The sequence below is a fragment of the Streptomyces sp. NPDC001828 genome (assembly GCF_042892175.1).
Classification (GTDB): Bacteria; Actinomycetota; Actinomycetes; order Streptomycetales; family Streptomycetaceae; genus Streptomyces.
The window spans coordinates 302,271-356,786 of sequence record NZ_JBIATV010000009.1 but is presented as its reverse complement, the minus strand read 5'-3'; the positions used below and the strand labels follow the sequence as shown (position 1 = coordinate 356,786).

Genomic DNA, 54,516 nt, shown 5'->3' with positions numbered 1-54,516 from the left:
TTCACGATCTCGTCATGCGCCCGCGAACCCGGCACCCGCGCCAGACCGAAACCGTCACCGACCTCGACACCCTTGATCGCCTGAATCCCCATCAGAGCCGCGGCGAGCCGCGCGTCCAGACGCCGGTCCCAGTGCACATGCGAACCCAGACCCACCGGCACACCGTAGGCGAGCACCTCGACCACACCACCGAGCGTGTCACCGTCCTTGTGGGCCTGGTCGATCTCGGCGACCATCGCCTTCGACGCGTCCGCGTCCAGACAGCGCACCGGGTCCGCGTCCAGCCTCTCCACATCCGCCGGCGTCGGCACCACACCATAGGGAGCCCTGGCCGCGGCCAGCTCCACCACATGCGAGACGATCTCGATCCCGGCCGTCTCCCTCAAGTACGAGCGGGCCACCGCGCCCAGCGCCACCCGGGCAGCGGTCTCCCGGGCACTGGCACGCTCCAGGATCGGCCGGGCCTCGTCGAAACCGTACTTCTGCATACCCGCGAGGTCCGCGTGACCGGGCCTCGGCCGGGTCAGCGGGGCGTTACGGGCCAGCTCCGCCAGGACCTCCGGAGCCACCGGGTCGGCCGACATGACCTGCTCCCACTTGGGCCACTCCGTGTTCCCCACCATGATCGCGACCGGCGAACCCATCGACAGGCCGTGCCGCACGCCACCGAGGAAGGTCACCTCGTCGCGCTCGAACTTCATACGGGCGCCGCGTCCATAGCCCAGCCGCCGCCGGGCCAGGTGATCGGCCACCATCTCCGTGGTGATCGGCACGCCGGCGGGAAGACCCTCCAGCGTCGCGACAAGTGCGGGTCCGTGGGACTCCCCAGCGGTCAGCCAACGCAACCTGCTCAACGGTGCTCCTCGTTGCTCGCGCGTCTCGGTACTTCGACGGCGCGGCCGGGGTGCGCGGCCCTGGCCCGCCTCCCCTGATCCTCCCACGTCCCGGGTGGTGGACCGGGCCCTGGTCCATTGGGCGGACTGTGAGGTGGGCCGGGCGGCGTGCTCCGTGGGCGGGTGCGGGTCCGATCCGGCCGGCCGCGCGGTCCCCCGTACCCCGGTAGGCGGGCCGCCCTGGAGGCGGCTCCGCCCCGGCAGGGGGCCACTCCCGGCAGGTGGGCTCTCCCCCGTGAAGTCCGGATGCTCAGCGGTGGGTAAGAGCCGCCTCGCCCGCCTTGCGCATGGCTTCGATCGGGGCCTTCGCGCAGCCCGTCATCTGCTCGACCTGGAGGACGGCCTGGTGCACCAGGAGGTCGAGGCCGCCGACGACCGCTCCCCCGCGCTCCGACCAGGCGGCCGCGAGCGCGGTCGGCCAGGGCTCGTAGAGCACGTCGAAAAGGGTGCCGGGCCGCTCGGGAACGGCCGCGGCCAGCGCGTCGGTGGTGCCGGCCGGGGTGGTGGCGATGACGAGCGGCGCCTCGAAGGCGTCGGCCGCGTGCGACCAGTCGACCGTGCGGACATCGACCTCGAGACGCGCACCCCAGCCGCGCATCTCCTCGGCCCGTGCCTCGCTGCGTACGTACGCGGTGACCGGCCCGGTGCAGATCCTGGCGAGGGCGGCGAGCGCCGACGAGGCGGTCGCGCCCGCGCCGAGGACGGCCGCGGAGTCGACCCGGGTCACCCCGCGCTCCTCCAAGGCCGCGATCATGCCAGGGATGTCGGTGTTGTCGCCGAGGCGACGGCCGTCGTCCGCGAAGACGACGGTGTTGACCGCCTCGACCGAGGCCGCGGTGGCGCTCACCGCGTCGAGCAGCGGGATGACCGCCCGCTTCAGCGGCATCGTGAGCGAGAGCCCCGCCCACGATCCGTCGAGCCCCGCGAAGAAGCCGGAGAGCCCCGCCTCGTCGACCTCGAACCGGTCGTAGGACCAGTGGTCGAGGCCGAGTTCGGCGTACGCGGCGCGGTGCAGGACGGGGGACAGGGAGTGGGCGATGGGCGAGCCGAGAACGGCCGCCCGCCGCGCACCCTCACTGGCCTGACTGGGCATCGAACTCCGCTTTCAGCTTGTTGAACTCGGCCAGGGTCTTGGCGAATTCGGTCTTGTGCATGCCGTCGGTGGCCACGAAGTACAGCCAGCCGTCGCTCGTCGGGTCCAGCGCGGCGGCCAGCGCCTCGCTGCCCGGGTTGCCGATCGGCCCCGGGGTCAGACCGCGCTGCACATAGGTGTTGTAGGGGTCGGTGTTGGTCTTGATCTCGGCGAGACCGATCTTGATGTCGCTCTTGCCGGTGAGGTAGTTGTACGCCGAGTCGAACTGGAGCCGCTGGTTGGTCTCGGTGTTGGTCGGCTTGAGGCGGTTGTAGACGACCTCGGACATCTTGCGGAAGTCGTCGTGCGTCTTGCCCTCGGCCTGGACGAGGCTCGCGACGGTGATGAGCTGCCAGGGGCCGTCCAGGTTGAGCTTCTTGGCCTCGGCCGCCAGGTCCTGCTTGCCGTACTCGGAGCTGGCCCGGTTGACCATCTTCTTCAGTACGTCGTCGGGCTTCATGCCCTTGGCGACCGGATAGCTGGCCGGGTAGAGGAATCCTTCCAGCGGGTCCTTGACGTTCTTGTGGTTCTTGGCCCAGTCCGGCAGGCCCATGCTGTCGGCGTCCTTGAGCGCGATGCCCTTGGTCGTGCCGGGGGACAGTCCGAGGCGCTTGTCGATCTGGTCGTAGACCCAGGCGTTGCGTTTGCCTTCGGGAATGATGAGCGAGTTCCGACTGCTCGGGTTGAGCATGAGGACGACCGCGTTCGCCGCCGACATGCCCTTCTTCAGGGTGTAGGCGCCGGCCTGGATCGTCTTGCCCTTGGGGTTGTCGTTCTGGGCCTGGATGAAGGCGTCGATGCTCTTGACCACGCCGGCCTGCTTGAGCAGCTGGCCGATCTCGGAGCCGCCCGCACCGGTCGGCACCTCGATGGTGACCGTCTCGCTGCTGCCCTCGCCCGCGTAGTCGGGGGCCGCGCCGAACTTCTTCTGGTAGAAGTCGTAGCCCACATAGCCGATTCCGCCGGCGCCGACGGCGAAGATCACCGCGAGAACGAGGCAGGCGCGCCCGCTCTTGCCCTTCTTCTTGGTCTTGCTCCGCCGGTCACGGCCACCGCCGGCGGCGCGGCGCGACTCGCGCGGCTCGCCCTCTTCACCTTCGCTGTCGCCAACACCGGTGAAGAACGGGTGGTTTTCCTCCTGCGGCTCGGCGTTCCACTCGTGGCCCTGCTCGGGCACCTCGGGCACGACGGGGGCCTGCCGCTGGCCCGGCGGCTGCGGAGGGGGATACGCCTCGGGCGTGCCGTAGAGGTCATGGCCCTCACCGGCATAGCCGTTGTTGTACGGATCGGGCTGCTGGCCCGCGTAGGGCATGGCGGCCTGCTGGCCGGTGGTGTTCCAACCGCCGTCGTACTGCTGCGGTTGCTGCGGCTGGGCCGCGTACTGCTCCGCGTACTGCTGCTGGGGGTAGCCCTGCTGGGGCTGTTCGACGTAGCCCTGCCGCGCATGCGGGTCCGCGTAGTGCTGCTGCACCTGCTGATCGGCATAGTGCTGCTGCCCGTACGGGTCCTGCGGCTGCTGCGCGTAGTACTGCTGCTGGCCCTGTTGTTGGGCCTGCTGCTGGTACTGCTCGTGCTGCTGGTAAGGGCCCTGCTGCTGGCCGTCGTACGGAGCCTGACCGGAGGCAGCCTGCTGCGCTCCCCACCCCTGGTCCCCGTAGAGGGGATCCTCTGGGTGCCACGGTTCGGAGCCTTGGCCCCGGCCATACTCAGTCATCGGTCCCCTAGAGCCGCGAGGCATCCGGACGGTCCGCCTCTTTTGCTGTGCGGCGGCTGTTCGAATGCCTCCGCATCGGCCGGAACGTTACCGTATCGCGATCAGATAACCACTTCGACGCCTTCGCCCGGAGCGTTACCTGACACCCGTTCGGCCTCAAGTGCGGTCTGGAGGATGATCACGGCGGCGGCCTGGTCGATGACGGAACGTCCCTTCTTGGACTTCACGCCGGAGGCGCGCAGCCCCTGGCTCGCGGTCACCGTCGTCATCCGCTCGTCGACGAGCCGCACCCCGATCGGGGCGATGCCGCGCGCCAGTTCCTTGGCGAAGAGGCGGACCTTGGCCGCCGCCGGGCCCTCGCCCCCGTTGAGGGAGCGGGGCAGTCCGACGACCACCTCGATCGGTTCGTACTCCTCGACGATCCCCCGCAACCGCCGGTGGGCGGCCGGGACATCGCGTCCCGGCACGGTCTCCACCGGCGTGGCGAGCACCCCGTCGGGGTCGCACGAGGCGACCCCGATCCGGGCGTCCCCGACGTCGATCGCGAGTCGGCGTCCTCGTCGCATCAGGCGGTCTCGGCGACCTGGCGCTCGACGGCGCCGATGGCGTCGCCGATCGCGTCCGGGTTCTGGCCGCCGCCCTGGGCGACGTCCGGCTTGCCGCCACCGCCGCCGCCGAGGGTCTTGGCGGCGGTACGCACCAGCTCGCCGGCCTTGAGGCCGCGCTCGCGGGCGGCCTCGTTGGTGGCGATGACCGTCACCGGGCGGCCGTTGGCCGTGGTGAACAGGGCGACGACGGCCGGGCGGTCGCCCGGGATGCGGCCGCGCACGTCGAGGACCAGCTTGCGCAGGTCGTCGGCGGAGGTGCCGTCCGGCACCTGACCGGTGACGAGGGCGGTGCCGCGGACGTCCTTGGCGGAGTCGACGAGGCCGGCGGCGGCCTGGAGCACCTTCTCCGCGCGGAACTTCTCGATCTCCTTCTCGGCGTCCTTCAGCTTGCCGAGCATGGTGGAGATCTTCTCCGGCAGCTCCTCGGAACGGCCCTTGACCAGCTCCTGGAGCTGGGCGACGACCGTGTGCTCGCGCGCCAGGAAGTTGTACGCGTCGACGCCGACCAGGGCCTCGATGCGGCGCACGCCGGAGCCGATGGACGACTCGCCGAGCAGCTTCACCAGGCCCAGCTGGGCGGTGTTGTGGACGTGGGTGCCGCCGCACAGCTCCTTGGAGAAGTCGCCGATGGTGACCACGCGGACCCGCTCGCCGTACTTCTCGCCGAACTCGGCGATGGCGCCCTGCTTCTTGGCCTCGTCGATCGACATGACCTCGGCCTGCACGTCGAGCTCGCGGGCGAGGACCTCGTTGATCTTCTGCTCGACGTCGGTGAGGACCGTGCCGGGGACGGCGGCGGGCGAACCGAAGTCGAAGCGGAAGCGGCCCGGCGAGTTCTCGGAGCCGGCCTGGGCGGCCGTCGGGCCGAGCGCGTCGCGCAGCGCCTGGTGGGTGAGGTGGGTGGCGGAGTGGGCGCGGGCGATGGCGCGGCGGCGCCTGGTGTCGATGGCGGCGTACGCGGACGCGCCGACCGTCACCTCGCCGACCTGTACGACGCCCTTGTGCACGTGCACGCCGGGGACCGGCTTCTGTACGTCGCGGACCTCGATGACCGCGCCGCTGTCGAGCTTGATGCGGCCCTGGTCGGCGAGCTGGCCGCCGCCCTCGGCGTAGAACGGCGAGCGGTCGAGGACGACCTCGACCTCGTCGCCCTCGGTGGCGGCGGGCGAGGGCACTCCGTCGACGAGCAGGCCGACGATGGTCGACTCGTTCTCGGTGGAGGTGTAGCCGGTGAAGTCCGTCGCGCCGGAGGCGTCGGCCACCTCGCGGTAGGCGGAGAGGTCGGCGTGCCCGGTCTTCTTGGCGCGGGCGTCCGCCTTGGCCTGGTCGCGCTGCTGCTTCATCAGGCGGCGGAAGCCGTCCTCGTCCACGGAGAGGCCCTGTTCGGCGGCCATCTCCAGGGTGAGGTCGATCGGGAAGCCCCAGGTGTCGTGGAGCAGGAACGCCTTGTCGCCGGCCAGGACCGTGCCACCGGTGGCCTTGGTCTCGGTGATGGCGGTGTCGAGGATGTTGGTGCCGCCGCGCAGCGCCTTGAGGAACGCGGCCTCCTCGGCGAGGGCGACCGTCTCGATGCGCTTGCGGTCGGTGACGAGCTCCGGGTACTGCAGGCCCATGGTCTCGATGACGACGTCGACGAGGTCCTGGACGACCGGGCCGGCGGCCCCCATGAGGCGCATGTTGCGGATGGCGCGGCGCATGATGCGGCGCAGCACATAGCCGCGGCCCTCGTTGCCGGGGGTCACACCGTCGCCGATGAGCATCACGGACGTACGGATGTGGTCGGCGACCACGCGCATCGAGACGTCGGACTCGTGCTTGTCGCCGTAGCGGACACCGGTCAGCTCGGTGGCCTTGTCCATGACGACGCGCAGGGTGTCGGTCTCGTACATGTTCTGCACGCCCTGCAGGATCATCGCGAGGCGTTCGAGGCCGAGGCCGGTGTCGATGTTCTGCGACGGCAGGTCGCCGAGGATCGGGAAGTCCTCCTTGCCGTCGCCGGCGCCGCGCTCGTACTGCATGAAGACCAGGTTCCAGATCTCCACGTACCGCTCGTCGTTGACGGCCGGGCCGCCCTCGGCGCCGAACTCGGGACCGCGGTCGTAGTTGATCTCGGAGCAGGGTCCGCAGGGTCCGGGCACGCCCATGGACCAGAAGTTGTCCTTCTTGCCGAGGCGCTGGATGCGCTCCTTCGGCACGCCGACGACCTCGTGCCAGATGCGCTCGGCCTCGTCGTCGTCCAGGTAGACGGTGATCCAGAGCTTCTCGGGCTCCAGGCCGTAGCCACCGTCCGCCACGGAGCTGGTGAGCAGCTCCCAGGCGTACTTGATGGCGCCTTCCTTGAAGTAGTCCCCGAAGGAGAAGTTGCCGCACATCTGGAAGAACGTGCCGTGCCGGGTGGTCTTGCCGACCTCTTCGATGTCCGGCGTGCGCACGCACTTCTGCACGCTGGTGGCGCGCGGGGCGGGCGGCTTGGTCTCACCGAGGAAGTACGGCTTGAAGGGGACCATGCCCGCGTTGACGAGCAGCAGAGTCGGGTCGTCCGCGATGAGCGACGCCGAAGGGACGACGGTGTGCCCGCGCTCCTCGAAGAAGCTCAGCCAGCGGCGGCGAATCTCGGCCGACTCCATCAGTGGTCCTCATTCCGGTTGTACGAATGCTTGGTGTGCTGTTGTTGTGTGGTCTCGATGGCGACGAGGCGGCGCTGCGCGGGTAGTTCGCGCGGCGGCTCGCTCTCGCCGATGCCCAGGACGTCGTTGAGCTCGGCCTCGCGCTGTGCCATGCCGGACTTGATGTCGAGGGCGAAGTCCTTGAGCCGGTGGCCGGCCTCGACCGCCTTGTCGGCGGTGCGCGCGGCCAGGCTCTCCGGGGTCAGCTGTTTCAGCTTCCGGTTGACCTTGGTGGTGGCCCAGACTCCGGCGGCAGCGCCCGCGGTGAACCAGAACGTACGGCGGAACATCGCAGCGTCAGCCCTTTCGCTTGGAGCGCCGCGCGGACGGCACGGTCCGCCCGACGATCACAGTACGGCGGCTCTCCCGGGCGGGTGCCTCGGCGGGGGCGGCGCCCTTGCGCCCGATGGCCCGGCGCACCCCGTATCCGAAGGCGGCCACCTTCACCAGCGGGCCGCCGAAGGTGGAGGCGACGGTGGTGGAGAGCGCGGAGGCGTTGGAGGTGACCTCCTGGACGTCGGACGCGATCGCGTCGACGCGGTCCAGCTGGGTCTGCGCCGAGCGCACCGCCGAGGAGGCGTCCGCGAGCAGGGGCACGGCCTGGTCGGTCACGTCCGCGACCAGTTTGGTCGTCGCCTTCAGCGTCTGGGCCAGCCTCACGAGTACGACCGCGAGGAAGGACACCAGGATCGCCCAGAAGACGGCCACCAGGATCCCGGCCACCTCTCCACCGGACACTTGCACCGCTCCCCGCAACCCGTCGGAACCCGAAAACCTCGAAAAAGGTAGTCCTCCGACCCTATCGCGCCGCGGATGGCTTCCCGCACCGCGTTCCCGCCCGCCACAAGCGGAGTCGCGCAAGCCGATTGTACGCAGTGCATACCCTTGAGTACTCTGCGTGTTCCATGCGCTCCCATCTGCCCGCAGAGTTGAACCGCTTCGTCGGGCGAGACCGAGAACTGGCCCGTCTCGACCGGCTGCTCCGCGATGCGCGGATGGTCACCGTGACCGGCGTCGGCGGAGTCGGCAAGACCCGGCTCGCGCTGCGGGCGGCGGCCGTCACGGCGGAGCAGGAACGGTACTGCGACGGCGTCCGCCTGGTGGAGCTGTCCTCCCTCAACGATCCCGCCCTGCTCGACCACGCGGTCGTCGAGGCCCTGGGCCTGACCGACCACACGGCCCGGCCGCCGCGCCGGCTGCTCCTCGACCACCTCGCCGAGCGCGAACTCCTGCTGGTCCTCGACGGGTTCGAGCAGCTGGTGGAGGGCTGCGCCGAGCTGACGCGGGAGTTGCTCCGGGGCTGCCCGCGGCTGCGGGTGCTCGCCGCCGGGCGGCTGCCGCTGCGGATCGACGGCGAGCGGGTCTTCACGCTCGCGCCGATGGACGAGGAGGACGCGCTGCTGCTCTTCGCCGAGCGCGCGGCCGAGGCCGGCGGCGGGGAGCGTCCGGCCGCGGGCCACGAGCCTGCGGCCGCCGAGCTGTGCCAGCGCCTCGACGGAATTCCGCTGGCCCTGGAGCTCGCGGCCGGACGGCTGGGGACTCTGTCGGTGGAGCAGTTGCTGCACCGCCTCGACGACCGGTTCCGGCTGCTGACCGGCGGCGGCCGGGGCGCGCTCCCCCGCCACCAGACCCTGCGGACGACCATCGGCTGGAGCCATGAGCTGTGCACGGGGGCGCAGCGGCTGCTGTGGGCGCGGCTCTCGGTGTTCGCGGGCGCCTTCGACCTGGAGGCCGTGGAGTACATCTGCGTGGGCCCCGATCTGCCGCAGCACGAGGTCCTCGACGTCCTCGGCGAGCTGCTCGACCAGTCGGTGGTGGTGCGCGAGGACGGCGCGGGCGGCATCCGTTACCGGCTGCTCGACACGGTCCGCGAGTACGGCGCGGAGTGGCTGGCGGCGGCCGGGGACGCGGAGCGGCTGCACCGGCGCCACCGCGACTGGTACCTGGGGCTCGCCACCTGGTGCGAGGTGGACTGGTTCAGCCCCCGTCAGGCGGAGGTGGCTGCGCGCGTGGCGGCCGAACTGCCCAATCTGCGGGCCGCGTTGGAGTTCTCGCTCGCCTCGCCCGACGACGCGCACCTGGCCCAGCACCTGGCGGGCACGCTCTGGTTCTACTGGGCCGGGTGCGGGCGGCTCGCGGAGGGGCGGCACTGGCTGGCCCAGGTCCTGGAGGCCGAGGGCGAGCACGACGGTTCGCGGCTCAAGGCGCTGTGGGTGCTCGGCTATGTGGCGGTGCTCCAGGGCGACGCGGTGGCGGCGATCGCCGCGCTGCAGGAGTGCCGGGAGGCGGCCGAGCTGCGCGGCGACCCGGTGGCCGCCGCGTATGCCGTGCACCGCACGGGCTGTCTCGCGCTCGTCACCGACGACATGCCGCGCGCCGAAGAGCTCATCGGCGTGGCGCTCGCCGGGTACGAAGAAGTCGGCGAGCTCAACAGCAATGTGCTGATGGGCCGGGTCGAGATGGCCATGGCGCTGGGCTTCCGGGGCCGCCTGGACGAGGCCGTCTCGGTGTGCGAGCAGGTCATGGGGGTGTGCGAGGAGCACGGCGAGCGCTGGGCTCGCGCCTACGCGCTGTACGTCCTGGCGTACGCGGCCTGGCACGGCGGGGATCCCGACCGGGCGCGCGCCCTGCTGCGGGAGACCCTTGAGATCAGCCACGCCTTCCACGACCTGGTGGGCACGGTGCTGACCCTGGAGCTGCTCGCGCTCGTCGAGGTGGACACGGGAGACCCCGTGGAGGCGGCCGTGCTCCAGGGCGCGGCGGAGCGGATCTGGCCGTCGGTGGGTCTGCCGCTGTTCGGCTCGGCGTACTTCTACGCCGCGCACGTGCTGTGCGAGGAGCGCACCCGGGAGCGGCTCGGCGACACGGCGTACGGGGAGCACCGGCGGCGCGGCGCCCTCATCGACCCGGAGGCCGCGGTGGTGCGGGCTCTGGGAGCGGGTCAACAGGCCGATGGCGCAGGGGAGTTGGCGCCCGCGCGCGAGGGGCGGGGACCGGCGGACCCCGCACATGCGAAAGCCCGCCGCCGCCCGCTCCGTGCGGAGCGGGGGGACGGCGGGCTGAAGCGCTGAGGCTCCGGTGTTACGCCTGGATCAGCGGGCGTAGTACTCGACGACGAGCTGCTCGTCGCAGATGACCGGGATTTCCTTGCGGTTCGGGTCGCGGTCCAGGCGGAAGGCCAGGGCCTTCAGGTTCACCTGGAGGTAGCGCGGGGTCTCGCCCTCGCCGGCGTAGCCACCCTCGCGGGCAACCTGGAAGGGGACCTTCTCGCGGCTGCGCTCGCGGACCGTCACGACGTCGTCCGGACGGACGCGGAACGACGGCTTGTCGACCTTGCCACCGTTGACCTGGATGTGACCGTGCACGACCATCTGGCGGGCCTGGTAGATGGTGCGGGCGATGCCCGAACGCAGGACCAGGGCGTCGAGGCGACGCTCGAGCTCGACGACCAGCGCCTCGCCCGTCTTGCCTTCGGCCTTCTTGGCGCGGTCGTAGGCACGCGCCATCTGGCGCTCGCTGATGTCGTACTGGGCGCGCAGACGCTGCTTCTCGAGCAGACGGACCTTGTAGTCCGAGTTCTGCTTGCGGCCACGGCCGTGCTCGCCCGGCGGGTAGGGGCGGGCCTCGAAGTACTTGACGGCCTTCGGCGTCAGCGCGATGCCGAGCGCACGAGACTTCTTGACCTTGGGACGCGACTGGTTAGGCACGTTCTCCAAACCTCCATGGTTGGGTTAGGTTAGGCTCACCTTACTCAAGGAGATCGCATGTCTCGTCCGGGGAACACCAGTCACATCACGGACAGCACGAAGAAGGCCGGCCAAACGCCGCTTTCGCGGGAGGCCGACTCTCCCGACTCCTCTGGAGCCGGGCACGTGACGGAGGTCCGATCAGATCGTGGTCAGCCGCGTCCCAGCGGACTTGAAATCGCGCGGATGCCGTCAGCAGCCGAGCGCACACGAACTCTCGTACATAGTACCTGCTCGGCGGTGCTGCTCGTACCGGGCCTCGCGGGCACCCGTCCGGAGCAGCTCGTGGCCGACGACCGCAGCGTCGGTCCCGACGGCGACCTGTTCCTGGTCTTCCCCGCCGATTCCCCGGCCGTACGGGCCGCAACGCACGCGCAGGACGACGAGGTCCGGGCGGTCCTGGAGCTGACGGACGTGGCGCCGGTCTCCGTGCCCCACCGTATCCGGGGCCGCGCCTGGGTCTCCGGCTGGCTGACCCTGGTGCCCGGCCAGGCGGGGCCCGGACGCATGATGCTCCGCCTCGAAATCGGCGGGGCCCACGTGGACGACCTGTGGGGCGCCGAGGCGGTGGACCCGGAGGACTTCGCCCGGGCGACGCCCGATCCGCTGGTGCGGCACGAGCCCGAGCTCCTCCAGCACCTCGCCGCCGTCCACGGCGAGCAGGTGGGGCTGCTGTGCGGGCTCGTGGAGCGCGAGGGTGTGTCACGGGTCACGCCGCTGGCGCTCGACCGCTTCGGGCTGCGGGTGCGTTTCGGCCGCGGCGCGGGCCACACCTTCGACGCGCGCTTCGACTTCCCCGAACCGGTGGCCGACATCACCGGCCTGCGCCGCGCGATGCACCAGCTCTTCGAGGCCGCGGCCGGCTGAACTCCGGCCGGTCAGCCGCAGCCTGCCAGCATGTCCTGGAGGGCGGTCTTCTCGGGCGGGGTCACGGTCAGCCGGTACTTCGCCTTGATGCCGACCCAGCGGCGCGCGTACTCGCACCAGTACGCGCGCCGCGGCGGCTTCCACTTGTCCGGGGTCATGCTGCTCTTGTCGTAGTTGGTCTGCTTGTCGGTGGCGAGCAGCACGTCCAGGTCGTTGGCGTACTCAAGGCGCCGCTGCGGGCTCCAGGCCCAGGCCCCGGCCCGCCAGGCCGCGCCGAGCGCCACCACGTGGTCGGTCTGGATCTGGGACGCGCGGCGGTAGTAGTACGGCAGTGACTTCCCGGTGTACGGGTCGTGGAGCGTGCCGGAGACCACCACACAGGGGTTGCGGTCGCCCTGCTTCAGGTCGGAGAGGTCGCGGCGCAGTACGTCGTCGCGGGTGTCGCAGCCGTTGCGCCCGCCGGGGGCGTCGGTGTCGTCGGACCAGGTCTCGCCGAACTCGGCACGGCGGTAGGTCTCCCAGTGCTGCCCCCAGCCGACTTCGAGCCGGCCCAGCTGTTCCCTGGCGGTGGCGGGGTCCGGCGGGAACCCCGCGCTCGTCAGGGGGACGGCCGAGACCCGCGCGGCCGCGTCGGCGTACACCGTGTCGGCGGCGGGCCGTCCCGCACAGCCGGTCGCCGCGAGCAGCAGCGCGGCGACGAGCACGGCCGCGGAGCGGGGCGAGGTCATGGGCCGAGCGTAAACGCGGCCCCGGAGACCCGCCCGCCGACCGCACTGGGGGCGCGCCCGCATCGGTACGGCTGGGTGCGCGGGGAACTGCGCGACGAGCCACCCCCGGCCCGCAGCCGAACGAATACCCCCGAGGGGGTGGGTCACTGCCGGAGGGGAGCAGCGCAAGGCTGCACCGGAAGGGGCCCGGAGCCCCCTACTCCTCGCCGCGCGCCAAGCGCCCCCGTACCTTCTCCACCACGTCCGCGTACCGCGCCTCCGCCCCGTAGCGCGTCGGCTCGTAGTAGCGCTTGTCGGCCACCGCGTCCGGTGCGTACTGCTGCGAGGCGATCGCGCCGGGGACGTCGTGCGGGTAGATGTATCCCTGGGCGTGGCCCAGCTTGGCCGCGCCCTTGTAGTGGCCGTCGCGCAGATGGGGCGGGACCGGGCCCGCGAGGCCGGCCCGGACGTCCGCCATCGCCGCGGCGATCGCCGTCGTCGCCGAGTTGGACTTCGGGGCCAGCGCCAGCGCGATGGTGGCGTGGCTCAGCGTCAGGGCCGCCTCGGGGAAGCCGATGAGGGCCACGGCCTGCGCGGCCGCCACCGCCGTCGGCAGCGCGGTGGGATCGGCCAGGCCGATGTCCTCGCTGGCGGAGATGATCAGGCGCCGGGCGATGAAGCGGGGATCCTCGCCGGCTTCGATCATCCGGGCCAGATAGTGCAGCGCCGCGTCCACGTCCGAACCGCGGATCGACTTGATCAGCGCGCTCGCCACGTCGTAGTGCTGGTCGCCGCCCTTGTCGTACGTCACCGCGGCCCGGTCGACGGTCTCTTCGAGGGTCTGGAGCGTGATCTCCGGCTCGGACTTGGCGAGCGCGGATCCGGCCGCCGCCTCCAGTGCGGTCAGCGCCCGGCGCGCGTCGCCGCCTGCGATGCGCAGCAGATGCGACTCGGCGTCCGAGGGCAGGGTGACGGCCGAGCCGAGGCCCCGGTCCTCGGTGAGCGCCCGCCGCACCAGGGCCCGCAGGTCGTCGTCCGTGAGCGGTTCGAGCGTGAGCAGCAGGGAGCGGGAGAGCAGCGGGGAGATCACCGAGAAGTACGGGTTCTCCGTCGTCGCCGCGATCAGCGTGACCCAGCGGTTCTCGACGGCGGGGAGCAGGGAGTCCTGCTGGGCCTTGGAGAAGCGGTGGATCTCGTCGAGGAAGAGGACGGTCTCCTTGCCGAAGCCGCCGATGGCGCGGCGCGCGCCGTCGATGACCGCGCGGACCTCCTTGACCCCGGCGGTGATGGCCGAGAGCTCGACGAACCGCTTGTTCGTGGCCTTGGAGACCACGTACGCGAGGGTCGTCTTGCCCGTGCCCGGCGGGCCCCAGAGGATCACCGAGGACGGGCCGGCCGGGCCGCCGGCCCCCTCCCCCACCAGGCGGCGCAGCGGCGAGCCCTGCTTCAGGAGGTGCTGCTGGCCCACCACCTCGTCGAGGACGCGCGGGCGCATCCGTACGGCCAGAGGGCTGCCCGCCGGGTCTTTCTCCTGGCGGTCCTCTGCGGCTGCGGTGAACAGATCGGGTTCCACGCCCACGACCTTATGGCACCGCACTGACAACGCCGCCTGAGCTGCGAAGACGCCCGGCGACCCGTCAGCTGGTCCAGAAGTCCCACCAGCGGGTCAGGATCAGCATGCCGATGATGCCGACGTGCAGCACCGGGAAGACCCAGGTGAACTCCGCGAGGAAGTTCTTCGCCCAGCGCGGCGCGGGCAGCAGGCCCTTGCGGAGGTTGAACGAGGTGACGTACCAGAACATGAAGATGGTGGCGACCCACGCCAGGCAGCACCACAGGCACAGCGAGTTGATCCGGTACAGGGACTCGAACTGGAGCCAGCTGACGAATCCGACGCCGAACAGGGTGCCCGCGTTGAAGGTCAGCCAGTACCAGCGGCGGAAGCGGCCGCCCGCCAGGATGCTCATGCCGACGCAGATGACCATGCCGTAGGCGACCAGGCCCAGCATCGGGTTCGGGAAGCCGAACGCGGCCGCCTGGTCGCTCTTCATGATGTTGCCGCAGGACACGACCGGGTTGAGGCTGCAGCCCGGCACGAAGTTCGGGTTCTCGAGGAGCTTGAACTTGTCGAGCGTGATGACCCAGGCCGCCACCAGGCCGGCCACACCGGTGATCACGAGCAGCCAGGCGAAGGCGCGGCTGCCGCCGATCGCCCCCTTGCTGCTCACCTCGCGGTGGCCGGAGTCGGAGGAGACGTCGTCAAGTGTTGTGGTCATAGCGCCGGTCCGTCATCCCGTCATCGAGGTTGCCTGTGCTGCCGCCGCCTCATTCTGCCGCACGGGGCGCGCTGTCCACCGTTCGATGCGCATAAGCGGGTCCGCACGAGGGGCTCAGGAGGGCCGGATCCACGGGAACGCGCGGGGGCCGGGAGCCGTGTGCCCCCGGCCCCCGGCGGGCCGTCAGGCCAAGCGCTCCCGGAGGACGTCCACGATCGAGTCCAGCGGGACCGGGCCCTGCTCCCCGGACTCCATGTCCTTCAACTGGGCCACGCCCTCCGCGAGATCGCGCTCGCCGACGACCAGGGTGAACCGGGCCCCGCTGCGGTTCGCGTTCTTCATCGCGCCCTTCAGGCCCTTCGAGCCGAAGCCGAAGTCCGCCGCGATGCCCGCCCGCCGCAGTTCCGTCACCTTGGCGAAGAGCACCCGCCGCGCGTCCTCGCCGAGCGGGACCGCGAACACGCTGGTCGTGGAGGGCAGTTCGAGGCTGATGCCCTCGGCCTCCAGGGCCAGGACCGTACGGTCGACGCCGAGGGCCCAGCCCACCGACGGCAGCGCGGGGCCGCCGATCATCTCGGAGAGACCGTCGTAGCGGCCGCCGCCGCCGACCGCGGACTGCGAGCCCAGGCCGTCGTGGACGAACTCGAACGTGGTGCGGGTGTAGTAGTCGAGGCCGCGCACCAGGCGCGGGTCGTCCTCGTACGCGACGCCCTGTGCCGTCAGGAGCGCGCGCACCTCCTCGTGGTACGCCTTGCACGCCTCGCACAGGTAGTCGCGCAGCAGCGGCGCTCCCACCAGCTGCTTCTGGACCGCGTCCCGCTTGTCGTCGAGCACCCGCAGCGGGTTGATCTCGGCCCGGCGCAGCGTGTCCTCGTCGAGGTCGAGGCCGCGCAGGAAGTCCTGGAGCGCCGCGCGGTAGACCGGGCGGCACTCCTTGTCGCCGAGCGAGTTCAGCAGGATGCGGAACTCGCGCAGGCCCAGCGAGCGGTACGCGTCGTTGGCCAGGATGATCAGCTCGGCGTCGAGCGCCGGGTCCTCCGCGCCGATCGCCTCGGCGCCGACCTGCGAGAAGTGCCGGTAGCGGCCCTTCTGCGGGCGCTCGTAGCGGTAGTACGAGCCCGAGTACCAGAGCTTGACGGGGAGGTTGCCGGCCTTGTGCAGGTTGGCCTCCAGGGCCGCGCGCAGCACGGAGGCGGTGCCCTCGGGGCGCAGCGCGAGCCTGTCGCCGCCCTTGGTCTCGAAGGCGTACATCTCCTTCGTGACGATGTCGGTGGACTCACCGACACCGCGCGCGAAGAGCTCGACGTTCTCGAAGCCCGGGGTCTCGATGTAGCCGTAGCCCGACCGCTTCAGGGGCGCCGAGATGGCCTCGCGCACGGCGAGGAAGCGCGCCGAGTCCGGCGGGATCAGGTCGTAGGTGCCCTTGGGGGCCTGGAAGGTGCTCATGGGAAGGCTTCTCGTCACATTCCTCGTCGGGGAGAGGCGATGTTCTCTCCCTGGCCGGCGGCCACCTGCCGCAGATACGGGTTGGTGGCGCGCTCCTGGCCGATGGTCGTCTGGGAGCCGTGGCCGGACAGCACCACGGTCGAGTCGCCGAGCGGCAGGCACACACGGCCCAGCGACTCGAGGAGCTCGGCGTGGCTGCCGCCGGGCAGGTCGGTGCGTCCGACGGAGCCGGCGAAGAGCAGGTCGCCCGAGAACAGGATCGGAGGGATGTCCTCCGCCTCGGGCAGCCCGAACGTCACCGACCCCTTGGTATGGCCGGGCGCGTGCGACACGGTGAGCTCCATGCCGGCGAGCGCGAGCTTGGCGCCGTCGGTGAGCTCCTTGACGTCGTCCGGCTCCCCCACCGTCAGCTCGCCCATGAGCTGGGCGCCGAAGGCACGGCCGAGGGCCTTCTCCGGGTCGCTCATCATGTAGCGGTCGTCGGGGTGGATCCAGGCGGGTACGTCGTGGGCTCCGCAGACCGGGACGACCGAGGCGCAGTGGTCGATGTGGCCGTGGGTGAGGACGACGGCGACGGGCTTGAGCCGATGCTTCTTCAGCGTTTCCTCGACGCCCTGGGTGGCCTGGTGGCCGGGGTCGATGATCACGCATTCCTCGCCTGCGGCGGGGGCGACCAGGTAGCAGTTGGTCCCCCAGGCCCCGGCGGGGAACCCGGCAATCAGCACGATCGTCCTCGATTTCTTGCGCGGCGGGTGATTACGGCTGTTCAGAGCCTACCGGCGCTGCTCGGGTCACAGCGAACCCATATACGGTACGGGGCACAGTCAGCTCGTACGCACGTACCCGCACCTCACGAGACCGCACAAGGAGACGACCGGTGGTCAGCAGCGAACAGCGTCGGCGCCAGCTCGCGCGCGAGAAGTTCGAGCGGCAGCAGCAGCGCCGGGAGACGGCCCGGCGCAAGGCCAGGCGCCGCAACACGGTCATCGCGGCCGCCCTCGCGGTGGTCGTGGCCGCGGGTGGCGCCGCCTTCGCGACGGGAGCGTTCTCCGGCGACGGCAAGAAGTCGGACGCCGCGGCTCCCTCCAACAGCCCGTCCCCGTCGGCCAGTTCGACCCCCGAGCCGAAGATGGCCGTGGACGCCAAGGCCAAGTACGACATGACCCTGAAGACGAACACCGGCGACGTCAGGATCGCGATGGACGCGGCGAAGACCCCGCACACCGTGAACTCGTTCAAGTACCTCGCCGACAAGGGGTACTTCAACAACACCAAGTGCCACCGGCTGACCACGCAGGGCATCTACGTGCTCCAGTGCGGCGACCCGCAGGGCACGGGCTCCGGCGGCCCCGGCTACACGATCCCCGACGAGAACCTGAGCGGTCTCGGCAAGGCGGGCGCGGACGGCACGGTGACCTACCCGGCGGGCACGGTCGCGATGGCCAATACCGGCCAGGCGCACACCGGTGGCAGCCAGTTCTTCCTGGTCTACAAGGACAGCAAGCTGCCGCCCACCTACACGCCGTTCGGCACGATGGACGCGGCCGGTCTGAAGGCCGTCCAGGACGTCGCCAAGGAGGGCGTCGAGGGCGGCGCGGGCGACGGGGCGCCGAAGAAGGCCGTCACCATCGAGAAGGCCGCCGTCACCAAGGAGTGACGCCGCCGGGCGCCCGGCACCGAGCGTGAACCGCTGAATTCGGCCGCGCTGAGTGCGGACAGCCGGGCGGCCGGTCGCCTAGATTGGCGTTGTGCAGCGCGGGCTCGTACCGCGCTGTGGAGGGCGGGCGAGGCCCGCCGGGAAACTGTGGACGATGCCCCGGGGGACGAACCCCCCGCGCAGGCATCATGTGGAGGAGGCGCTGTGAGCAGCGACCCGTGGGGCCGTGTCGACGAGACGGGCACCGTGTATGTGCGTACGGCCGAGGGCGAAGTGGTCGTCGGATCGTGGCAGGCGGGCTCTCCCGCGGAGGCCCTGGCCTACTTCGAGCGCAAGTACGAGGGCCTGGTTGTCGAGATCGGCCTCCTCGAACGACGGGTGAAGACCACCGACCTGTCGGCGAAGGACGCGCAGACCGCGATCGATCACCTGCGCTCGCAGGTGGACGAGCATCACGCGGTCGGTGACCTCGACGCGTTGCGGGGGCGCCTCGACAAGCTCGTCGCGACCGTCGAGTCGCGCCGCGAGGAGCGCAAGGTCCAGAAGGCCAAGCAGACCGACGAGGCCAAGCACGCCAAGGAGGCGCTGGTCGCCGAGGCGGAGGAGCTGGCGCAGAGCGAGCAGTGGCGCTCGGCGGGCGAGCGGCTGCGGGCCCTGGTGGACACCTGGAAGGGTCTGCCGCGTCTGGACCGCAAGTCCGACGACGAGCTGTGGCACCGCTTCTCGCACGCCCGCTCGGCGTTCTCCAAGCGCCGCAAGGCGCACTTCGCGTCCCTGGACGCGCAGCGCGAGGACGCCCGCAAGGTCAAGGAGAAGCTGGTCGTCGAGGCCGAGGCGCTCTCGGGCTCCACGGACTGGGGTACGACGGCCGCGCGCTACCGCGACCTGATGGCGGACTGGAAGGCGGCGGGCCGCGCCCAGCGCGAGGCCGAGGACGAGCTGTGGAACCGCTTCCGCGGCGCCCAGGACGTCTTCTTCGCGGCGCGCAGCGAGGTCTTCGCCGAGCGCGACGCCGAGCAGACCGAGAACCTGAAGCTCAAGGAGGAGCTGGCCGTCGAGGCCGAGAAGATCCTCCCGGTGACCGACCTGAAGGCGGCCCGCGCCGCGTTCCGCTCGGTCAACGAGCGCTGGGAGGCCATCGGCCACGTGCCACGGGACGCGCGTCCCAAGGTCGAGGGCCGGATGCACGCCGTGGAGCGGGCGATCCAGGAGGCCGAGGAGGGCGAGTGGCGTCGTACGAACCCGGAGGCGCGGGCGCGCGCCGCGGGTCTCACGGGCCAGCTCCAGGACGCCGTCGACAAGCTGCACAAGCAGATCGACGCGGCCCGCGCGGCCGGCAACGACGCCAGGGCGGACAAGCTGGGCCGTGAGCTCGAGGGCCGCCAGGCCCTGCTCGACCAGGCGCTGAAGGGCCTTGAGGAGTTCGGCGGCTGAGCCCCCGGCCCCACACCGCGAAAGCCCCCGCGACCGTACGGTCGCGGGGGCTTTCGCGGCTAGGCCGCCGGGTTGGCGGCGCGCTCCAGCATGTCGAGGGCGTGCAGCAGGACCTCGCAGGCCTGGCTGTGGTTGCCGGCGGACTGGAGGAGGGCGGCGAGGCGGCGGCAGACGGTGACGGCCTCGGGGCCGAACCGCTTGCGCGTGAGGTGGAACGCCTGCTCCAGGACCTCGATCGCCTGGGTGTCCTGGCCCGCCTCGGTGAGCAGGTCGGCCAGCTCCAGATGGACGGTGACGGCGTCGCCCGTCCCTCCCGGGACCTTGGTCCCCAGGATCATCCGCAGGATCGGCAGGGCGTCCCGGCTGCGGCCCACCGACCGCAGCAGGCGCGACAGCTGGAGCCCGGCGGAGATCATCGCCCCTTCGACCTCGGCGTCGATGACCGGCCCCGCCGGGGTGCCGCCCGAGGCCTTGGCGCGGTTGCGCACGAGCGGCAGCCGGCCCACGTCGTTCTCCTGGCTGCGCTGGGGGCGCGGGCGGTTCTTGGAGCCGAGCCGGGCGTCGACGGCCCGGTAGAGGGTCTCCAGGTCGAGGGTGTCCGGCGCGTCGGGCAGTCCCCGGCGCAGCACGTCCAGCAGTTCCCCGGTGAACGCGGTGTGGCGCTCGCCGTCCGGGGCGAGGGCCACGTGGTCCTTCGGGGAGGCGGTCAGGACGTACACGCCCTGCATCCCGGCCTGTGCCGCGAGGGCGCCCGGGCCGCTGAGGGTGCGGGCGGCCCGGCCGCTGAAGCAGCAGTCGAGCACGACGATCTTGCGCCGGGCCGGCGAGGCGAGGATGGCCCCGCGCAGGTGGCGGTACTCGACCGCCGTATAGCCGGCGCCCTCCCGCGATCCGGTCAGGGCGACGTAGAGGTCCGCGGACTCGGAGTCCCGCAGGCCGTGTCCGCAGTAGTAGACGAACAGGGTGTCCAGGGCCCGTTCGCCCGCGTCGTACACCGGGTCAAGGAACTCCGCCGGGGTCCCCGGGTCGGCCACCGTGAGGGTGTGCGCCTGCGGCAGCCCCCAGATCGTGGGGTCCTGGAGGATGGCGGCGAGATCCGTGAGGTTCGACCGCACGGCGGGCAACTGCGCCAGGTGCAGGTAGTCGGCCGTCCCGATCAGGACGGCGGCCGACGCCGAGGGGTCAGGCAGTTCCGCCGTCACCGGCCCGCTCCTCGCCCTCGAGGAGCGCGGCGACGCCCCGGAGCACGGCCGGGTCGGCTCCGACGACCTCGACCTCGGTGCCGCCTCTGCGCAGGACCACCGCGGCGGGCGCCCTGCGGGTGGCCCGCCACTGCTGGATGGACAGCGCGAACTGGGCCGCGGCGAGTCCGTTGCTCACCGTCAGGGAGATGATGTCGATCAGCGCGCCCATGTGCTCGGGATCCGCGGGCTCCGAACTGCCGAGCGCGCCATGGACCCTGAGGCCGACCTCCTCGTCCGCCTTGAGCCACCGCAGCAGCGAACGCAGTTCGGCCTCGGCGTCGGCGACGCCGTGCACCCGGATCTCGATCATCGGCACCGGACGTTCCTTTCGTTCCCCGTACGTCGCCGGGGTGTTGACGTGTGTCCTTGCTGCGGATCGCGGGCGCCGGGGCTCATTCGAGCCGGGCGGCCCGGCGCTCCGCGAGGCTGCCGTCCGCCACCGCCGACACCTCGGCGAACTTGGCCACGGCGGAATCCCCCGCGCCCAGCCGGGCCAGGCACACGCCCTGCCAGTAGACGCAGGCGAGGGTGGTGGGGTGGACCGGGCCGAGCGAGGCGCGGCAGGCGTCGGCCAGTCTGCTCAGCAGGCCCACGGCCTCCTCCAGGGAGCCGCGCAGCACCATGCCGACGGCTTCCCGCTGCCGGGCCTCGGCGACGGCCGGGGTCATGGCGTGCAGGATCTCGTTGCGGGTGGCCTCGCTCAGCGCGAGGCCCGAAGTCCCCTGCGGGGAGCGGGAGTCGAGACCGGCCGCCACCGAGACCTGGGCCGTGGTCATGGCGTCGGGGTCGGCCTCCGCGAGCCCGGGCACGGAGGCGCCCACCACCTCCGCCGGGGCGGGCCCGAAGTCGCGCACCGCCCGGGTGCGCAGGTCCTCGGTGACCGCCTCGGCGATCAGTTCGGCCGCGTTCGGCGGACAGCGCAGCCGCTCCAGGGCCTCGGCGGCGGTGGGCCGCCAGGTGGGGTCCTTCGCCAGCAGTTCCTGCACCAGATCGGCGAGGTCGTCCGGGACCCTCCGGCGGCCCCGCAGCCGGGGCACCTCCTCCTGGATCACCTTGAAGATGACCTCCACCATCGACGCGCCGCCGAAGGGCTGCTCCCCGGCGAGCATCTCGTAGACGCAGGCACCCAGGGCGTAGAGGTCGGTGTAGGTGCCGGGCGCCTCGCCCCGCACCACCTCGGGCGCCATGTAGGAGGGGGTGCCGACGACGACACCGGTCGCGGTCTGCCGGGTGGTGTCGAGGAGGTGGGCGATCCCGAAGTCCTGGAGGACGACCCGGCCCGCGCGGGTCAGATGGACGTTGCCGGGCTTCACGTCGCGGTGCAGGATTCCGGCGTCGTGCACGGCGGCGAGGCCCGAGCACATCCCGGCGGCGACGGCCCGTACGAGCGCGTGCGGCAGCTGGGGCCGGCGTTCCAGGAGGCTCCGCAGGTCGACGCCCTCCAGGAGCTCCATGACCAGATAGGGGACGTCCCCGTGCAGCCCGACGTCGTGGACGACGACCGTGTTGGGATGGGCGATGCGGGCGAGCGCCCGGGCCTCGCGGCCGAACCGCTCCCGCATGTCGGAGCCCGCGAGGTCTGAGCGGATCATCTTGAGCGCGACCCGGCGCTCCAAGGCGGCGTCGAGCGCCTCGTACACCTCTCCCATGCCGCCCGATCCCAGGCGTCCAAGGAGCTGGTAGCGCCCTGCGATCACGGTCTGTTCCGCCATGGCACCCCCCGGCCCGTGTGACCCGATCATCGCCCTCAACTCGCCTGGCGGGCAAGTCACTTGGGCAAGTCCGGGGCACCGGCCCGGGGGTGGCGCGGTTACGGCCGGCGGGCCGAGGTCACCCGGTACACGTCGTAGACGCCCTCGACTCCCCTGACCGCCTTGAGCACATGGCCCAGGTGCTTGGGGTCGCCCATCTCGAAGGTGAAGCGCGAGGTGGCGACGCGGTCGCGGGAGGTCTGTACGGCCGCCGACAGGATGTTGACGTGCTGGTCGGACAGGACGCGCGTGACGTCCGACAGGAGCCGGGAGCGGTCGAGGGCCTCGACCTGGATGGCGACCAGGAAGACCGAGGACTGGGTGGGCGCCCACTCGACTTCGAGTATCCGCTCGGGCTGCTGGGACAGCGAGTCGACGTTGACGCAGTCCGCCCGGTGCACCGAGACGCCGCTGCCGCGGGTGACGAAGCCGATGATGGGGTCGCCGGGCACGGGCGTACAACAGCGGGCGAGCTTGACCCACACGTCGTCGACGCCCTTGACCACCACACCCGGGTCGGCGTTCTTGCGGCGCTTGCTGCGGCCGCGCGAGGGCGGCGCCGACTCGGCGATGTCCTCGTTGGCGGCCTCCTCGCCGCCGAGCGCCTGCACCAGCTTCTGCACCACGCCCTGGGCCGCGACATGGCCCTCGCCGATCGCCGCGTACAGCGAGGAGATGTCGGGGTAGCGCATCTCGTGGGCCAGGGTGACCAGGGAGTCGCCGGTCAGGATGCGCTGGATCGGCAGGTTCTGCTTGCGCATGGCGCGCGCGATGGCGTCCTTGCCCTGCTCGATGGCCTCGTCGCGGCGCTCCTTGGAGAACCAGGCGCGGATCTTGTTGCGGGCGCGCGGCGACTTGACGAAGCCCAGCCAGTCCCGCGAGGGGCCGGCCCCGGCCGCCTTGGAGGTGAAGACCTCCACCAAGTCGCCGTTGTCCAGGGTCGATTCGAGCGGCACGAGCCGCCCGTTGACCCGTGCGCCTATGGTGCGGTGACCGACCTCGGTGTGGACGGCGTACGAAAAGTCGACGGGCGTCGAGCCCGCCGGGAGCGCGATGACGTCGCCCTTGGGCGTGAAGACGAAGACCTCGTTGCGCGACAGGTCGAAGCGGAGCGACTCCAGGAACTCGCTGGGGTCCTCGGTCTCCTTCTGCCAGTCGAGGAGCTGGCGCAGCCACGCCATGTCGTTGAGGTGGTCGTCCTTGCCGGTCTTGCGCGGCACGTCGGTACGCACCTTGGAGGCACCGGCGACGGCCTCCTGCTTGTACTTCCAGTGCGCCGCGATGCCGTACTCCGCGCGGCGGTGCATGTCGAAGGTGCGGATCTGCAGCTCGACCGGCTTGCCGTTGGGTCCGATCACCGTCGTGTGCAGCGACTGGTACATGTTGAACTTGGGCATCGCGATGTAGTCCTTGAACCGGCCGGGGACCGGATTCCATCGCGCGTGCACGGTGCCGAGCGCCGCGTAGCAGTCGCGGACCGTGTCGACCAGGACCCGGATGCCCACCAGGTCGTAGATCTCCGCGAAGTCACGGCCGCGGACGATCATCTTCTGGTACACGCTGTAGTAGTGCTTGGGGCGGCCGGTGACGGTCGCCTTGATGCGGGCCGCGCGCAGGTCGGACTGGACCTCGTCGGTCACTATGGCGAGGTACTCGTCGCGCTTGGGGGCGCGCTCGGCGACCAGGCGCACGATCTCGTCGTACATCTTGGGGTAGAGGATCGCGAAGGCGAGGTCCTCCAGCTCCCACTTGATGGTGTTCATGCCCAGGCGGTGGGCGAGCGGCGCGTAGATCTCCAGGGTCTCGCGCGCCTTCTTCTCCTGCTTCTCGCGCTTGAGGTACCGCATGGTGCGCATGTTGTGCAGGCGGTCGGCGAGCTTGATGACCAGGACGCGCGGGTCCTTCGCCATGGCCACGACCATCTTGCGGACGGTCTCGGCCTGCGCGGCGTCGCCGAACTGCACCCGGTCGAGCTTGGTGACGCCGTCGACGAGCAGCGCGACCTGGTCGCCGAAGTCACGCCGCAGGGTGTCCAGGCCGTACTCGGTGTCCTCGACGGTGTCGTGCAGCAGCCCCGCCATCAAGGTGGCCGGATCCATGCCCAGCTCGGCGAGGATCGTCGTCACCGCGAGCGGGTGCGTGATGTACGGGTCGCCGCTCTTGCGCTTCTGGCCGCGGTGCCAGCGCTCGGCGACCTGGTAGGCCTGCTCGACCTGGCGCAGCGTGGCCGTCTCGATCTTGGGGTCGTTGCCGCGCACTATCCGCAGCAGCGGTTCGAGCACCGGGTTGTACGCGGAGGAGCGCTGCACGCCGAGGCGGGCGAGGCGGGCCCGGACGCGGTTGGAGGAGCCGCCGGAGCGGGACACCGAGCCGGCCGGTACCACCGGCTTCGCGACCGGAGCCGGGGCCTTGGCCTCGGCGGGCTCGGGCGGCGCCGGCTTCGGCTTCGCCTCGGGCTCGGGGGGCGTGGCCGGGGCCGCCGCGGCCTCGGGCTGCTTGTCCGGCTGCGCGGCGGAGAGTGGCTGGGCCTCGTCTGGCAAAAGCGCTCCTCTGGGGGTCCCCCCGGACGGGGTCTGGGGGAGGGTCCGGGTCCCCCGGTCAGGCCCGGAAGTACCCATGGTATCGAGCCAACGGCATCCGCTCGCCCCGGGCCGGTGCCACCGCTCTGCCGGGAGAAACGCCGGAGGCGGGCACCGGATTCCTCCGGGCCCGCCTCGGCGGTCTGCTGCGGCCTGCTCAGACCGTGATCAGGGCGTCCAGCGGGGCGCCGTCCAGGGCACTCTCCAGACGCTCGCGGCCGCTGAGGAAGCTGAGCTCCATCAGCACCGCGACCCCGGCGATCTCGGCCCCGGCCCGGCGGATCAGCTCCAGGGAGGCCTCGGCGGTGCCGCCGGTGGCGAGCACGTCGTCGATGACCATGACGCGGTCGCCCGCGCTGAGGTCCTCGGCGTGCACCTCGATCTCCGCTGTGCCGTACTCCAGCTCGTACGCCTGCTTGAGGGTGGCTCCGGGGAGCTTGCCCGCCTTGCGTACGGGGATGAAGCCGATCCCGGCGCGTACCGATACGGGGGCCGCCAGGATGAAGCCGCGCGCCTCCAGGCCGACGATCTTCGTCGCGCCGCGCTGGACGCACAGCTCGGCGAGCGCGTCGGTGAGGGCCGTGAACGCCTCCGGGTCCGCGAGCAGCGGGGTGATGTCCTTGAACATCACGCCCGGCTTCGGATAGTCCGGCACGTCACGGATGCGGCTGAGCAGCAGCCCCACGGTCTCGGTGGAGACGCTGGTCATCGGCGCTTCCCCCGGTTGTTGCGGCTCGGCTGGCGGCGCTGGCCGACGACCGCGCCCGCGGTCTCGGACTCGTCGTCCTCGTCGAGCGGCGCCGCGTCCTGCTGCTCCTCGGTCTCGCCCTTGGCGGCGGCCGCCGCGCGCTTGGCGAGCACCCGCTTCTTGAGGGCCTTCATCTCCGGCATGGTCTCCTTCAGGTCGGCGACCAGCGGAGTGGCGATGAAGATCGAGGAGTACGCGCCGGCCGCGAGGCCGACGAACAGCGAGAGCGAGATGTCGTTCAGCATGCCGGCGCCGAGGACGCCGCCGCCGATGAACAGCAGGCCCGCCACCGGGAGCAGTGCCACGACCGTGGTGTTGATGGAGCGGACGAGGGTGCCGTTGAGGCTCTTGTTCGCCATCTCGCTGTAGGTGAACCGGGTCTGCTTGGTGATCCCCTTCTGGCCCTCCTTGAGTCCGTCGAAGACGACGACGGTGTCGTAGAGGGAGTAACCGAGGATCGTGAGCAGACCGATCACGGTGCCCGGGGTGACCTCGAAGCCGACCAGCGCGTAGATGCCGACGGTGATCGTGAGGTCGTGGATCAGGGCGATCAGGGCGGCGACCGCCATCCGCCATTCGAAGGCGATGGCCAGATAGATCACCACGAGGATCATGAAGATGATCAGGCCCGTCCAGGCCTTGTTCGCGATCGTCTCGCCCCAACTGGGGCCCACCAGATCGGCGTTGATGTCGTTCGCCTGGACCTTGAGGTCCTTGGCGAGCTCCGTCTTGATCTGGTCCGACTTGGCCGTGTCGACCCCGCCGATGGTGATGCGGATCGTGCCGTTGCCGAGCTTCTGGGCGATCGCGTCGTGGCCGGAGGCGGACCGTGCCGCCTCCTCCGCCTGGGACGAGGTCGCGGAGGTCTTCGGGGTCGTGAAGACCGCGCCGCCCTGGAACTCGATGCCCATCGTCAGACCCCGCACCGCCAGGCCGACGATGGCCGTGATGGTGATCAGGATCGAGATGCCGTACCAGATCTTCCGCTTGCCGACGAAGTCGTAACCGACCTCACCGCGGTACAGCCTGGCGCCGAGAGTGCCGAGCTTCGACATCTCACGCCTCCTTCGGGGTGTCGACGGGAGCGGAGGTGGTGCGGCGGGTGCGGCGCAGCGGGGGCTTGGCGCCGAGCCGCTTCGGGTCGAGGCCGGACCACGGGTGGCCGCTCGCGAAGAACTTGCGGCGGGCCAGGAGCGTCATCACCGGCTTCGTGAAGAGGAAGACGACGACCACGTCGAGCAGGGTGGTCAGACCCAGCGTGAACGCGAAGCCCTGGACCTTGCCGACCGTCACGATGAAGAGCACCGCGGCGGCGAGGAACGACACGAAGTCGGAGACCAGGATGGTGCGCCGCGCGCGGGGCCAGGCCCGCTCGACGGCGGGACGCAGGGTGCGGCCCTCGCGGATCTCGTCACGGATGCGTTCGAAGTACACGATGAACGAGTCCGCCGTGATGCCGATGGCCACGATCGCACCGCAGACCGCCGGCAGGTTCAGCGCGAAGCCGATGCCCGGGCCGAGCAGCGCCATGATCGTGTAGGTCAGGATCGCCGAGACGACGAGGCTGAGGATCGCGATCAGCGCGAGGCCGCGGTAGTAGGCCACCAGGTAGATGATGACCAGCGCGAGGCCGATGGCACCGGCGATCAGACCTGCGTGCAGCTGGTCGGCGCCGAGGGCGGCGGTCACCGTGGTGACGCTCTGCTCCTGGAAGGTGAGCGGCAGCGCACCGTAGGAGAGGACGTTCGCCAGGTCCTGGGCGGTCGACTGGGTGAAGTTGCCGGAGATCTCGGCGGAGCCGCTGAGCGTGGAGCTCACCGTCGGGGCCGAGACGACCGTGTTGTCCAGCGCGATCGCGAAGCGGTTGTTCGGGTACTGCTGCTGGGACAGCTTGCCGGTGATCGCCGCGAACTTCTTGGAGCCGCCGCCGGTGAAGTCCATCTGAACGATCCACTGACCGTTCTGCTGGTTGATCACGGCCTGCGCCTTGGCGACGTCGGTGCCGTCGACCTCGGCCGGGCCCAGGATGTACTTCTCGGCGCCGGTCTGGTCGCACGCGACGGTCGGGTCGGTGGACTTGGCGCCCTCGCCGGCCTTGGAGCGGGCTTCCTTGGTGGAGCAGTCGAGCGCGGCGAACTGGGCCTGGAGCTTGGCGGCGGCCGCCGAGTCGGCGGCGGAGCCCGACGGGTTCGGCGCGGGGGTGCTGGGCTTGCTCGCGCCGGGCGTGGGCGAGGCCTTCAGGGCGTCGGTGAGCGCACGGCCCTGGGGGGTGCCGCTCGGCTTGCCCGCGCTGGGCGTGGCCTTGCCGGTGGCGCTCGGGGTGCCCGAGGGCGGCGGCGTCGCCTTGCCGGACGCGCTCGGGGAAGCGCTCGGGGTGGGCGCGGCGGCGGTCGGCTGGGCAGTCAGCACCGGCCGGAAGTACAGCTTGGCGGTCTGGCCGACCTGCTGGCGGGCCTGCTCGGAGTTCGTACCCTTGGGGATGTTGACAATGATGTTGTCACTGCCCTGGGTCTGGACCTCGGCCTCGCTCACACCAAGGCCGTTGACGCGCCGCTCCATGATGGAGACCGCCGTGTCCATGTTGGCCTTGTTGATCGCCGACTCCTGGCCGGGCTCGGGCTTGGCCTTGAGCGTGATGCTCGTGCCGCCCGCGAGGTCGATGCCGAGCCTCGGGGTGGTGTTGTGGGAAATGAACATCCCACCCACGAGCGCGACCATGGCGATGAGGATCAAGGCCAGGGCGCGGCCCGGCTTGCTCTGACCCCCCGCCGCCGGCCTTCGGCCCTTGTTCGGTGCTGCCACCTTGTCGTTTCTCCCTGTCCAACCGCCCTGCGCCGGGTGTGCGCGTGGACGGCCACGAAGTGTTGTGGGGACGTCCCTCGTCGAAGTGGGCGCGCTCCGGGGACCGCCCGCGCCGGTCGGGCGCCGCGGTCCCGGTGCGTGACTACTTCGTGTCGGCCCCGCCGTCGGCCTTGCCGTCCTTGCCGTCCTTGGGCGCGGCGGCGTCCTCCGCCTCGTCCTTCTTGCCCAGGTCGATCTTGGCGTCCTTGGCGACCTCGGCGTCGGCCTCGGCGGCCTCGGTGGCCGCGGTCAGCGAAGAGGCGTCGTCCGGAACGGCCGGGAGCTCCTCCTCGGTGTCGCCGTGCACGATGCGGTTGTACTCCGCGTCGTCCAGGACCGCGCCGATGGCGTTCTTGGCATAGACGGCGTGGACGCCGGGCGCCACCTCCAGGAGGACCGTCTCGTCGCCGATCTCCTTGACGGTGGCGTACATGCCACCGATGGTGCGAACACCGGTGCCGGGCTGCATCTCATTGCGCATGGCGGCAGCCGCCTGCTGCTTCTTCTTGGCGGACCGGGTCATCAGGAACATGGCCCCGATAAGCACAATGAAGGGGAGGAGAGTGATAGGGCTCACGGGACGGAACTTCCTTCGCATGACCGCACCTGGGGCGCGGCCTGATCTGGGGGTGGGTACGCCGGCCTGGAAGGGCGGCATCGGCGGAGTCTAAGCGAGTCCGCACAGATGGAACAACGCCCAGCATCCCACCGGGGTTCCTCGGCGTGCGACCCTCCGCGCCGTCACGCCCCGAAGAGCCCCTGTTGTCCGCTTCCTGTCGCGCCGCCGCCCTGCTGCGGCGGTACGAGACCGAGGTGGGCCCAGGCCGCGGGCGTCGCCACCCGGCCGCGCGGGGTGCGGGCTAGCAGACCCTCCCGGACCAGGAAGGGCTCGGCCACCTCCTCCACCGTCTCGCGCTCCTCCCCCACCGCCACGGCGAGGGTGGACAGGCCCACCGGGCCGCCGCCGAACAGCTTGAGGAGGGCCTGGAGGACGGCCCGGTCGAGCCGGTCGAGACCGCGGGCGTCGACCTCGTACACGGCGAGCGCCATCGAGGCGATCTCGGGGGTGATGACGCCGTCCGCCTTGACCTGGGCGTAGTCGCGCACCCGGCGGAGCAGCCGGTTGGCGATGCGCGGGGTGCCCCGGGAGCGGCCCGCGATCTCGGCGGCGCCCGCGGTGTCGATCTCCACGTCGAGCAGCCGGGCCGAGCGGTGGATGACCCGTTCGAGCTCGGACGGCTCGTAGAACTCCATGTGGCCGGTGAACCCGAACCGGTCGCGCAGCGGGGGCGGCAGCAGGCCGGCCCGGGTGGTGGCGCCGACCAGCGTGAAGGGCGGCAGCTCCAGCGGGATGGCGGTGGCGCCGGGGCCCTTGCCGACGATGACGTCGACCCGGAAGTCCTCCATCGCCATGTAGAGCATCTCCTCGGCGGGCCGTGACATCCGGTGGATCTCGTCGAGGAAGAGGACCTCGCCCTCCTGGAGGGAGGACAGGATCGCCGCGAGGTCGCCCGCGTGCTGGATCGCGGGGCCGCTGGTGATGCGGATCGGGGCGCCCATCTCGGCCGCGATGATCATCGAGAGGGTGGTCTTGCCGAGGCCGGGGGCGCCGGAGAGCAGGACGTGGTCGGCGGTGGCGCCACGGGCGCGGGCCGCGCGCAGCACCAGGTCGAGCTGCTCGCGCACCTTCTCCTGGCCGACGAACTCCTCCAGGTCCTTGGGGCGCAGCGCGGCCTCGACGGCGGTGTCCTCGCCGTCGGCGTCGGCTCCCACGAGCCGGTCGCCGGCCGTCGCGGACAGATCCGCCGGGTCGGAGCTGTCTTCCCAGTTCATGACGTGTGCCTCGGATCGTGGTCGCGGTGGGGGCCTGCGGGCTGGTTCGGCGGAAGCGGTGGAGGGCCTGCGGGCTGGTTCAGCGGGCGCGGTTGAGGGTCTGCAGGGCGGCCTTGAGGAGCGCGCCGATGTTCGGCTTGTCCGTGGCCTCGGCCTGGGCGGTCACGGCGGCGACCGCCTCGTCGGCCTCACGGGTCGCGTAGCCGAGGCCGATCAGGGCCGCGTGCAGCTGGTCGCGCCAGCCCGAGGTGACCGGGGCGCCGATCGCCGGGGCGTTGCCGACGGGCGCGCCGAGCCGGTCCTTCAGCTCGATGAGCAGCTTCTGGGCGCCCTTCTTGCCGATGCCGGGCACCGCGGTGAGGGCCTTCTCGTCGCCGGTGGCGAACGCGCGGCGCAGCGCGTCCGGGGTGTGTACGGAGAGGACCGCCTGGGCGAGCCGGGGGCCGACGCCGTTGGCGGTCTGGAGCAGCTCGAAGACCTGCTTCTCGTCGTCGTCGGCGAAGCCGTACAGGGTCAGCGAGTCCTCCCGCACGACCAGTGACGTGGCGAGTTTGGTGTGCTGGCCGATGCGCAGTTCGGCCAGGGTGTTGGGCGTGCACTGGAGGGCCATGCCGATGCCGCCGACCTCGACCACCGCGGTGTCGGGGGCGAGGGCCGCGACCGGGCCGCTGACGAACGCGATCATCGGGTGACCTTCCGTACGGAGTGCTGGGCGTGGGCCTGTTGCAGCCTGTTGAGCGCGGGGGCGCGCCAGATGTGACAGATGGCGAGGGCCAGCGCGTCCGCCGCGTCGGCCGGCTTGGGCGGGGCGTCGAGCCGCAGGAGCCGCGTCACCATCGCGCCGACCTGCGCCTTGTCGGCGCGGCCGCTGCCGGTGACGGCGGCCTTGACCTCGCTGGGAGTGTGCAGGGCGACGGGGATGCCGCGGCGCGAGGCGCACAGCATGGCGACCGCGCTGGCCTGGGCGGTGCCCATCACCGTACGCACGTTGTGCTGGCTGAACACCCGCTCCACGGCGACGAATTCGGGCCGGTGCGCGTCGAGCCACTCCTCGATGCCGCGCTCGATGGCGACCAGGCGATGGCCCAACTCGGCGTCCGGGGGCGTGCGTACGACGCCGACGCCCAGCATGGTGAGCGGCCGGCCCGCCATCCCCTCGACGACGCCCACACCACACCGCGTCAGTCCGGGGTCCACCCCGAGTACGCGCACGGCCTCCCCCTCGGTCCCTCGGTGATCTTTGACTTGCCGCCAGGCTATCCGCTGCCACTGACAACGGCGGCGGGCCGATGGGACGTGTCCCATCGGCCCGCCGAAAACACTCAGCCCGCGCGGTCCTACGCGTCGACCTTCTCCATGACCTCGTCGGAGACGTCGAAGTTGGCGAAGACGTTCTGGACGTCGTCGCTGTCCTCCAGCGCGTCGATCAGCTTGAAGATCTTCCGCGCGCCCTCTTCGTCCAGCTCGACCTGCATGGTCGGGACGAAGTTGGAGTCGGCCGAGTCGTAGTCGATACCGGCCTCCTGGAGCGCGGTACGGACCGCGACCAGGTCGGTCGCCTCGGAGATGATCTCGAAGGACTCACCGAGGTCGTTGACTTCCTCCGCACCCGCTTCCAGGACCGCGTCCAGGACGTCGTCCTCGGAGAGCTCGGCCTTGGGCAGGACGATGACGCCCTTGCGGTTGAAGAGGTACGAGACCGAACCCGGGTCGGCCATGTTGCCGCCGTTGCGGGTCATCGCGACACGTACGTCGGAGGCGGCACGGTTGCGGTTGTCGGTGAGGCACTCGATGAGCACCGCGACACCGTTGGGGCCGTAACCCTCGTACATGATCGTCTCGTAGTCGGCACCGCCCGCTTCGAGACCGGCACCGCGCTTGAGCGCGGAGTCGATGTTCTTGTTGGGCACCGACTGCTTCTTGGCCTTCTGTACGGCGTCGAAGAGCGTCGGGTTGCCGTCGATGTCGGCGCCACCGGTGCGGGCCGCGACCTCGATGTTCTTGATCAGCTTCGCGAAGAGCTTGCCGCGCTTGGCATCGATCACGGCCTTCTTGTGCTTCGTCGTAGCCCATTTAGAGTGGCCGGACATCTGCCTGTCTCCTTCGCGTAACCCATTCTGCGTCGTTCGGCAGAGATCCTACCGGGACCCGGCCCGCCCGTCGCCCGGCCCCCGCCCGTCAGCAGGCGCTTTCGCGCCCCTCTTTCAGGAGGCGGCGCGCACCATGTCCACGAACAGGGCGTGCATGCGGTGGTCGCCGGTCAGCTCGGGGTGGAACGAGGTGGCCAGGGCGTTCTTCTGGCGCACGGCGACGATGTGTCCGCCGTGTTCGGCGAGCACCTCGGTCTCGGCGCCCACGGACTCGACCCAGGGCGCGCGGATGAACACGCCTTCCACGGGGCCCACGCCCGAAACCTCGACGGTCGCCTCGAAGGACTCGTTCTGCCGGCCGAAGGCGTTGCGGCGGACGATCATCTCGATGCCGCCGATGGTCTCCTGGCCCGACCTCGGGTCAAGGATCTTGTCGGCGAGCATGATCAGCCCGGCGCAGGTGCCGTACACCGGCAGGCCCGCCCGCACCCGCTCGCGCAGCGGCTCCAGCATGCCGAACAGCGCGGCGAGCTTGGAGATGGTGGTGGACTCGCCGCCGGGTATGACCAGGCCGTCCACCTCGGCGAGCTCCTCGGGGCGCCTGACCGGCCTGGCCACGGCGTCCGCCGCGGCCAGGGCGATGAGGTGCTCCCGTACGTCGCCCTGGAGGGCCAGGACACCGATCACGGGTGTGTTCATGAGTGGTTACCAGCCGCGGTTGGCGTAGCGCTCGGTCTCGGGCAGGGTGTCGCAGTTGATGCCGACCATGGCCTCGCCCAGGTTGCGGGAGGCGTCCGCGATGATCTTCGGGTCGTCGAAGAAGGTGGTGGCCTTCACGATGGCGGCGGCGCGCTTGGCCGGGTCGCCCGACTTGAAGATGCCGGAGCCGACGAAGACGCCCTCGGCGCCGAGCTGGCGCATCAGCGCGGCGTCGGCGGGGGTGGCCACGCCGCCGGCGGAGAACAGCACGACGGGGAGCTTGCCGAGCTCGGAGACTTCCTTGACCAGCTCGTACGGGGCGCGCAGCTCCTTGGCGGCGGCGTACAGCTCGTTGTTGTCGAAGCCGCGCAGCTTGGCGATCTCGTTCTTGATCTGGCGCAGGTGGCGGACGGCCTCGACGACGTTGCCGGTGCCGGCCTCACCCTTGGAGCGGATCATGGCCGCGCCCTCGGCGATGCGGCGCAGGGCCTCGCCCAGGTTGGTGGCGCCGCAGACGAACGGCGTGGTGAAGGCGAACTTGTCGCTGTGGTTGACCTCGTCGGCCGGGGTCAGGACCTCGGACTCGTCGATGTAGTCGACGCCGAGGGACTGCAGGACCTGGGCCTCGACGAAGTGGCCGATGCGGGACTTGGCCATCACCGGGATGGAGACCGCGCCGATGATCTCCTCGATCATGTTCGGGTCGGACATCCGGGCCACGCCGCCGTCCTTGCGGATGTCGGCCGGAACCCGCTCCAGGGCCATGACGGCCACGGCGCCCGCGTCCTCGGCGATCTTCGCCTGCTCGGCGTTGACGACGTCCATGATCACGCCGCCCTTGAGCTGCTCGGCCATGCCGCGCTTGACGCGCGCGGTGCCGATGGCGGGGCTGTCGGACTGGGGGGTGCTGGAAGGCGTGGTGGACACGGAGCGACCTCACTGGGGCGAAGAAGGGATTCTGCTGTCCCGAGAGAACCCCGGCGGAGCAGGCCACATCAAGGGCCAATGCGCACCCGGTGGATCGTTTTCGCCGGTCAGCCGGTCAGCCGGTCAACTGGTCAACTGGTCAACCGGTCAGGTGCCCGGCCGGTCGGCCAGCGCCGTCGGCGGCTCGTCGTCCATCTCGAAGGCGAGCGGGAACGGCGCGTGCCCGGCCAGCCGCAGCCAGCGCACCGTGCGGTGCCGGCGCAGCGCCCGCGCCGCCCGCACCGCGTCGTTGTGGAAGCGGCGCGCCATCGGCACCCTGCGCACGGCCTGCGCCAGTTCCTCGGCGGCCTCCACACCGCCGGGCGCCTCCCGTACGGAGTCGACCTGCGCGGGCTCCCCGAACACCGCGCGCAGCGCCTGGCTCAGCTCGCTCTCGGCGACCTCCCGGTGTTCCTCCTCCGCCTGGCGCGCGGCGTGCGCGGCCTCGTACAGGACGATGGAGGCGGCGGGGTCGAGCACCCCGCTGGTGGCGAGTTCCTGGGTGACCGAGGCGCGGCGCAGCAGTTGGGCGTCGAGCGAGGCACGGGCCAAGTCGATGCGGGCGTGCAGCCGGTCGAGCCGGCCGGCGGTCCAGCTGAGGTAGAGGCCGATCGCGACCAGGGCGACGGCGATCCAGATGAGGGTTACGGTCACGGGCCGCAAGGCTACCGGGGCACCGGACCCGCCCGCCCCGCGCCGCTCTCGGAACGCGCGGTGCCGCAGGGAAGGCTGAGCCCTCCGGGGCCACCGGATTCGGGCGGGTGGGGAGGAACGGGCAGTGGGCTAAAGGCAGTTGGCGGGTTCGGGCGCGGCGCGGCGGGGCGAGCACGGTGCCGTGGCCGCCCGGGCCCCACCGGGGTCAGTCCCGGGCGAGCCCGAACCGCGCCCGGAATCCGGTGCGTTCGTCCGTCGCCACCGCCGCCGCGCCGTGCGTCACCGTCTCGTACACCGCGAGGATGTCCGCGCCGACCGTCGCCCAGTCGAAGCGCCGCACATGGGCCGAGCCGCGTTCGCCGAGGCCCGCGCGTCGGGCCGGGTCGGCGAGCAGGCGTACCGCGGCGGAGGCCAGCGCGTCGGCGTCCTCGTTGGCGAAGAGGTCGCCCGCCGCGCCCTGGTCCAGGACCTGGGCGAAGGCGTCCAGGTCGCTGGCGAGGACCGCGGCGCCCGCCGAGAGCGCCTCGACCAGGATGATCCCGAAGCTCTCGCCGCCGGTGTTGGGGGCGACGTACACGTCCACGCTGCGCAGCAGCCGCGCCTTGTCCTCGTCGCTCACCATGCCGAGGAACTCGACCCGGGAGCGCATCTCGGCCGGCAGCGAGGCGACCGCCTCCTCCTCGTCGCCGCGGCCGGCCACGAGCAGTCGGGTGTCCGGGCGCTCGGCGAGGATCTTGGGGAAGGCCTTCATCAGGACCGGCAGTCCCTTGCGCGGCTCGTCGATGCGGCCGATGAAGCCGAGGGTCTGCCCCTGCCACTCCTTGTTCGGCTCGGCCTTGGCGAAGAAGTCGACGTCCACGCCGTTGGGGATCACCACCGCGTCACCGCCGAGGTGTTCCACGAGGGTGCGCCGCGCGTACTCGCTGACGGCGATGCGCGCGCTGATCTTCTCCAGGGCGGGCTGGAGGATCGGATACGCCGCGATCATGGCGCGGGAGCGGGGGTTGGAGGTGTGGAAGGTCGCCACGATGGGCCCCTGCGCGGCCCAGCAGGACAGCAGGCCGAGCGAGGGCGAGGCCGGCTCGTGGATGTGGATCACGTCGAAGGTGCCGTCGTGCAGCCAGCGCCGCACCCGGGCCGCCGAGAGGAACCCGAAGTTGAGCCGCGCCACCGAGCCGTTGTACGGGACCGGGACGGCCCGGCCCGCCGAGACGACGTACGGCGGCAGCGGGGTCTCGTCGTCGGCGGGGGCGAGCACCGACACCTCGTGGCCGAGGCGGATGAGGTGCTCCGCCAGGTCCCGGATGTGGAACTGGACGCCGCCCGGGACGTCCCACGAGTACGGGCAGACGATGCCGATCTTCACGGCTGTCGCTCCTCCAGGTCCGCGAGCCACAGGCGTTGCAGCATGTGCCAGTCCTCCGGGTGGTCGGCGATTCCGGTGGCGAAGGCGTCTGCCACCGCCTGTGTCATCGAGGACGTCCTGGAGGCCCGGTCACCTGTCTCGGGCACCTCGACGGGCGGGTGCACCCGGCCCTTCATGATCGGCGAGTCGTCGTACCAGAGCGTCACCGGCAGCAGCACCGCGCCGGTCTGCTGGGCCAGCATGGCCGGCCCCGCGGGCATCCGGGTCGTCTCGCCGAAGAACTTGACCTCGACGCCGGACGCCGACAGGTCGCGGTCGGCGACCAGGCAGACCAGGCCGCCCGCACGCAGCCGCCGGGCCAGGGTGCCGAAGGCGGCGCCGCCGGTGTGCGGCAGCACCTCCATGCCCAGGCTCTCGCGGTAGGCGACGAAGCGGTCGTAGAGGGACTCGGGCTTGAGGCGCTCGGCGACGGTGGTGAAGGGGGTGCTCATCCTGGTGGTGACCCAGGCGCCCGCGAGGTCGTAGTTGCCCATGTGGGGCAGCGCGACGACGACGCCCCGCCCCGAGCCGAGGGCGTCGACGAGGTTGTGGACGTCCTCGGGCACGAAGCCGTTCGCCATCCGGTCCCGGCTCCACGACGGCAGCCGGAAGGACTCCATCCAGTACCGCATGTAGGAGCGCATGCCCGCCCGGGAGAGGGCCGCGAGCCGCTCGGGGGACGCGTCGGGCACGACCCGGGCCAGGTTGGACTCCAGGCGCAGCACGCTCTTGCCGCGCCGCTTCCACACCTGGTCGGCGATGCGCCGCCCGAGCCCGTTCGCGACGGGCTCGGGGAGCTTCTTGACGGTGGACCAGCCAAGGCCGTAGAGCGCGTCGGTCAGCCTGTCCTTCATGCGCCCGCCTCGCCGGCCGCCCGCGCGGCGGCGGCATCCGCCTCGGCGGACTCCCGGCGGACGGTCACCACGCGCTGGATCAGCGTGACCAGGCTGCCGACGGCGACGATCCACAGCGCGATGGGAAGCAGCACCTGGATGCCCGGCACCCCGAAGTTGTGCAGTCCGGCCAGGCCCGCCGCGACCAGCGAGATCACGAGCCGCTCGGCGCGCTCGACCAGGCCGTTGACCGCGACGGGAAGGCCGATCGCCTCGCCGCGCGCCTTGGTGTAGGACACCACCTGGCCGCTGGCCAGGCAGAAGATGGCCACCGCGCACAGCACGTTGTTGTCGCCCTGCCCGGCGTACCAGAGCGCGAAGCCGCCGAAGATCGCGCCGTCGGCGACCCGGTCGAGGGTCGAGTCGAGGAACGCGCCCCAGCGGCTGGAGATCCCGGCCTGGCGGGCCATGTTGCCGTCGACCAGGTCGGAGAAGACGAAGAGGGTGATGACGATGGTGCCCCAGAAGAACTCTCCACGGGGGAAGAAGACCAGCGCCCCCGCCATCACTCCGGCCGTGCCGATGAGGGTCACCGCGTCCGGGCTGACTCCGCGGCGGAGCAGAAATGCGGCGAACGGCGTGAGGACACGCGTGAAGAATGCACGCGCGTACTTGTTCAGCATGGCCTTCCCGAGGGGTCGGTGTGGCCGCGCGGCCCCTGCTGGCCACCGGCCGACCCATCGTAGCCACGACTGCGCGGCCGCACCGCCGGGCACCCGCCGGGCGCGCTTCGGGCCACCTCGCGCGTGCGGACCCGTACGACGTATGGACGCACCGTGACGGGAGTGGAAAGCTCGAATTACCGCGGGCGTCGCAGATGCCGCCTCGGCACGCGGAGTCCGCGTGTCCGCGCCCCCCTCACCACCTCACCGCGCACGAAACCGGGAGGAACGGACATGGGCGACAAGGCGAACGCACACCCCGGAGCCGCCGGCAGGGCCCCGACGGCCGACCACCCCTCATCCGTACGGAACGTGGTGCTGGTCGGCCACAGCGGATCCGGGAAGACCACGCTGGTGGAAGCGCTCGCGCTGGCGGCGGGCGCCGTCAACCGCGCGGGCCGGGTCGAGGACGGCGGGACCGTCTCCGACTACGACGACATCGAGCACCGGCAGCAGCGCTCCGTACAGCTGTCGCTGGTGCCGGTGGAATGGGGTGGCTTCAAGATCAATATCTTGGACACCCCCGGATACGCCGACTTCGTCGGGGAACTCAGGGCCGGTCTGCGAGCGGCGGACGCGGCCCTTTTCGTCGTCTCGGCCGCGGACGGCGTGGACGGCTCGACCCGGATGGTCTGGGACGAGTGCGCGGCCGTCGGGATGCCCCGGGCCATCGTGGTCACGCACCTGGAGGCGGCCCGCGCCGACTTCTCCGCCATGACCGGCATCTGCGCCGAGGCGTTCGGCGGCGACGACCCCGACGCGGTGCTCCCGCTGTACCTCCCGGTGCACGGCACCGCAGGACCGGACGGGCACGCGCCGGTCACCGGCCTGATCGGGCTGCTCTCGCAGCGGGTCTTCGACTACGAGTCCGGCGAGCGCAAGGAGACCGAGCCCGACGAGGACCAGCTCCCGATGGTCGAGGAGGCCCGCAACCGGCTCATCGAGGGGATCATCGCCGAGAGCGAGGACGAGACCCTCATGGACCGCTACCTCGGCGGCGAGGACATCGATTTCGGGTCCCTGGTGAGCGACCTGGAGCGGGCCGTGGCGCGCGGCACCTTCCACCCCGTCCTCGCGGCGGCCCCGGCCGCCGAGGGCGCCAAACAGGGCCTCGGCACCATCGAGCTGCTGGAACTCGTCACCGGCGGCTTCCCCTCCCCCCTGGAGCGGGCCGCCCCCGGCCTCACCACCCCCGACGGCAGGCCGCGCCCGACGCCCGCCTGCGCCGTCGACGGCCCCCTGGTGGCCGAGGTGATCAAGACCTCGTCCGACCCGTACGTCGGCCGGATCAGCCTGGTCCGGGTCTTCTCCGGCACCCTGCGCCCCGACGAGACGGTGCACGTGTCCGGGCACGGCATGGCGGACCGGGGCCACGAGGACCACGACGTCGACGAGCGGGTCGGCGCCCTGTCCTCGCCGTTCGGCAAGCAGCAGCGCACGCTCACCCGGTGCGTCGCGGGCGACCTGGCGTGCGTGGCGAAGCTGACGCGGGCCGAGACCGGGGACACCCTGTCGGCCAAGGACGACCCGCTCCTGATGACACCGTGGGACATGCCCGACCCGCTGCTGCCGCTGGCCATCGAGGCGCACAGCAAGGCCGACGAGGACAAGCTCTCGCAGGGGCTCGCGCGCCTGGTCGCCGAGGACCCGACGATGCGGCTCGAACAGAACGCCCACACCCACCAGTTGGTGCTCTGGTGCCTGGGCGAGGCACACCGCGAGGTGGCCCTGGAGCGGCTGCGCAGCAGGTACGGCGTCCAGGTCGACGTCGTGGCGCACAAGGTGTCGCTGCGGGAGACCTTCGGCGAGAAGGCGGCCGGGCGCGGCCGGCACGTCAAACAGTCCGGCGGGCACGGGCAGTTCGCGATCTGCGAGATCGATGTGGAGCCGCTGCCGCCGGGCAGCGGCATCGAGTTCGTGGACAAGGTGGTCGGCGGCTCGGTCCCGCGCCAGTTCATCCCGTCCGTCGAGAAGGGCGTACGGGCCCAGGCGGCCAGGGGCGTCGCCGCGGGCTACCCGCTGGTGGACGTGCGCATCACGCTCCTGGACGGCAAGGCGCACTCGGTGGACTCCTCCGACGCCGCCTTCCAGACCGCGGGCGCCCTCGCGCTGCGGGAGGCGGCCGCCGAGGCGAGCATCCATCTGCTCGAACCGGTCGCCGAGGTCCAGGTCCTGGTCGCCGACGACTACGTGGGCCCGGTGATGAGCGACCTGTCCGGGCGGCGCGGCCGGGTGGTCGGCACCGAGCAGGCGGGGCCGGGGCGGACGCTGGTGCGGGCCGAGATCCCGGAGATCGAGATCGGCCGGTACGCGCTGGACCTCAGGTCGCTCTCGCACGGCACCGGCCGGTTCAGCCGCAGCTACGCCCGGCACGAGCCGATGCCCGCCCAGATCGCCGACAAAATGCGTGAACAGGCAGAAGAAGGACGCTAGTTGACAGCTCATCAGAAAGCCGCCCATCGCGAACTCCGCGCGGTGGGCGGCATTGCGATGTCCCCTGACGGGCGGCCCGCGACCCCGTTACGCTGGGGTCCCGGTCCAGCAGGTGTGCGGGGACCGGTGGCCGGGAACGGGCCGCACAGCAAGGACGCGCGGCGATGGGGGCGGCAGTGACGACGGAAGAGCCATTCTTCGACTTCTTGCCCAGGCCGCAGGTGCCGCTCCAGGGCTCCGCGGGCCAGACGGCCGCGACCCAGGCGCTCGCCTCGGCCGCGTACCGGGACAGTCCGGTCGAGGACATCCTCAAGGCCAACAGCGAGTGGCACGAGTCGGTGGTGACCAAGGGCAAGCTGTCGCTCTTCGAACCCAACCTCGGCGAGGCCTTCTCGCGGGCCGTCCAGTCCCGCATGCTCGGCGCCACCCGCAAGGGCATCATCCAGTCCTTCGGCACCGAGCCCGGCACCATCGTCGAGCACTGTCTGGCCTCGATCCGCATCCGCAAGGAGCGGGACACCAAACTGACCCTGGTCATGGGTGTCTTCGGGGTGCTCTTCCTGCCCGGGATGCTGCTCTGGCTTGCCGTCTTCCAGCTGCGCCGCACGCTGGCCGGCGCCAAGGACCGGCGGGCCGGCGCGCTCGGCACGGTCCTGATGGTGGCCGTGGCCGGGCTCGCCGTGCTCTTCCTGATCAAGCTGCCCTTCCACGGGATACTCGCGCTCTATCTGCGCGCGATGCTGGTGGCCCCGGTCATCGGCTGGTACTGGGCGAAGGTCATCTGCGAGCGGACCGCGCGCGATCTGCGCTCGCGCTGGGACAGCCTGCTCGGCGGCGGCGGCATAGGAGCCAAGATCCCCGAGGCGGTGCCCAAGAGCTCGGCGGCCGGTTCCGCCGAACAGCTGCGCCAGTCGCTGGTCAAGCTGGCCGCCGAGGACCAGAGCAACGTCGTCTTCTACGCGGGCCCCAAGGGCATACTCGGGATGGGCACCCGTTGGGGCAGCTGGCAGCTCGCCGAGGAGCTGGAGCCCAAGGAAGCCGGCAAGGAGATCCACGGCTTCCGCAGCTGGGACGTCATACGGGCCATCCAGGACCGCCTCCAGCTCCTGGAACGCGGCCCCCTGCACACCGGCGGCTTCCCCACCCCCTCCATCAAGAACTGGGTGGTCTCACCGATCGGCGAGGGCGCCAAGGAGGTCTCCCGGCCCAGCGGCCAGGACATCGACAACTTCCAGGTGCGCCAGCACGAGATACAGCGCATCTGCAACGAGCAGCAGTTCTCCAGCGGCAACCGCCACTACCTGGGCGTTCAATTCACGCTCTGGGACGGCCAGTTGGTCATCACCATGATGGTCACCGTCACCGTGCTGCACGAGACCCTGCGCATCGAGGTGACCGGGCACGCGCTCGGCCCGGTGCACGCCCTGTTCACCACCAAGCCCTCGCCCAAGACGAGGGAGGTCGACAAGACCTTCAAGTTCTGGGAGAAGAAGACGATCCAGCTGCCCCTGGTCGACGCCAACGAGGTGGTGCGCCTGGCCGCCCGGGCCCCGCTGACCTGGTACCCGCCGCTCCTGGACCACCTGGGCGGCCGGATAGCGCTGCCGGAGCCGTTCGGGCTGCGGCACGCCTGGGCCGACAAGCCCTGGCGCCACCGCTTCATGGCCGACGACGCGATGCGCGCGGCGACGCCGGTCCTGCGGGTGGTCCACTCCGCCGCCATGAAGGTGCTCGACGAGCACGGAGTGAACACCGACCGCTTCACCAACCGCTCGATGATCCTCAGCGGCATGGTCCAGGACGCGGCACCGCGCAAGGCGGACCTGTACGACGCGTGAGGACTACGCGGGCCAGGCGTCGGCCAGCATCTGGCGGGTGTCCGCGAGGAGTTGGGGCAGCACCTTGGTGTGGCCGACGACCGGCATGAAGTTGGTGTCGCCGCCCCAGCGCGGCACGACGTGCTGGTGCAGATGGGCGGCGATCCCGGCACCGGCCACCGCGCCCTGGTTCATCCCGATGTTGAACCCGTGGGCGCCGGAGGCGGCACGCAGCGCGGTCATCGCCCGCTTGGTGAGGTCGGCGAGCTCCAGCGTCTCGGCCTCGTCCAGCTCCGTGTAGTCGGCCACGTGACGGTAGGGCACCACCATCAGGTGCCCGCCGTTGTACGGGTAGAGGTTGAGCACCGCGTAGACGTGCTCGCCCCGCTTGATGATCAGGCCGTCCTCGTCCGACTTCGCCGGAATCGAGCAGAACGGACATCCGTCGCCGGACTCCGGTCCCGTCGGCTTGTTCTCGCCCTGGATGTAGGCCATCCGGTGGGGCGTCCACAGGCGCTGGAACGCGTCCTGCGTCCCCACTCCGATCTGCTGCTCCGGCTCAGTCGTCATGGTGTGCAGCATATGACTTCGGCGCACCGGAGCGTCGCCCGGGTTGCCGGCGGCGGAACGCGGACGGGCCCCCGGGAAAGCACGCTTCCCGGGGGCCCTCGGCGTACGGCGGTCGTCAGACCTGGGTGCGCTCCGCCACGACCTTCTCGATCTTCGCGATGGCCTCGGCCACCGGGACGCCGTTCTCCTGCGAACCGTCGCGGTAGCGGAAGGAGACGGCACCGGCGGCCATGTCCTCGTCACCCGCGATGATCATGAACGGGACCTTCTGCTTCTGCTGGTTGCGGATCTTCTTCTGCATCCGGTCCGACGACGCGTCGACCTCGACCCGCAGCCCCTTGGCCTTGGCCTGGCGGGCGAAGTCCTGGAGGTACTCCACGTGCGCGTCGCCGATCGGGATGCCGACCGCCTGGACGGGAGCCAGCCACGCCGGGAACGCGCCCGCGTAGTGCTCGAGGAGCACCGCGAAGAAGCGCTCGATGGAGCCGAACAGGGCGCGGTGGATCATCACCGGGCGCTGCTTGGTGCCGTCGGGGCCGGTGTACTCCAGGTCGAAGCGCTCGGGCAGGTTGAAGTCGAGCTGGACGGTCGACATCTGCCAGGTGCGGCCGATGGCGTCGCGCGCCTGCACCGAGATCTTCGGGCCGTAGAAGGCGGCGCCGCCGGGGTCGGCGACCAGTTCGAGGCCCTGCTTCTCGGCCACCGCGCGGAGCGTGTCGGTGGCCTCCTCCCAGATCTCGTCCGAGCCGACGAACTTCTCCGGGTCCTTGGTCGACAGCTCCAGGTAGAAGTCGTTCAGACCGTAGTCGCGGAGCAGGTTCAGGACGAAGGTGAGCGTCCGGTCCAGCTCGTCGGCCATCTGCTCCTTGGTGCAGTAGATGTGCGCGTCGTCCTGGGTGAAGCCCCGGGCCCGGGTCAGGCCGTGCACCACGCCCGACTTCTCGTACCGGTACACCGTGCCGAACTCGAAGAGCCGCAGCGGCAGTTCACGGTAGGAACGCCCGCGCGCATCGAAGATCAGGTTGTGCATCGGGCAGTTCATGGGCTTCAGGTAGTAGTCCACGCCCTCGTCGAGCTGCATGGGCGGGTACATGCCGTCGGCGTACCAGTCCAGGTGGCCCGAGGTCTCGAAGAGCTTCCCCTTGGTGGCGTGCGGGGTGTAGACGAACTCGTAGCCCTCCTCCTCGTGCCGGCGGCGCGAGTAGTCCTCCATGACCCGGCGGATGATGCCGCCCTTGGGGTGGAAGACGGCGAGGCCGGAGCCGATCTGCTCCGGGATGGAGAACAGGTCGAGCTCGTTGCCGAGCTTGCGGTGGTCGCGCTTCTCGGCCTCGGCGAGGAACTCCAGGTGCGCCTTCAGCTCGTCCTTGGAGGGCCAGGCGGTGCCGTAGATGCGCTGGAGCATCGGGTTCTTCTCGCTGCCGCGCCAGTAGGCGGCGGCGTTGCGCATCAGCTTGAACGCGGGGATGTTGCGGGTGGTGGGCAGGTGGGGACCGCGGCAGAGGTCCTTCCAGCACAGCTCGCCGGTCTTGGCGTCGAGGTTGTCGTAGATGGTCAGCTCGCCGCCGCCCACCTCCACGTTCGCGCCGTCGTCGGTGGACGCGGCGCCCTTGATGCCGATGAGCTCCAGCTTGTACGGCTCGTCCGCGAGCTCCTCGCGGGCGGCCTCGTCGGTGACGACGCGGCGCGAGAAGCGCTGGCCGCGCTTCTGGATCTCCTGCATCTTCTTCTCGACGGCCTTGAGGTCCTCGGGCGTGAACGGCTTCTCGACGTCGAAGTCGTAGTAGAAGCCGTCCCGCACCGGCGGTCCGATGCCCAGCTTGGCCTCGGGGAAGAGCTCCTGGACGGCCTGCGCCATGACGTGCGCGGTGGAGTGGCGCAGGATGTTGAGGCCGTCCTCGGAGGAGATCTCGACGGGCTCGACCTCCTCGCCGTCCTTCACCTCGTACGCGAGGTCCTTCAGCTCACCGGCCACGCGGGCCGCGACGATGGTGCGCTCACCGGCGAAGAGCTCGGCGGCCGTAGTGCCCGTCGTCACCACGCGCTCTTCCCGCTCGGAATCGCGTTGGATGATCACACGGACGTCTGACACCGGACTTCTCCTGCCGTAGGGGGCGCGCAGCGCGTGTCGCGTACGCGGAACGATCCTACCGAGCCGGTGGGGTACGCCGCGAAACGGTTTGCCGGCGCTCAGTCCGCGGCCTCGTCCGGCTCCGCTCCGCAGGCCTCCTCGAAGAAGTCGAGGTTCTCCTGGAGCGACTTCATCAGGCGGTCCCGCTCGGCGTCGTCGACCTGCACGGGGGTGACCTCGCGGGCGGCCGACAGCCGCCGGAAGCCGCCCCGGCTCTCCAGTCGCCCCACGACCCGGATCGGCAGCCCGACCAGATGCGCGTGCCCGGCGATCCGGTACGCCTCCTCGTCCAGCTCCATGCGGACGTGCGGGACCTCCGCCCCGGCGAGCACCCGCAGCCGTACGACGCCGGGCCCGCGCGGTCCCGAGCGGCGCAGCCGCACCACGGCGCCGGTGATCCGCACCGGCACGGAGGGCTCGTCGCTCAGGTAGCGCGCGCCGGCCGCGCGCAGCGCGGGCAGGTCGCCGGGCGAGAAGTCGACGGGCTCGGGGCGGGCCGCGCACCCGGCGGGCACCCCGGCGGCGGGGGCCCAGTCGAGGGCGACCCGGACGCCTTCGGTGCCGTGCACGAGGGCGACCACCGACTCGGTCAGCTCCCGGCTCACACCGGCCCGTACGGCCGCGTCGAAGGCTTCCATGCCGCCCGTGGTGCGCTGGTAGTCGACCGCGTCCCGCACCGCGTTGAGGGCCGCGTAGAGGCGGACCACGGCGGGCCGCCCGGACGCGGACGGCACGAACGCGGTGAGCCCGCCGCCGGGTCCCGGTTCGACGAGGACGCCTTCGAGGGAGGCGAGGGCCTGCCTGCGGTGGCGGGCCCCGTAGTACCCGGCCGGCCCGCGCACGGCGAGCGCGCCCGCGAGCAGCATCCGGTGCGCGGCCCCGCGCAGCCGGTCCTGCTCGCTCCAGGAGGCGGCGCCCGCCGGGCCCTCGGGGACCTCGCGCCACCAGCGCACCTCGTCGCTGGGCAGCGCGAGCGAGACCAGCACCTCGCGCGCGGAGGGCGTCGCGCTGCGGGCGAGCGCGGTGAGGGCCTCGCCGAGCAGGTCGTCGCAGTCGGGATAGGCCCGGCTCTCGGGGACCAGCAGGCTCGTGCCGGAGGCGACCGCGCCGGGCGGCGTCCAGCGCGCGTAGCGCCCCGCCGCTCCCCCGCGCCGCCGCCAGCCGTGCCGGTGGAGGAGCACCCCGAGCACCGTCGGGTCCACCTGGCCGGGAACCGGCGGCGTGCCGCCGGGATCGTCGTCGGGCCAGCGCATCAGGGCCTCCCTCCCACCCCGACCCGCGTCATGATCTCGCAGAGCGCGCGGTCGTCGAAGATCCGCGAGGTCGGTATTCGCACCGTGGTCCTGCGCCGGCCGGTCACCGGGTGTCCGGCCAGATTGGTCCAGTAGCAGCAGTGCCGCAGCGCCAGGCGGTCGTGGCCCGCGCGCAGCCACTCGTCCCGGATCCTCGGCGCCAGCATCACGACCAGGATCTTGTGCACCGACACGGGTGTGCGGGCCAGCTTCACCAGGTGGTCGTTGTCCAGCGTGAAGGAGAAGGCCCCGCCCGGCGGATGCGGCGGAATCTGGTACGTGCACTTGAGCTGCACCTTGATCGTCACTTCGTCGTCGACGGTGTGCCCGGGAGCGCTGTGGCTCACGTGCCAGTCGATGCCGTTGTCCGGAAAGGGCTGCGACAGCGAACATCCCGCGGCCGCCGCCACCGCGTGCAGGTAGCCCACCTGAAGGGTCTCCATGCAGGCGGTGGTGGCGAGCGAGCCGCGCAGCGGTGCGATCCGCTCGGGCAGCAGACCGTGCCCGGGCGCGGCCGGATCGGGCTGCGCGAGCGCCATGGCTGTCGTATGCCTTCCGGAACTGTGCCGAACTTTTTCCCTGACGGAACGTCAAACGCCATTCCCGTCAAGAGTGTTGTCTCCGTACTCGGCTCCCCGCAAACGGCGTATGTCGCAAACAGCCCGGGTATCACGGAAACGGGCAGGGGATGCACGCCATCTGCCGGTAGGGCGCGAGGAGTTGAGTAGACATGACGTGCTGGTACGAAGGTCCCCTGGCGGCGTTCGACACGGAGACGACCGGGGTGGACGTCGAAGGGGACCGGATAGTCTCGGCCGCGCTGGTGGTCCAGGACGGGCCCGGGGCACGGCCGCGGTCGACGCGGTGGCTGGTCAACCCGGGCGTACCCGTTCCGGCGGGCGCCACCGCGGTGCACGGCCTGACCGATGAGCACCTCCAGCGGAACGGGCGCTGGCCGGCGCCGGTGATGGACGAGATGGCGAAGTGCCTCGCCGAGCAGTGCGTGGCGGGCCGGCCCCTGGTCATCATGAACGCGCCGTTCGATCTGACGCTCCTGGACCGGGAGTTGAAGCGGCACCGCGCGGCCTCCCTGGCCCACTACCTGGGCCAGAATCCGATGCGGGTGCTCGATCCCCGGGTCCTGGACAAGCATCTGGACCGCTACCGCAAGGGCCGCCGTACGCTCACCGACCTGTGCGAGCACTACGGCGTGACGCTTGAGGGCGCCCACGACGCGGCCGCCGACGCGCTGGCCGCCCTGGAGGTCGTACGGGCGGTGGGCCGCAGGTTCGCGGCCCGCCTGGAGCGCCTGACGCCCACCGAACTGCACACCCTCCAGGCGACCTGGCACGCCGCGCAGGCCCGCGGTCTGCAGGCCTGGTTCACCCGGCAGGGCACCCCGGAAGTGGTGGACACGGCGTGGCCGCTGCGGCCCGAACTCCCGGCGGCCGCCTGAGTGTTGACGGCGGCACCGGCAGCGGCACCGGCAACAAGAAGGCCGGTCCGTCGATGACGGACCGGCCTTTCCCGGTGGGCGATACTGGGTTCGAACCAGTGACCTCTTCGGTGTGAACGAAGCGCTCTCCCACTGAGCTAATCGCCCGGGAACGGACTGAACCATACAGGCCGACGGGCCCAGCTTTCAAACCGCGCACCCGTCTCCCGGCCGCCGCCCCTCGACGACGCGCTCCGCCCGGCTTTCCTTCGTCAGGCGGTGCCGCAATCCGCGCCTGCCCGACCGCATCATCAGGGCGTGGTTGGCCCGGAACACCGGGCGGCCGGGCACCGCGAGCCGCCGCATGAGCGGCTTGCGCACCTCGACCTCCTGCTCGTAGACGGCCCGTGTCCCGCCCCGGTGCGCGGACAGCGTCCAGCGCGCCCACCCTTCGAGATCGCCGACGAGCGCGACCTCCAGGACCAGCGCCGCCGGGTCGCGCCGCCGCTCGCGGGCGGTGACGAACAGGTCGTACGGCACGAGCGAGCGGATCCGGGCGGTGCCGGTGCGGTCGTCGACGGGGGTCACCTCGCGGATCTCCCGCCACCAGCGCGGGTACTCCTCGACGCGCTCCAGGGCGGCGTAGACGGCGCGGGGAGCGGCCCGCAGGTCCCAGACGCTGCGGAAGCGGTAGTGGCACCAGTTCATGCCGCCAGTCTGCGTGCGGGGGCCCGGGGGCGGAACACCCGGGAACGCCGAAGGCCCCGGAGATCGAAATGATCTCCGGGGCCTTCGCATCCGGGTGGGCGATACTGGGTTCGAACCAGTGACCTCTTCGGTGTGAACGAAGCGCTCTCCCACTGAGCTAATCGCCCGGGCGCACCGCAAACATTACCGCATGTCAGCGGGGCCTTGGACCACGCGCGGTCACTCGTTGATCTTCCACGGCATCACCATGCCGAACTTCCACAGGTAGACGCCGACGAGCACGGCGACGATCACCAGGCCGACCGTCGTCAGGATGATGTTGCGGCGCCGCACCCTGGGGTCGAGCGCCTTCTGCGCGGCCTCGGTGACCTTGCGCTTCGTCCAGCGCAGCACCAGCTGGGCCCAGACGAATTCGGTCGCCCAGATCGCCATGCCGCCGAAGATCACCAGCCAGCCGGGCCCGGGCAGCGGCAGCATCACGATTCCGGCGGCCACCACCGCCAGACCCACCACGAAAACGCCGACCTGCCAGCTCAGGTGCAGCGGCCGCGACGCCTTGATGAACTCCGGCGCACGCGATCCGAGGGCCGCGGCGCCCTGTTCGTCACTCCCCGTATCCATGGGCCCAACCTACCGGAACGGTGTCCAAAAACGCGTTCACCGAAATGGACCTATGACTCAAAGTAATAGTCGGCCGTACGAGCTACGTGAAGGCCCGCAAAACGGTCAGAGGGGTTTACAACGGCACCGTAGGTGGCATGTCGATTTCGCCGACGTGCGAATCCCCGAGCGCACACTGAGCGAAAGGCCCTGGCGCTTATGAACACCACGGTCAGCTGCGAGCTGCACCTGCGCCTCGTTGTGTCGAGCGAGTCCTCACTGCCTGTACCCGCGGGCCTGCGGTATGACACGGCCGATCCCTATGCCGTGCACGCCACCTTCCACACCGGAGCCGAGGAAACCGTCGAGTGGGTCTTCGCTCGCGACCTCCTCGCCGAGGGCCTGCACCGGCCCACCGGAACCGGCGACGTCAGAGTCTGGCCGTCACGCAGTCACGGTCAGGGTGTCGTCTGTATCGCCCTGAGCTCGCCGGAAGGAGAAGCCCTGCTCGAAGCCCCGGCGCGGGCCCTGGAGTCGTTCCTGAAACGGACCGACGCCGCGGTGCCGCCCGGCACCGAGCACCGTCACTTCGATCTCGACACGGAACTCTCGCACATCCTGGCCGAGAACAACTGAGGCCAGGCAGAGAGCCGCACGGCGCCGTCCGACTCGGGGCGACGGCGCCGCGCGGACAACCACATAACGGCAGTGACCGGTGCCGTCCCCCACGAAAGCCGTCGTGGGGGACGGCACCGGTGCGCGTTCGGCACGAGCCGCTAGAGTCCTCCAGCATCGACGGGCGCCCGCCCGACGCAGGCCAGGGAGCGAATCGTGCTGATCCCTCACGACACCCGAAGCGCGCTCGAGATGGTGGTCGATCTGGTGAACACCGCGCCGGAGAGCGAGGCCACCGACCGCCTCGCCGATGTGGAGGCGCTGTACGGCTTCGTGCACGACCACAGCGTGAGCGGTGTGGAGCGGCTGTCCATCGGTGACCTGGTGGGCGTCCAGGGGGTGCGCAGCAGGTTCGCGGAGATCTTCGCGGCGCCCGACGCCCGCAGCGCCGCCGAACTCGTCAACCAGCTGGTCGCGGCCGCCGGCACCACCCCGCAGCTGACCAACCACGACGGCTACGACTGGCACGTGCACTACTTCGCGCCGGGCGCCTCGGTGGCCGACCACCTGGCCGCCGACGGCGGCATGGCGCTCGCCTTCATCGTCGTCACCGGTGAGCAGGAACGCCTTCGCAGGTGCGAGGCGCCGGACTGCGGCCGGGCCTTCGTGGACCTCTCCCGCAACCGCTCCCGCCGCTACTGCGACAGCCGCACCTGCGGAAACCGCCTGCACGTGGCGGCGTACCGGGCCCGCCGCAAGGAAGCCGAAGCCGCGCGCTGACCTTGCCGCCGCGCGCTCAGAGCAGGAACAGGTCATGCACGGCCGCCATGAGCAACAGGCAGCCGATCACCCCCAGGAAGATCATCAGGGGTGGCTGGGAGAGCGCGAAGAGACAGCCCCGCGCCTGCGGGTCGGGCGCGCTCGGCTTGTCGGTCGGTGCAGGGGTGGAGCCCTGGGAAGTGTCCAGCATCTCGGGGCGATGATGACCCAGCCGCACCGCATGGGTATACCAACACGCCCATAAACAGCGGGAGTTCGCCCGATCTTGTAGCGCGTACGAGGCCGGCCGCGCGCGGCTCCCGCCCCTTCGCGCTCCCGGCGGAACGGGGTGAAAACCTCAGATGCCGTGCTTTTTCAGGATGGCCTCGATGTCGCTGAAGTCCTCGCTCGGGGCGGGGGCGGCCTTGGCCTTCGCGGCGGGCTGTGCGGCCGGCGCGCGGCCCGCGCCGAGCGAGGGGGCGGACGCCGCGGGAGCCACCGCGTCCCGCTGCGCCGCCGCCGCGGCCTTGCGTTCCTTGCGGGTGCCGCCCGTGCGCCGCTCGACGGCCCGGGTGGTCATGAACAGCAGCCAGGCGACCCCGAGCAGCCCGAAGCCGAGCCATACGCTCGGCTTGAAGACGATGCCGGACACCCACTGCACGACGCCGGTCATGACCAGACCGACGGGGACCAGCGAATAGGCGGCGATGCGCGTAGCCGCGAGGAAGCGCTTGCGGTACGCCGTGATGGCAGCGATGCCCAGTCCGGCCGCGGAAACGGCGGAGCAGACGGTCTCGGCAAGCATCCGGTTCCTCCAGGCATGAGGGGTATGGCTTCTTCCATCCTGCACCGGAACCCGCCGCCCGGGCCACGGTCGGGCGGGACCTCAGGGAGATCTCCGGGGCGGGATCCTCCCCAGGTGCCGGTTGCTGGGAGACTGGCCCCATGAGCGACACCACCCCCTCCAGCACCGCGGGCCCCGTCCTCCTCGACGTGTGGTGCGAGCTGCAGTGCCCCGACTGCCGCACCGCCCTCGACGACATCCGCGCCCTGCGCGCCCGCTACGGCGACCGCCTCGACATCCGGCTGCGGCACTTCCCGCTGGAGAAGCACAAGCACGCCTTCGCCGCGGCCCAGGCCGCCGAGGAGGCCTTCGAGCAGGGGCAGGGCTGGCCGTACGTGGAGGCGGTGCTCGCCCGCACCGAGCGTCTCGCCGAGCGGGGCGAGCCTGCGCTCGTGGACGCGGCGGCCGAACTCGGCCTGGACGCCGAGGAGTTCGAGACCGCTCTCATCGACGGGCGGCACATCCTGATCGTCGACGCCGATCAGGCCGAGGGCAAGGCGATCGGCGTCACCGGCACTCCGACGTACGTCATCGACGACGAGCGTCTGGACGGCGGCAGGAGCCAGGAGGGGCTGCGCGAGCGCATCGAGGAGATCGTGGACCGGCTGCTCGCCCAACACTCCTCGTAACGCCGCACGTCGGTCAGAGCAGGTGCTTGTACTGGTTGTGGCGGACCGTCTCGTAGCCGAGCGACTCGTACAGGCGCCGCGCCGGGGTGTTGCCCGCGAAGACGTGCAGCCCCACGATGTCCTGCCCGTCGGCCAGTGCCACCCGCTCCGCGAGCAGCATCAGTGAGCGGCCGTGACCCCGGCCGCGGTGCTCCTCGGCGACGAGGACGTCGAAGACGAACGCCCCCTCGGCGGGCGGGGTGGCCCGGGCCACCCACAGGGTGCCCACCACGCTCCCCCGGTCCGCCAGGACCATGAGGCTCGCCCCGGCGGTGGCGGTGCCGTCCGGCAGTAGCGCGCGGTGCTCCGCCTCGGACCAGGCCAGGGCCTCCGCCTCGGTCATGCCGTCCTCGATCCGGCCCCGCGCATAGCTGTCCACGGCCTCCCGCCGCCACTGCTCGAACTCCTCCGCGCTCATGGGGCGCCCGGTCGTTCCGGCGGGCAACTCCGGTGCGGTGTCCGGGAGTTGCTTGACCATGTTCCGGCTGCGTTCCTGGTAGCCGAGGGCGGCCGCCATCCGCAGCGCCGCCTCGGCGCCGGCCCCGACCGAGAGGCGGACCTGGCCGCAGCCCCAGCCGCGCAGCACCTCCTCGGCGGCGAGCGCGGCGACGGTGCCGCGCCCGCGCCCCCGGTCCGCCTCGTCGATCCACAGCTCGTCGATCCGGCCCACGGCGAGCCCGAGCGAGGTGTCGGCGGCGATCACGATCCGGCCGACGCGTCGGCTGTTCACACACACGTCGTAGGTACGCGACTTGGCGCCGTCGGCGCCCTGCTGAAGCGGCTCGGTCGGCCGAATGGTGGTCGTCATCAAGGCCGTTGTACCTGCCCCGGCGCCGCCCGTCACCAGCTTTTACGGGTCCAGATCAGATCCGGCCCGCTCGTCGAAGATCCGCATGACCTTCGCCGTGACCGGTCCGGGCGCGGCGGTCAACTCCCGACCGTCCACCCGGTGTACGGCCTGGACGTCGCGCAGGGAGGAGGTCAGGAAGATCTCCTCGGCGCTCTCCAGGACGTCCATCGGCAGCTCGCTCTCCTGGGCGCCGGTCCACTCGATGGTGAGGGCACGGGTGATCCCGCCGAGGCAGCCGGAGGAGAGCGGCGGGGTGTGCGGACGTCCGCCGACGACCACGAAGACATTGGAGCCGGTGCCCTCGCAGAGCTGCCCCGCGGTGTTGGCGAAGAGCGCCTCCGAGGCACCGGCCCCGTGCGCCTTCGCGAGGGCGACGACGTTCTCGGCGTACGAGGTGGTCTTCAGGCCGGCCACCGCGCTGTGCTCGTTGCGGGTCCACGGCACCGTGATCACGGCGGTGGTGTCGGGCCTGCGCGTGCTCTCGGCGATCGCGACGACCAGGGTCGGGCCGGCGTCCCCCCGGTCCGAGCCGAGTGGCGAGAGGCCGCCGGTGTAGGTGATCCGCAGCCGGCCGAGGGGCATGGGGTTGGCGTCCAGGACGGCCGCGCAGGCGTGCCGGACCTCGTCGAGGTCCGGGTCGGACAGGCCGAGGCCACGCGCCGAGCGGGTCAGCCGTTCCAGATGGCGGGTGAGCGCGAACAGGCTCCCGCCGCTCGCCTTCACCGTCTCGAAGACGCCGTCCCCCACGGTGAGCCCGTGATCGAGGACCGACACCTGCGCGGCATCCGCCTCCCGCAACGCGCCATTGACCCAGATCTGCATTTACGCGGTCCTTCCGCTGTGTCCGTCGTGCCCGCTGTAACCGCTGTGGGCGTACGCGCCCGATGCCACCGACAGGAGGCGGGAGGCCTTCAGCTCGGTCTCCGCCCACTCCCGTTCCGGATCCGAGCCCCAGATGATGCCCGCCCCGGTACCGAAGCGGAGCAAGCCGTGGGGCCGGTCGATCCAGAAGGTGCGTATCCCCACGGCGAGCTCGGCGGTCCCCCGGTCGGCGTCGACCCAGCCGATGCCGCCGCAGTAGGGGCCGCGCGGCGCGGTCTCCAGGGCTTCGATGATCCGCAGGGCGCTGGACTTGGGTGCCCCGGTGACCGAGCCGGGCGGGAACGTGGCGTCGAGCAGCTCGCGCCAGCCCGCGCCCTCGCGCAGTTCGCCGCGCACGGTGGAGACGAGATGGACGAGGCCGGGGTGCTCCTCGACCGCGCACAGCGCGGGCACGGTCACCGAACCGGTGGCGCACACCCGCCCCAGGTCGTTGCGGACGAGGTCCACGATCATCACGTTCTCGGCGCGCTCCTTCTCCGCGAGGTCCGCCGCGGTCCGCCCGGTCCCCTTGATGGGGCCGGACTCCACGGTGCGGCCCGTGCGGCGCAGGAAGAGCTCGGGGGACGCGGTCGCGATCTCGACGCCGTGGGCGGGAAGCCGAATCGTTCCGGCATAGGGCGCGGGGTTGCCACGGGCGAGCAGCGCGGTGAGCGCGTCCACGTCGGCCGCCGCCGGGTCGGGCAGCGGCGCGGTCAGCACCCGGCAGAGGTTCGCCTGGTAGACCTCGCCGGCCGCGATGTGCTCGCGGATGCGCCGCACTCCGGCCGTATACGCGGCGCGGTCGAGCGAGGACGTCCAGTCGTCGCCGTCGGGCCCGCGCCAGGCTCCGGGCACGGGCTCGGGGACCGGCTCCTTGCGGACGTCCGCGAAGCGGGCGCACACGAGGCGGCCCTCGAAGTCGTGGGAGACGGCCCAGAAGCCGGAGGAGTCGAGGGCCTCGGGGTCGCTGGTGACATCACGCAGGTCCGAGGCGACGAGCTGGCCGAAGCGCGCCAGCGGAGTGAGGTCGTGCACGGTTGCGAGTCTAGAGCCGGTGCAGGTGGGGTGCCCCTGAGCGGCCCGGAGGCGGACACCGGCCCGGGCGCCGGCCGCGGTCCGGACCAGGCGTAACGCAGCACGCTGCACAAACGCGTTTTTGTACTGGCCCGGGAATCCGCTAGAGTTCAACACGTCGCCGGGACGCGCAAGCGAAACGGAAACGACAAGCGGACGTGGCTCAGTTGGTAGAGCATCACCTTGCCAAGGTGAGGGTCGCGAGTTCGAATCTCGTCGTCCGCTCGATGTGGGGGATCTTCCCGAACCCCATATGCACTCCTGGTGGAGTGGCCGAGAGGCGAGGCAACGGCCTGCAAAGCCGTCTACACGGGTTCAAATCCCGTCTCCACCTCCAAGCGCGATTAG

At 71.2% G+C, this 54,516-nt stretch carries 52 protein-coding genes and 4 tRNA genes; 12 read left to right on the top strand and 44 right to left on the bottom strand.

The annotated features are described in order from the left end of the window. The 7 genes from aroC to ACFYZA_RS25680 form a co-directional block, all read right to left on the bottom strand. The coding region (gene aroC / locus ACFYZA_RS25710) for a chorismate synthase (RefSeq protein ID WP_388492957.1) at positions 1-854 on the bottom strand (854 nt) is incomplete at its 3' end. Between the two features lie 289 nt (positions 855-1,143). Next, positions 1,144-1,986 carry a shikimate dehydrogenase gene (locus ACFYZA_RS25705; RefSeq protein WP_388492956.1) on the bottom strand — a complete coding sequence of 281 codons (843 nt, stop codon included), beginning with the start codon at positions 1,984-1,986 and terminating at the stop codon, positions 1,144-1,146. Continuing rightward, positions 1,967-3,739, bottom strand: a complete 1,773-nt coding sequence (gene mltG, locus ACFYZA_RS25700; RefSeq protein ID WP_388492954.1) for an endolytic transglycosylase MltG — start codon at positions 3,737-3,739, stop codon at positions 1,967-1,969. Before mltG ends, ACFYZA_RS25705 begins: the two co-directional genes overlap by 20 nt. A 101-nt stretch (positions 3,740-3,840) precedes the next feature. Continuing rightward, complete coding sequence (gene ruvX / locus ACFYZA_RS25695; protein ID WP_382600226.1) at positions 3,841-4,305, bottom strand: Holliday junction resolvase RuvX; 465 nt, start codon at positions 4,303-4,305, stop codon at positions 3,841-3,843. Then, on the bottom strand, positions 4,305-6,974 hold the full coding sequence (alaS, locus tag ACFYZA_RS25690; RefSeq protein WP_382600228.1) for an alanine--tRNA ligase: 2,670 nt from the start codon (positions 6,972-6,974) through the stop codon (positions 4,305-4,307). Before alaS ends, ruvX begins: the two co-directional genes overlap by 1 nt. Beyond that, entirely contained in the window at positions 6,974-7,303 is a 330-nt protein-coding gene (locus tag ACFYZA_RS25685; RefSeq protein WP_161245105.1) for a DUF6167 family protein, read from the bottom strand. Before ACFYZA_RS25685 ends, alaS begins: the two co-directional genes overlap by 1 nt. A 7-nt stretch (positions 7,304-7,310) precedes the next feature. Continuing rightward, a complete protein-coding gene (locus ACFYZA_RS25680) occupies positions 7,311-7,751 on the bottom strand; it encodes a DUF948 domain-containing protein (protein ID WP_382600232.1) in 441 nt (146 codons plus the stop codon). 167 nt (positions 7,752-7,918) lie between these two features. Between ACFYZA_RS25680 and ACFYZA_RS25675 the strand changes: the two genes are divergently transcribed. Then, complete coding sequence (locus ACFYZA_RS25675; RefSeq protein WP_388492951.1) at positions 7,919-10,084, top strand: ATP-binding protein; 2,166 nt, start codon at positions 7,919-7,921, stop codon at positions 10,082-10,084. Positions 10,085-10,105: 21 nt separating this feature from the next. Here ACFYZA_RS25675 and rpsD read toward each other — a convergent pair whose 3' ends face one another. Continuing rightward, positions 10,106-10,720, bottom strand: a complete 615-nt coding sequence (gene rpsD / locus ACFYZA_RS25670) for a 30S ribosomal protein S4 (protein WP_053723667.1) — start codon at positions 10,718-10,720, stop codon at positions 10,106-10,108. Between the two features lie 225 nt (positions 10,721-10,945). On the opposite strand from rpsD, the gene ACFYZA_RS25665 reads away from it, so the two are divergent. After that, positions 10,946-11,626, top strand: coding sequence for a DUF2470 domain-containing protein (locus tag ACFYZA_RS25665; protein ID WP_388492949.1), 681 nt, complete (start codon positions 10,946-10,948; stop codon positions 11,624-11,626). 11 nt (positions 11,627-11,637) lie between these two features. Here the strand turns inward: ACFYZA_RS25665 and ACFYZA_RS25660 are convergent, their stop codons facing one another. The 5 genes from ACFYZA_RS25660 to ACFYZA_RS25640 all read right to left on the bottom strand — a co-directional run bounded on the left by ACFYZA_RS25660 (position 11,638) and on the right by ACFYZA_RS25640 (position 16,780). Beyond that, positions 11,638-12,354 carry an HNH endonuclease family protein gene (locus tag ACFYZA_RS25660; RefSeq protein ID WP_388492947.1) on the bottom strand — a complete coding sequence of 239 codons (717 nt, stop codon included), beginning with the start codon at positions 12,352-12,354 and terminating at the stop codon, positions 11,638-11,640. A 196-nt stretch (positions 12,355-12,550) separates the two neighbouring features. Further along, a complete protein-coding gene (locus ACFYZA_RS25655; RefSeq protein WP_382600240.1) occupies positions 12,551-13,906 on the bottom strand; it encodes a replication-associated recombination protein A in 1,356 nt (451 codons plus the stop codon). Positions 13,907-13,970: 64 nt separating this feature from the next. Then, the gene (locus ACFYZA_RS25650; RefSeq protein ID WP_382600242.1) at positions 13,971-14,609 is read right to left on the bottom strand and encodes a vitamin K epoxide reductase family protein; all 639 of its coding nucleotides are present in this window, start codon (positions 14,607-14,609) and stop codon (positions 13,971-13,973) included. Between the two features lie 183 nt (positions 14,610-14,792). Further along, on the bottom strand, positions 14,793-16,055 hold the full coding sequence (gene hisS, locus ACFYZA_RS25645) for a histidine--tRNA ligase (RefSeq protein WP_382600245.1): 1,263 nt from the start codon (positions 16,053-16,055) through the stop codon (positions 14,793-14,795). 14 nt (positions 16,056-16,069) lie between these two features. Beyond that, on the bottom strand, positions 16,070-16,780 hold the full coding sequence (locus ACFYZA_RS25640) for an MBL fold metallo-hydrolase (protein ID WP_382600247.1): 711 nt from the start codon (positions 16,778-16,780) through the stop codon (positions 16,070-16,072). A gap of 152 nt (positions 16,781-16,932) precedes the next feature. Here ACFYZA_RS25640 and ACFYZA_RS25635 point away from each other — a divergent pair, with 152 nt between their 5' ends. Then, on the top strand, positions 16,933-17,712 hold the full coding sequence (locus ACFYZA_RS25635; RefSeq protein ID WP_388492944.1) for a peptidylprolyl isomerase: 780 nt from the start codon (positions 16,933-16,935) through the stop codon (positions 17,710-17,712). A gap of 204 nt (positions 17,713-17,916) precedes the next feature. Beyond that, complete coding sequence (locus tag ACFYZA_RS25630; RefSeq protein WP_382600250.1) at positions 17,917-19,146, top strand: DUF349 domain-containing protein; 1,230 nt, start codon at positions 17,917-17,919, stop codon at positions 19,144-19,146. Positions 19,147-19,205: 59 nt separating this feature from the next. Here ACFYZA_RS25630 and ACFYZA_RS25625 read toward each other — a convergent pair whose 3' ends face one another. The 18 genes from ACFYZA_RS25625 to pgsA all read right to left on the bottom strand — a co-directional run bounded on the left by ACFYZA_RS25625 (position 19,206) and on the right by pgsA (position 37,472). Beyond that, positions 19,206-20,348 (bottom strand): caspase family protein, encoded by a 1,143-nt coding sequence (locus ACFYZA_RS25625; protein WP_382599470.1) that lies wholly within the window; start codon positions 20,346-20,348, stop codon positions 19,206-19,208. Then, the gene (locus ACFYZA_RS25620; protein WP_382599530.1) at positions 20,329-20,700 is read right to left on the bottom strand and encodes a hypothetical protein; all 372 of its coding nucleotides are present in this window, start codon (positions 20,698-20,700) and stop codon (positions 20,329-20,331) included. Before ACFYZA_RS25620 ends, ACFYZA_RS25625 begins: the two co-directional genes overlap by 20 nt. Positions 20,701-20,782: 82 nt before the next feature. Beyond that, on the bottom strand, positions 20,783-22,102 hold the full coding sequence (locus tag ACFYZA_RS25615; protein ID WP_388492941.1) for a protein kinase: 1,320 nt from the start codon (positions 22,100-22,102) through the stop codon (positions 20,783-20,785). 98 nt (positions 22,103-22,200) lie between these two features. Beyond that, positions 22,201-24,681 carry a RelA/SpoT family protein gene (locus tag ACFYZA_RS25610; RefSeq protein ID WP_382599475.1) on the bottom strand — a complete coding sequence of 827 codons (2,481 nt, stop codon included), beginning with the start codon at positions 24,679-24,681 and terminating at the stop codon, positions 22,201-22,203. A gap of 196 nt (positions 24,682-24,877) precedes the next feature. Beyond that, positions 24,878-25,429: an adenine phosphoribosyltransferase gene (locus ACFYZA_RS25605; RefSeq protein WP_382599477.1), complete on the bottom strand. Its 552-nt coding sequence runs from the start codon at positions 25,427-25,429 to the stop codon at positions 24,878-24,880. Further along, positions 25,426-26,523: a protein translocase subunit SecF gene (gene secF / locus ACFYZA_RS25600; RefSeq protein ID WP_388492939.1), complete on the bottom strand. Its 1,098-nt coding sequence runs from the start codon at positions 26,521-26,523 to the stop codon at positions 25,426-25,428. Before secF ends, ACFYZA_RS25605 begins: the two co-directional genes overlap by 4 nt. 1 nt (position 26,524) lies before the next feature. Then, positions 26,525-28,270 carry a protein translocase subunit SecD gene (gene secD, locus ACFYZA_RS25595; protein WP_388492937.1) on the bottom strand — a complete coding sequence of 582 codons (1,746 nt, stop codon included), beginning with the start codon at positions 28,268-28,270 and terminating at the stop codon, positions 26,525-26,527. A 142-nt stretch (positions 28,271-28,412) separates the two neighbouring features. Then, on the bottom strand, positions 28,413-28,886 hold the full coding sequence (gene yajC, locus ACFYZA_RS25590) for a preprotein translocase subunit YajC (protein ID WP_382599483.1): 474 nt from the start codon (positions 28,884-28,886) through the stop codon (positions 28,413-28,415). Positions 28,887-29,050: 164 nt separating this feature from the next. After that, positions 29,051-30,142 carry a Holliday junction branch migration DNA helicase RuvB gene (ruvB, locus tag ACFYZA_RS25585; protein WP_382599485.1) on the bottom strand — a complete coding sequence of 364 codons (1,092 nt, stop codon included), beginning with the start codon at positions 30,140-30,142 and terminating at the stop codon, positions 29,051-29,053. A gap of 79 nt (positions 30,143-30,221) precedes the next feature. Then, positions 30,222-30,827 carry a Holliday junction branch migration protein RuvA gene (gene ruvA, locus ACFYZA_RS25580; protein WP_388492934.1) on the bottom strand — a complete coding sequence of 202 codons (606 nt, stop codon included), beginning with the start codon at positions 30,825-30,827 and terminating at the stop codon, positions 30,222-30,224. After that, the gene (gene ruvC, locus ACFYZA_RS25575; RefSeq protein WP_382599488.1) at positions 30,824-31,354 is read right to left on the bottom strand and encodes a crossover junction endodeoxyribonuclease RuvC; all 531 of its coding nucleotides are present in this window, start codon (positions 31,352-31,354) and stop codon (positions 30,824-30,826) included. Before ruvC ends, ruvA begins: the two co-directional genes overlap by 4 nt. A gap of 125 nt (positions 31,355-31,479) precedes the next feature. Continuing rightward, complete coding sequence (locus ACFYZA_RS25570; RefSeq protein ID WP_267054210.1) at positions 31,480-32,232, bottom strand: YebC/PmpR family DNA-binding transcriptional regulator; 753 nt, start codon at positions 32,230-32,232, stop codon at positions 31,480-31,482. Positions 32,233-32,346: 114 nt separating this feature from the next. Next, entirely contained in the window at positions 32,347-32,931 is a 585-nt protein-coding gene (pdxT, locus tag ACFYZA_RS25565; protein ID WP_382599491.1) for a pyridoxal 5'-phosphate synthase glutaminase subunit PdxT, read from the bottom strand. Positions 32,932-32,937: 6 nt separating this feature from the next. Next, positions 32,938-33,858, bottom strand: a complete 921-nt coding sequence (gene pdxS, locus ACFYZA_RS25560) for a pyridoxal 5'-phosphate synthase lyase subunit PdxS (RefSeq protein ID WP_100577264.1) — start codon at positions 33,856-33,858, stop codon at positions 32,938-32,940. Between the two features lie 147 nt (positions 33,859-34,005). Beyond that, complete coding sequence (locus ACFYZA_RS25555; RefSeq protein ID WP_382599493.1) at positions 34,006-34,551, bottom strand: hypothetical protein; 546 nt, start codon at positions 34,549-34,551, stop codon at positions 34,006-34,008. A gap of 205 nt (positions 34,552-34,756) precedes the next feature. Further along, positions 34,757-35,917 carry a glycosyltransferase family 4 protein gene (locus ACFYZA_RS25550; protein WP_382599495.1) on the bottom strand — a complete coding sequence of 387 codons (1,161 nt, stop codon included), beginning with the start codon at positions 35,915-35,917 and terminating at the stop codon, positions 34,757-34,759. Beyond that, positions 35,914-36,810, bottom strand: coding sequence for a phosphatidylinositol mannoside acyltransferase (locus ACFYZA_RS25545; protein WP_382599497.1), 897 nt, complete (start codon positions 36,808-36,810; stop codon positions 35,914-35,916). The genes ACFYZA_RS25550 and ACFYZA_RS25545 overlap by 4 nt, the downstream gene beginning before the upstream one ends. After that, positions 36,807-37,472, bottom strand: coding sequence for a phosphatidylinositol phosphate synthase (gene pgsA / locus ACFYZA_RS25540; protein WP_382599499.1), 666 nt, complete (start codon positions 37,470-37,472; stop codon positions 36,807-36,809). Before pgsA ends, ACFYZA_RS25545 begins: the two co-directional genes overlap by 4 nt. A 273-nt stretch (positions 37,473-37,745) precedes the next feature. Between pgsA and ACFYZA_RS25535 the strand changes: the two genes are divergently transcribed. Beyond that, positions 37,746-39,944, top strand: a complete 2,199-nt coding sequence (locus tag ACFYZA_RS25535; RefSeq protein ID WP_388492932.1) for an elongation factor G-like protein EF-G2 — start codon at positions 37,746-37,748, stop codon at positions 39,942-39,944. 164 nt (positions 39,945-40,108) lie between these two features. After that, entirely contained in the window at positions 40,109-41,782 is a 1,674-nt protein-coding gene (locus ACFYZA_RS25530) for a hypothetical protein (RefSeq protein ID WP_382599502.1), read from the top strand. A gap of 3 nt (positions 41,783-41,785) precedes the next feature. Here the strand turns inward: ACFYZA_RS25530 and ACFYZA_RS25525 are convergent, their stop codons facing one another. The 4 genes from ACFYZA_RS25525 to ACFYZA_RS25510 form a co-directional block, all read right to left on the bottom strand. Continuing rightward, the gene (locus tag ACFYZA_RS25525; RefSeq protein ID WP_100577257.1) at positions 41,786-42,343 is read right to left on the bottom strand and encodes an HIT domain-containing protein; all 558 of its coding nucleotides are present in this window, start codon (positions 42,341-42,343) and stop codon (positions 41,786-41,788) included. A 103-nt stretch (positions 42,344-42,446) separates the two neighbouring features. Beyond that, on the bottom strand, positions 42,447-44,423 hold the full coding sequence (gene thrS / locus ACFYZA_RS25520; RefSeq protein WP_382599504.1) for a threonine--tRNA ligase: 1,977 nt from the start codon (positions 44,421-44,423) through the stop codon (positions 42,447-42,449). Positions 44,424-44,521: 98 nt separating this feature from the next. Next, complete coding sequence (locus ACFYZA_RS25515) at positions 44,522-45,715, bottom strand: hypothetical protein (RefSeq protein ID WP_388492929.1); 1,194 nt, start codon at positions 45,713-45,715, stop codon at positions 44,522-44,524. Beyond that, positions 45,715-46,293 (bottom strand): DUF4365 domain-containing protein, encoded by a 579-nt coding sequence (locus ACFYZA_RS25510; RefSeq protein WP_100577255.1) that lies wholly within the window; start codon positions 46,291-46,293, stop codon positions 45,715-45,717. The genes ACFYZA_RS25515 and ACFYZA_RS25510 overlap by 1 nt, the downstream gene beginning before the upstream one ends. A gap of 191 nt (positions 46,294-46,484) precedes the next feature. Between ACFYZA_RS25510 and ACFYZA_RS25505 the strand changes: the two genes are divergently transcribed. Continuing rightward, a complete protein-coding gene (locus ACFYZA_RS25505) occupies positions 46,485-47,210 on the top strand; it encodes a 3'-5' exonuclease (protein WP_382599509.1) in 726 nt (241 codons plus the stop codon). A 75-nt stretch (positions 47,211-47,285) separates the two neighbouring features. Here ACFYZA_RS25505 and ACFYZA_RS25500 read toward each other — a convergent pair. The 4 genes from ACFYZA_RS25500 to ACFYZA_RS25485 form a co-directional block, all read right to left on the bottom strand. Then, positions 47,286-47,357 (bottom strand) — tRNA-Val (locus tag ACFYZA_RS25500). Between the two features lie 39 nt (positions 47,358-47,396). Continuing rightward, positions 47,397-47,897 carry an SRPBCC family protein gene (locus ACFYZA_RS25495; protein ID WP_382599511.1) on the bottom strand — a complete coding sequence of 167 codons (501 nt, stop codon included), beginning with the start codon at positions 47,895-47,897 and terminating at the stop codon, positions 47,397-47,399. Between the two features lie 95 nt (positions 47,898-47,992). Continuing rightward, positions 47,993-48,064, bottom strand: a tRNA-Val gene (locus ACFYZA_RS25490). A 52-nt stretch (positions 48,065-48,116) separates the two neighbouring features. Further along, positions 48,117-48,518, bottom strand: a complete 402-nt coding sequence (locus tag ACFYZA_RS25485; protein WP_382599513.1) for a TIGR02611 family protein — start codon at positions 48,516-48,518, stop codon at positions 48,117-48,119. Positions 48,519-48,716: 198 nt separating this feature from the next. Between ACFYZA_RS25485 and ACFYZA_RS25480 the strand changes: the two genes are divergently transcribed. Together ACFYZA_RS25480 and ACFYZA_RS25475 are read left to right on the top strand one after the other, a co-directional pair. Next, complete coding sequence (locus tag ACFYZA_RS25480; RefSeq protein ID WP_053723613.1) at positions 48,717-49,133, top strand: SsgA family sporulation/cell division regulator; 417 nt, start codon at positions 48,717-48,719, stop codon at positions 49,131-49,133. A gap of 195 nt (positions 49,134-49,328) precedes the next feature. Then, complete coding sequence (locus ACFYZA_RS25475; RefSeq protein ID WP_388492927.1) at positions 49,329-49,892, top strand: CGNR zinc finger domain-containing protein; 564 nt, start codon at positions 49,329-49,331, stop codon at positions 49,890-49,892. 16 nt (positions 49,893-49,908) lie between these two features. On the opposite strand, the gene ACFYZA_RS25470 is transcribed toward ACFYZA_RS25475, so the two are convergent. Continuing rightward, positions 49,909-50,082, bottom strand: coding sequence for a hypothetical protein (locus ACFYZA_RS25470; protein ID WP_162952646.1), 174 nt, complete (start codon positions 50,080-50,082; stop codon positions 49,909-49,911). Between the two features lie 147 nt (positions 50,083-50,229). Then, positions 50,230-50,676, bottom strand: a complete 447-nt coding sequence (locus tag ACFYZA_RS25465) for a hypothetical protein (protein ID WP_382599520.1) — start codon at positions 50,674-50,676, stop codon at positions 50,230-50,232. Between the two features lie 140 nt (positions 50,677-50,816). On the opposite strand from ACFYZA_RS25465, the gene ACFYZA_RS25460 reads away from it, so the two are divergent. Beyond that, positions 50,817-51,344 (top strand): DsbA family protein, encoded by a 528-nt coding sequence (locus ACFYZA_RS25460; protein WP_388492925.1) that lies wholly within the window; start codon positions 50,817-50,819, stop codon positions 51,342-51,344. Between the two features lie 13 nt (positions 51,345-51,357). Here ACFYZA_RS25460 and ACFYZA_RS25455 read toward each other — a convergent pair whose 3' ends face one another. From ACFYZA_RS25455 to ACFYZA_RS25445, 3 genes are read right to left on the bottom strand one after another with little or no spacing between them, the layout of a single operon-like run. Then, positions 51,358-52,191: a GNAT family N-acetyltransferase gene (locus ACFYZA_RS25455; RefSeq protein WP_382599524.1), complete on the bottom strand. Its 834-nt coding sequence runs from the start codon at positions 52,189-52,191 to the stop codon at positions 51,358-51,360. A 42-nt stretch (positions 52,192-52,233) separates the two neighbouring features. Continuing rightward, positions 52,234-53,055: an aminotransferase class IV gene (locus tag ACFYZA_RS25450; RefSeq protein ID WP_388492922.1), complete on the bottom strand. Its 822-nt coding sequence runs from the start codon at positions 53,053-53,055 to the stop codon at positions 52,234-52,236. Continuing rightward, complete coding sequence (locus ACFYZA_RS25445) at positions 53,056-54,129, bottom strand: chorismate-binding protein (RefSeq protein ID WP_382599528.1); 1,074 nt, start codon at positions 54,127-54,129, stop codon at positions 53,056-53,058. A gap of 191 nt (positions 54,130-54,320) precedes the next feature. Between ACFYZA_RS25445 and ACFYZA_RS25440 the strand changes: the two genes are divergently transcribed. Both ACFYZA_RS25440 and ACFYZA_RS25435 read left to right on the top strand, forming a co-directional pair. Beyond that, a tRNA-Gly gene (locus ACFYZA_RS25440) sits at positions 54,321-54,393 on the top strand. 38 nt (positions 54,394-54,431) lie between these two features. Then, positions 54,432-54,505: transfer RNA gene (locus ACFYZA_RS25435), tRNA-Cys, on the top strand. Positions 54,506-54,516 lie beyond the last annotated feature (11 nt).

Coding starts and splice junctions, on each gene's coding strand:
- ACFYZA_RS25470 (WP_162952646.1), bottom strand. CDS start 50,082: ATGCTGGACACTTCCCAGGGCTCCACCCCTGCACCGACCGACAAGCCG.
- ACFYZA_RS25515 (WP_388492929.1), bottom strand. CDS start 45,715: ATGCGCTGGCCCGACGACGATCCCGGCGGCACGCCGCCGGTTCCCGGC.
- ACFYZA_RS25620 (WP_382599530.1), bottom strand. CDS start 20,700: ATGATCGAGATCCGGGTGCACGGCGTCGCCGACGCCGAGGCCGAACTG.
- ruvX (WP_382600226.1), bottom strand. CDS start 4,305: ATGCGACGAGGACGCCGACTCGCGATCGACGTCGGGGACGCCCGGATC.
- pgsA (WP_382599499.1), bottom strand. CDS start 37,472: ATGCTGAACAAGTACGCGCGTGCATTCTTCACGCGTGTCCTCACGCCG.
- ACFYZA_RS25465 (WP_382599520.1), bottom strand. CDS start 50,676: ATGCTTGCCGAGACCGTCTGCTCCGCCGTTTCCGCGGCCGGACTGGGC.
- ACFYZA_RS25650 (WP_382600242.1), bottom strand. CDS start 14,609: ATGACCACAACACTTGACGACGTCTCCTCCGACTCCGGCCACCGCGAG.
- ACFYZA_RS25535 (WP_388492932.1), top strand. CDS start 37,746: ATGGGCGACAAGGCGAACGCACACCCCGGAGCCGCCGGCAGGGCCCCG.
- ACFYZA_RS25480 (WP_053723613.1), top strand. CDS start 48,717: ATGAACACCACGGTCAGCTGCGAGCTGCACCTGCGCCTCGTTGTGTCG.
- ACFYZA_RS25455 (WP_382599524.1), bottom strand. CDS start 52,191: ATGACGACCACCATTCGGCCGACCGAGCCGCTTCAGCAGGGCGCCGAC.
- ACFYZA_RS25615 (WP_388492941.1), bottom strand. CDS start 22,102: ATGGCGGAACAGACCGTGATCGCAGGGCGCTACCAGCTCCTTGGACGC.
- ACFYZA_RS25545 (WP_382599497.1), bottom strand. CDS start 36,810: ATGAAGGACAGGCTGACCGACGCGCTCTACGGCCTTGGCTGGTCCACC.
- ruvA (WP_388492934.1), bottom strand. CDS start 30,827: ATGATCGCGTTCGTCAGCGGCCCGGTCGCGGCCCTCGCCCCCGACACC.
- ACFYZA_RS25605 (WP_382599477.1), bottom strand. CDS start 25,429: ATGACCAGCGTCTCCACCGAGACCGTGGGGCTGCTGCTCAGCCGCATC.
- ACFYZA_RS25665 (WP_388492949.1), top strand. CDS start 10,946: ATGCCGTCAGCAGCCGAGCGCACACGAACTCTCGTACATAGTACCTGC.
- ACFYZA_RS25675 (WP_388492951.1), top strand. CDS start 7,919: ATGCGCTCCCATCTGCCCGCAGAGTTGAACCGCTTCGTCGGGCGAGAC.
- ACFYZA_RS25525 (WP_100577257.1), bottom strand. CDS start 42,343: ATGCTGCACACCATGACGACTGAGCCGGAGCAGCAGATCGGAGTGGGG.
- hisS (WP_382600245.1), bottom strand. CDS start 16,055: ATGAGCACCTTCCAGGCCCCCAAGGGCACCTACGACCTGATCCCGCCG.
- ruvB (WP_382599485.1), bottom strand. CDS start 30,142: ATGAACTGGGAAGACAGCTCCGACCCGGCGGATCTGTCCGCGACGGCC.
- alaS (WP_382600228.1), bottom strand. CDS start 6,974: ATGGAGTCGGCCGAGATTCGCCGCCGCTGGCTGAGCTTCTTCGAGGAG.
- ACFYZA_RS25530 (WP_382599502.1), top strand. CDS start 40,109: ATGGGGGCGGCAGTGACGACGGAAGAGCCATTCTTCGACTTCTTGCCC.
- ACFYZA_RS25460 (WP_388492925.1), top strand. CDS start 50,817: ATGAGCGACACCACCCCCTCCAGCACCGCGGGCCCCGTCCTCCTCGAC.
- mltG (WP_388492954.1), bottom strand. CDS start 3,739: ATGACTGAGTATGGCCGGGGCCAAGGCTCCGAACCGTGGCACCCAGAG.
- ACFYZA_RS25485 (WP_382599513.1), bottom strand. CDS start 48,518: ATGGATACGGGGAGTGACGAACAGGGCGCCGCGGCCCTCGGATCGCGT.
- ACFYZA_RS25505 (WP_382599509.1), top strand. CDS start 46,485: ATGACGTGCTGGTACGAAGGTCCCCTGGCGGCGTTCGACACGGAGACG.
- pdxT (WP_382599491.1), bottom strand. CDS start 32,931: ATGAACACACCCGTGATCGGTGTCCTGGCCCTCCAGGGCGACGTACGG.
- ACFYZA_RS25705 (WP_388492956.1), bottom strand. CDS start 1,986: ATGCCCAGTCAGGCCAGTGAGGGTGCGCGGCGGGCGGCCGTTCTCGGC.
- ACFYZA_RS25685 (WP_161245105.1), bottom strand. CDS start 7,303: ATGTTCCGCCGTACGTTCTGGTTCACCGCGGGCGCTGCCGCCGGAGTC.
- secF (WP_388492939.1), bottom strand. CDS start 26,523: ATGTCGAAGCTCGGCACTCTCGGCGCCAGGCTGTACCGCGGTGAGGTC.
- ACFYZA_RS25510 (WP_100577255.1), bottom strand. CDS start 46,293: ATGGCGCTCGCGCAGCCCGATCCGGCCGCGCCCGGGCACGGTCTGCTG.
- ACFYZA_RS25660 (WP_388492947.1), bottom strand. CDS start 12,354: ATGACCTCGCCCCGCTCCGCGGCCGTGCTCGTCGCCGCGCTGCTGCTC.
- ACFYZA_RS25570 (WP_267054210.1), bottom strand. CDS start 32,232: ATGTCCGGCCACTCTAAATGGGCTACGACGAAGCACAAGAAGGCCGTG.
- ACFYZA_RS25495 (WP_382599511.1), bottom strand. CDS start 47,897: ATGAACTGGTGCCACTACCGCTTCCGCAGCGTCTGGGACCTGCGGGCC.
- ACFYZA_RS25450 (WP_388492922.1), bottom strand. CDS start 53,055: ATGCAGATCTGGGTCAATGGCGCGTTGCGGGAGGCGGATGCCGCGCAG.